Origin of the sequence: Flavonifractor plautii ATCC 29863, assembly GCF_000239295.1 — a bacterium.
Taxonomy (GTDB): Bacteria; Bacillota; Clostridia; order Oscillospirales; family Oscillospiraceae; genus Flavonifractor; species Flavonifractor plautii.
Map to the genome: position 1 here is coordinate 13,203 of NZ_JH417835.1, position 55,878 is coordinate 69,080.

The 55,878-nt window shown below is 62.3% G+C and carries 57 protein-coding genes and 2 pseudogenes (1 of these 59 cut by a window edge); 45 read left to right on the forward strand and 14 right to left on the reverse strand.

The genetic code is table 11. The features are described from left to right. Positions 1–185, reverse strand: a 185-nt coding sequence (locus tag HMPREF0372_RS20380; protein ID WP_039997763.1) for a hypothetical protein, incomplete at its 3' end; no start/stop codon positions are given. Between HMPREF0372_RS20380 and HMPREF0372_RS21375 the strand changes: the two are divergent. The 30 genes and pseudogenes from HMPREF0372_RS21375 to HMPREF0372_RS15445 form a co-directional block, all read left to right on the forward strand. Continuing rightward, a pseudogene (locus tag HMPREF0372_RS21375) lies at positions 135–509 on the forward strand (DUF1016 N-terminal domain-containing protein); the annotation flags it as partial. The gene HMPREF0372_RS20380 and the pseudogene HMPREF0372_RS21375 sit on opposite strands and share 51 nt — an antisense overlap. Positions 510–603: 94 nt before the next feature. Next, positions 604–1,056, forward strand: coding sequence for a low molecular weight protein-tyrosine-phosphatase (locus HMPREF0372_RS15310; protein WP_007494437.1), 453 nt, complete (start codon positions 604–606; stop codon positions 1,054–1,056). Positions 1,057–1,796: 740 nt separating this feature from the next. Then, entirely contained in the window at positions 1,797–2,840 is a 1,044-nt protein-coding gene (locus HMPREF0372_RS15315) for a phosphotransferase (RefSeq protein WP_230979315.1), read from the forward strand. 233 nt (positions 2,841–3,073) lie between these two features. After that, a complete protein-coding gene (locus HMPREF0372_RS15320) occupies positions 3,074–4,297 on the forward strand; it encodes a PocR ligand-binding domain-containing protein (RefSeq protein ID WP_007494450.1) in 1,224 nt (407 codons plus the stop codon). A gap of 38 nt (positions 4,298–4,335) precedes the next feature. Beyond that, a complete protein-coding gene (locus tag HMPREF0372_RS15325; protein WP_007494453.1) occupies positions 4,336–5,403 on the forward strand; it encodes a helix-turn-helix domain-containing protein in 1,068 nt (355 codons plus the stop codon). Positions 5,404–5,449: 46 nt separating this feature from the next. Further along, positions 5,450–6,592 carry a 1-propanol dehydrogenase PduQ gene (locus HMPREF0372_RS15330; RefSeq protein WP_007494455.1) on the forward strand — a complete coding sequence of 381 codons (1,143 nt, stop codon included), beginning with the start codon at positions 5,450–5,452 and terminating at the stop codon, positions 6,590–6,592. Positions 6,593–6,825: 233 nt separating this feature from the next. Next, positions 6,826–7,104: a propanediol utilization microcompartment protein PduA gene (gene pduA / locus HMPREF0372_RS15335; protein WP_007494457.1), complete on the forward strand. Its 279-nt coding sequence runs from the start codon at positions 6,826–6,828 to the stop codon at positions 7,102–7,104. A 43-nt stretch (positions 7,105–7,147) separates the two neighbouring features. Then, positions 7,148–7,957, forward strand: a complete 810-nt coding sequence (gene pduB, locus HMPREF0372_RS15340) for a propanediol utilization microcompartment protein PduB (RefSeq protein WP_007494459.1) — start codon at positions 7,148–7,150, stop codon at positions 7,955–7,957. A 24-nt stretch (positions 7,958–7,981) separates the two neighbouring features. Next, positions 7,982–9,643 carry a propanediol/glycerol family dehydratase large subunit gene (locus HMPREF0372_RS15345; RefSeq protein WP_007494461.1) on the forward strand — a complete coding sequence of 554 codons (1,662 nt, stop codon included), beginning with the start codon at positions 7,982–7,984 and terminating at the stop codon, positions 9,641–9,643. Positions 9,644–9,659: 16 nt separating this feature from the next. Further along, on the forward strand, positions 9,660–10,322 hold the full coding sequence (locus tag HMPREF0372_RS15350) for a propanediol/glycerol family dehydratase medium subunit (RefSeq protein WP_007494463.1): 663 nt from the start codon (positions 9,660–9,662) through the stop codon (positions 10,320–10,322). Between the two features lie 17 nt (positions 10,323–10,339). Beyond that, complete coding sequence (locus tag HMPREF0372_RS15355; RefSeq protein ID WP_007494465.1) at positions 10,340–10,855, forward strand: diol dehydratase small subunit; 516 nt, start codon at positions 10,340–10,342, stop codon at positions 10,853–10,855. A 28-nt stretch (positions 10,856–10,883) separates the two neighbouring features. Then, on the forward strand, positions 10,884–12,704 hold the full coding sequence (locus HMPREF0372_RS15360; protein ID WP_007494467.1) for a diol dehydratase reactivase subunit alpha: 1,821 nt from the start codon (positions 10,884–10,886) through the stop codon (positions 12,702–12,704). 1 nt (position 12,705) lies between these two features. Next, positions 12,706–13,065: a glycerol dehydratase reactivase beta/small subunit family protein gene (locus tag HMPREF0372_RS15365; protein WP_007494469.1), complete on the forward strand. Its 360-nt coding sequence runs from the start codon at positions 12,706–12,708 to the stop codon at positions 13,063–13,065. A 4-nt stretch (positions 13,066–13,069) separates the two neighbouring features. Further along, positions 13,070–13,699: a BMC domain-containing protein gene (locus tag HMPREF0372_RS21215; RefSeq protein WP_007494471.1), complete on the forward strand. Its 630-nt coding sequence runs from the start codon at positions 13,070–13,072 to the stop codon at positions 13,697–13,699. 62 nt (positions 13,700–13,761) lie between these two features. Beyond that, on the forward strand, positions 13,762–14,037 hold the full coding sequence (gene pduA, locus HMPREF0372_RS15375) for a propanediol utilization microcompartment protein PduA (protein ID WP_007494473.1): 276 nt from the start codon (positions 13,762–13,764) through the stop codon (positions 14,035–14,037). A gap of 15 nt (positions 14,038–14,052) precedes the next feature. Next, positions 14,053–14,712: a phosphate propanoyltransferase gene (gene pduL / locus HMPREF0372_RS15380; protein WP_007494474.1), complete on the forward strand. Its 660-nt coding sequence runs from the start codon at positions 14,053–14,055 to the stop codon at positions 14,710–14,712. Between the two features lie 23 nt (positions 14,713–14,735). After that, positions 14,736–15,563, forward strand: a complete 828-nt coding sequence (gene eutJ / locus HMPREF0372_RS15385; protein ID WP_080568055.1) for an ethanolamine utilization protein EutJ — start codon at positions 14,736–14,738, stop codon at positions 15,561–15,563. Positions 15,564–15,578: 15 nt separating this feature from the next. Next, a complete protein-coding gene (locus tag HMPREF0372_RS15390; protein WP_148341429.1) occupies positions 15,579–16,403 on the forward strand; it encodes a hypothetical protein in 825 nt (274 codons plus the stop codon). A gap of 13 nt (positions 16,404–16,416) precedes the next feature. After that, on the forward strand, positions 16,417–16,683 hold the full coding sequence (locus HMPREF0372_RS15395) for a EutN/CcmL family microcompartment protein (protein ID WP_007494480.1): 267 nt from the start codon (positions 16,417–16,419) through the stop codon (positions 16,681–16,683). Beyond that, positions 16,683–17,666, forward strand: a complete 984-nt coding sequence (locus tag HMPREF0372_RS15400; RefSeq protein WP_007494482.1) for a cob(I)yrinic acid a,c-diamide adenosyltransferase — start codon at positions 16,683–16,685, stop codon at positions 17,664–17,666. The genes HMPREF0372_RS15395 and HMPREF0372_RS15400 overlap by 1 nt, the downstream gene beginning before the upstream one ends. 13 nt (positions 17,667–17,679) lie before the next feature. After that, positions 17,680–19,095 carry an aldehyde dehydrogenase family protein gene (locus HMPREF0372_RS15405; RefSeq protein ID WP_007494484.1) on the forward strand — a complete coding sequence of 472 codons (1,416 nt, stop codon included), beginning with the start codon at positions 17,680–17,682 and terminating at the stop codon, positions 19,093–19,095. 18 nt (positions 19,096–19,113) lie between these two features. Continuing rightward, a complete protein-coding gene (locus tag HMPREF0372_RS15410; protein ID WP_007494486.1) occupies positions 19,114–20,439 on the forward strand; it encodes an SLBB domain-containing protein in 1,326 nt (441 codons plus the stop codon). 21 nt (positions 20,440–20,460) lie between these two features. Then, a complete protein-coding gene (locus HMPREF0372_RS15415; protein WP_007494488.1) occupies positions 20,461–21,375 on the forward strand; it encodes a hypothetical protein in 915 nt (304 codons plus the stop codon). Between the two features lie 35 nt (positions 21,376–21,410). After that, a complete protein-coding gene (locus tag HMPREF0372_RS15420; protein ID WP_007494489.1) occupies positions 21,411–21,962 on the forward strand; it encodes a BMC domain-containing protein in 552 nt (183 codons plus the stop codon). A gap of 38 nt (positions 21,963–22,000) precedes the next feature. After that, complete coding sequence (locus HMPREF0372_RS15425) at positions 22,001–22,273, forward strand: hypothetical protein (protein WP_009256657.1); 273 nt, start codon at positions 22,001–22,003, stop codon at positions 22,271–22,273. Between the two features lie 28 nt (positions 22,274–22,301). Next, positions 22,302–22,820, forward strand: a pseudogene (locus HMPREF0372_RS21220) (peroxiredoxin); the annotation flags it as partial. Between the two features lie 51 nt (positions 22,821–22,871). Then, positions 22,872–23,114, forward strand: coding sequence for a glutaredoxin family protein (locus HMPREF0372_RS21225; RefSeq protein ID WP_319638395.1), 243 nt, complete (start codon positions 22,872–22,874; stop codon positions 23,112–23,114). Position 23,115: 1 nt separating this feature from the next. Beyond that, positions 23,116–23,496 (forward strand): BMC domain-containing protein, encoded by a 381-nt coding sequence (locus HMPREF0372_RS15435; RefSeq protein ID WP_007494494.1) that lies wholly within the window; start codon positions 23,116–23,118, stop codon positions 23,494–23,496. Then, positions 23,493–24,032, forward strand: coding sequence for a EutP/PduV family microcompartment system protein (locus HMPREF0372_RS15440; protein ID WP_007494496.1), 540 nt, complete (start codon positions 23,493–23,495; stop codon positions 24,030–24,032). The genes HMPREF0372_RS15435 and HMPREF0372_RS15440 overlap by 4 nt, the downstream gene beginning before the upstream one ends. A gap of 97 nt (positions 24,033–24,129) precedes the next feature. Then, positions 24,130–25,047: a CorA family divalent cation transporter gene (locus HMPREF0372_RS15445; protein WP_007494498.1), complete on the forward strand. Its 918-nt coding sequence runs from the start codon at positions 24,130–24,132 to the stop codon at positions 25,045–25,047. A 143-nt stretch (positions 25,048–25,190) separates the two neighbouring features. On the opposite strand, the gene HMPREF0372_RS15450 is transcribed toward HMPREF0372_RS15445, so the two are convergent. Both HMPREF0372_RS15450 and HMPREF0372_RS15455 read right to left on the reverse strand, forming a co-directional pair. After that, entirely contained in the window at positions 25,191–29,012 is a 3,822-nt protein-coding gene (locus HMPREF0372_RS15450; RefSeq protein ID WP_007494500.1) for an S-layer homology domain-containing protein, read from the reverse strand. Between the two features lie 351 nt (positions 29,013–29,363). Further along, positions 29,364–30,209, reverse strand: a complete 846-nt coding sequence (locus tag HMPREF0372_RS15455) for a tyrosine-type recombinase/integrase (protein WP_007494504.1) — start codon at positions 30,207–30,209, stop codon at positions 29,364–29,366. Between the two features lie 216 nt (positions 30,210–30,425). Between HMPREF0372_RS15455 and HMPREF0372_RS15460 the strand changes: the two genes are divergently transcribed. The 5 genes from HMPREF0372_RS15460 (at position 30,426) to HMPREF0372_RS18850 (ending at position 39,119) form a co-directional block, all read left to right on the forward strand. Then, positions 30,426–31,796 carry a sigma-54 interaction domain-containing protein gene (locus tag HMPREF0372_RS15460; protein ID WP_007494505.1) on the forward strand — a complete coding sequence of 457 codons (1,371 nt, stop codon included), beginning with the start codon at positions 30,426–30,428 and terminating at the stop codon, positions 31,794–31,796. 217 nt (positions 31,797–32,013) lie between these two features. Further along, positions 32,014–33,411, forward strand: a complete 1,398-nt coding sequence (locus HMPREF0372_RS15465; RefSeq protein ID WP_039997769.1) for a YfcC family protein — start codon at positions 32,014–32,016, stop codon at positions 33,409–33,411. 19 nt (positions 33,412–33,430) lie between these two features. Then, positions 33,431–34,624, forward strand: coding sequence for a M20 family metallopeptidase (locus tag HMPREF0372_RS15470; RefSeq protein ID WP_007494511.1), 1,194 nt, complete (start codon positions 33,431–33,433; stop codon positions 34,622–34,624). Further along, a complete protein-coding gene (gene speB / locus HMPREF0372_RS15475; protein WP_007494513.1) occupies positions 34,615–35,541 on the forward strand; it encodes an agmatinase in 927 nt (308 codons plus the stop codon). Before HMPREF0372_RS15470 ends, speB begins: the two co-directional genes overlap by 10 nt. Positions 35,542–35,690: 149 nt before the next feature. After that, positions 35,691–39,119: a M20/M25/M40 family metallo-hydrolase gene (locus HMPREF0372_RS18850; RefSeq protein WP_050810510.1), complete on the forward strand. Its 3,429-nt coding sequence runs from the start codon at positions 35,691–35,693 to the stop codon at positions 39,117–39,119. A gap of 487 nt (positions 39,120–39,606) precedes the next feature. Here the strand turns inward: HMPREF0372_RS18850 and HMPREF0372_RS15485 are convergent, their stop codons facing one another. Further along, positions 39,607–40,146 carry a methylated-DNA--[protein]-cysteine S-methyltransferase gene (locus HMPREF0372_RS15485; RefSeq protein WP_009256669.1) on the reverse strand — a complete coding sequence of 180 codons (540 nt, stop codon included), beginning with the start codon at positions 40,144–40,146 and terminating at the stop codon, positions 39,607–39,609. 197 nt (positions 40,147–40,343) lie between these two features. On the opposite strand from HMPREF0372_RS15485, the gene hisC reads away from it, so the two are divergent. Genes hisC through hisE form a run of 10 tightly spaced genes read left to right on the forward strand, consistent with a single transcriptional unit; the run spans position 40,344 to position 47,729 of the window. Further along, positions 40,344–41,399: a histidinol-phosphate transaminase gene (gene hisC, locus HMPREF0372_RS15490; RefSeq protein ID WP_007494520.1), complete on the forward strand. Its 1,056-nt coding sequence runs from the start codon at positions 40,344–40,346 to the stop codon at positions 41,397–41,399. Further along, a complete protein-coding gene (gene hisB / locus HMPREF0372_RS15495) occupies positions 41,396–41,983 on the forward strand; it encodes an imidazoleglycerol-phosphate dehydratase HisB (protein ID WP_007494522.1) in 588 nt (195 codons plus the stop codon). The genes hisC and hisB overlap by 4 nt, the downstream gene beginning before the upstream one ends. Positions 41,984–41,985: 2 nt before the next feature. Beyond that, positions 41,986–43,056 (forward strand): ATP phosphoribosyltransferase regulatory subunit, encoded by a 1,071-nt coding sequence (locus HMPREF0372_RS15500; RefSeq protein ID WP_007494524.1) that lies wholly within the window; start codon positions 41,986–41,988, stop codon positions 43,054–43,056. Next, the gene (gene hisG / locus HMPREF0372_RS15505; protein ID WP_007494526.1) at positions 43,053–43,670 is read left to right on the forward strand and encodes an ATP phosphoribosyltransferase; all 618 of its coding nucleotides are present in this window, start codon (positions 43,053–43,055) and stop codon (positions 43,668–43,670) included. The genes HMPREF0372_RS15500 and hisG overlap by 4 nt, the downstream gene beginning before the upstream one ends. Positions 43,671–43,677: 7 nt before the next feature. Then, the gene (gene hisD, locus HMPREF0372_RS15510; protein ID WP_007494528.1) at positions 43,678–44,961 is read left to right on the forward strand and encodes a histidinol dehydrogenase; all 1,284 of its coding nucleotides are present in this window, start codon (positions 43,678–43,680) and stop codon (positions 44,959–44,961) included. Continuing rightward, positions 44,958–45,587: an imidazole glycerol phosphate synthase subunit HisH gene (hisH, locus tag HMPREF0372_RS15515; RefSeq protein WP_007494530.1), complete on the forward strand. Its 630-nt coding sequence runs from the start codon at positions 44,958–44,960 to the stop codon at positions 45,585–45,587. Before hisD ends, hisH begins: the two co-directional genes overlap by 4 nt. Then, complete coding sequence (gene hisA / locus HMPREF0372_RS15520; RefSeq protein WP_007494531.1) at positions 45,584–46,297, forward strand: 1-(5-phosphoribosyl)-5-[(5-phosphoribosylamino)methylideneamino]imidazole-4-carboxamide isomerase; 714 nt, start codon at positions 45,584–45,586, stop codon at positions 46,295–46,297. Before hisH ends, hisA begins: the two co-directional genes overlap by 4 nt. Position 46,298: 1 nt before the next feature. Continuing rightward, positions 46,299–47,057, forward strand: coding sequence for an imidazole glycerol phosphate synthase subunit HisF (gene hisF, locus HMPREF0372_RS15525; protein WP_007494533.1), 759 nt, complete (start codon positions 46,299–46,301; stop codon positions 47,055–47,057). After that, a complete protein-coding gene (gene hisI / locus HMPREF0372_RS21230; protein ID WP_009256677.1) occupies positions 47,042–47,392 on the forward strand; it encodes a phosphoribosyl-AMP cyclohydrolase in 351 nt (116 codons plus the stop codon). Before hisF ends, hisI begins: the two co-directional genes overlap by 16 nt. A 1-nt stretch (position 47,393) precedes the next feature. Further along, positions 47,394–47,729, forward strand: a complete 336-nt coding sequence (gene hisE / locus HMPREF0372_RS21235; protein ID WP_007494537.1) for a phosphoribosyl-ATP diphosphatase — start codon at positions 47,394–47,396, stop codon at positions 47,727–47,729. Between the two features lie 63 nt (positions 47,730–47,792). Here the strand turns inward: hisE and HMPREF0372_RS15540 are convergent, their stop codons facing one another. The 10 genes from HMPREF0372_RS15540 to HMPREF0372_RS15585 form a co-directional block, all read right to left on the reverse strand. Further along, on the reverse strand, positions 47,793–48,620 hold the full coding sequence (locus HMPREF0372_RS15540; protein ID WP_007494539.1) for a TrmH family RNA methyltransferase: 828 nt from the start codon (positions 48,618–48,620) through the stop codon (positions 47,793–47,795). Between the two features lie 14 nt (positions 48,621–48,634). Next, on the reverse strand, positions 48,635–49,165 hold the full coding sequence (locus tag HMPREF0372_RS15545; protein ID WP_007494541.1) for a hypothetical protein: 531 nt from the start codon (positions 49,163–49,165) through the stop codon (positions 48,635–48,637). A 3-nt stretch (positions 49,166–49,168) separates the two neighbouring features. Further along, positions 49,169–49,708, reverse strand: a complete 540-nt coding sequence (locus HMPREF0372_RS15550; RefSeq protein WP_007494543.1) for an FMN-binding protein — start codon at positions 49,706–49,708, stop codon at positions 49,169–49,171. After that, entirely contained in the window at positions 49,705–50,679 is a 975-nt protein-coding gene (locus tag HMPREF0372_RS15555) for an RnfABCDGE type electron transport complex subunit D (RefSeq protein ID WP_007494545.1), read from the reverse strand. Before HMPREF0372_RS15555 ends, HMPREF0372_RS15550 begins: the two co-directional genes overlap by 4 nt. Next, positions 50,676–51,983, reverse strand: coding sequence for an electron transport complex subunit RsxC (gene rsxC, locus HMPREF0372_RS15560; RefSeq protein ID WP_007494547.1), 1,308 nt, complete (start codon positions 51,981–51,983; stop codon positions 50,676–50,678). The genes HMPREF0372_RS15555 and rsxC overlap by 4 nt, the downstream gene beginning before the upstream one ends. A 21-nt stretch (positions 51,984–52,004) precedes the next feature. Further along, entirely contained in the window at positions 52,005–53,036 is a 1,032-nt protein-coding gene (locus tag HMPREF0372_RS15565) for an FAD:protein FMN transferase (RefSeq protein ID WP_007494549.1), read from the reverse strand. Between the two features lies 1 nt (position 53,037). After that, positions 53,038–54,114: a hypothetical protein gene (locus tag HMPREF0372_RS15570; protein ID WP_039997772.1), complete on the reverse strand. Its 1,077-nt coding sequence runs from the start codon at positions 54,112–54,114 to the stop codon at positions 53,038–53,040. 17 nt (positions 54,115–54,131) lie between these two features. Further along, positions 54,132–54,458, reverse strand: coding sequence for a DUF1622 domain-containing protein (locus HMPREF0372_RS15575; RefSeq protein ID WP_007494552.1), 327 nt, complete (start codon positions 54,456–54,458; stop codon positions 54,132–54,134). Further along, positions 54,439–54,924: a cytidylate kinase-like family protein gene (locus HMPREF0372_RS15580; RefSeq protein WP_007494553.1), complete on the reverse strand. Its 486-nt coding sequence runs from the start codon at positions 54,922–54,924 to the stop codon at positions 54,439–54,441. Before HMPREF0372_RS15580 ends, HMPREF0372_RS15575 begins: the two co-directional genes overlap by 20 nt. Before the next feature lie 132 nt (positions 54,925–55,056). After that, on the reverse strand, positions 55,057–55,878 hold the 3' portion of the coding sequence (locus HMPREF0372_RS15585; protein WP_007494555.1) for a sensor histidine kinase. 15 nt of this gene lie beyond the right edge of the window; the window shows 822 of its 837 coding nt (coding positions 16–837); its start codon lies beyond the right edge, outside the window; the stop codon is at positions 55,057–55,059.

Sequence of the window (55,878 nt, forward strand, 5' to 3'; positions counted from 1 at the left end):
AGGAAGCTTGCATGAAGATCTTCGCTACAGGCGATACCCACTGGAATTTTGAGCGGTTTCGCCCGGAATACTTCCCGGAGGGCCAAGAGCTCACCAAGAAAGATGTGGTACTCCAGCTGGGAGACTTCGGCGGCGTGTGGTTCGGGGATAAACGGGATGACGAGGCCCTGGACACCCTGCTGCAAACCGAACTGCCGGAGGCGGAATTGTACCTTGAGATTGGCAGGGCCATCTGTGCTCGCCCGGAGAAGGGCGCGGCGGTAATGGCCGCTGAGTATCTCCAGGCCAACTACCCCGAGTGCGGGGGCTTCTCCCCCAGAAACCTGCGCCGGATGAGGGAGTTCTACCGAGCCTACGCAGATAGCCGGGGACTGCGGGCGCTGGCCCTAAAGCTGGGCTGGACGCAGAATGTGGCCATTCTGGAGGGCTGTGAAGGCAGCCAGGAACGCACATGGTATCTCCGGGCCGCTCTGGAGCACCGCTGGACCAAGTCCGAGCTGCTGGAACAGATCCAGGCTGGGGCATGGCTGCAATCCACACTCGACGAACAGACGGATTCCTGCTATACTGAAGAAAATACAGAGAGTGTGGAGTGTCTGGAGCATGAAGAAAATCCTTTTTGTGTGTCACGGCAATATTTGTCGGAGCCCGATGGCCGAGTATGTCATGAAAGATCTGGTGAAAAAAGCGGGCCTGGAGGCCGAGTTTCAAATCGCCTCGGCGGCTACCAGCCGGGAGGAGATCGGCAACCCGGTCTACCCGCCGGCCCAGCGGAAGCTGGCGGAGCACGGCATATCCTGCGAGGGCCACGCCGCCCGGCAGCTCTGCAACCGCGACTACGAGGAGTACGACCTGCTCATTGGGATGGACAAGGCCAACCTCCACAATATGTTCCGCATCTGCGGCGGCGATTTCAACAACAAGATGCATCTCCTGCTGGAGTACGCCGGCCGACCGGATCAAGAGGTGGCGGACCCCTGGTATACGGGAGACTTTGATTCCACCTGGCAGGATGTGCTGGAGGGGTGTGAGGGACTTTTAGACAATTTAATGTAAAAAGGTTGAACCAAAGTCGATGAACTGATTGTCTGCGAAGCAAAAGTCGGTATCCAATGGAAAATGGAACGGGACAACTATGCCAGCCTGAGATATTGCAAATGTAGAGGGTCATCAAAAAAACTGAACACCGTTATATTGCTGGCATTAAGGTTTCTCCTACGCCAAAACGTTCGTACAGCATAAAAGTATCGTCAATCAAAAGGAAAGGTATGTCCTAATAAAAATATTTAGATTGGAGTTTTTCCTGGAGCCCGCCGGAGTCCATAGATTCCGGCGGGTATTTTTTGCAGTTCCCACACTCTGGGAACTGCTGGAGAGCATACTCATAATGTCCCTGATCACCGGAGTTGAGTCCTGGACTCGGCAATTATGCTTGTACTGGAGAGTGCTGGTTAGCAGTAAGAAGCCATGCATGGCTGGAATGGGAAGACAAAAATTATGCATACTATGGCAGAAAAATAGGGTGACAGGACGAAATATTCCATTGTGGCAGCGCCGGTTCGGTGCTATTTTGATAACAGCACACATAAAACGGGGGTGATACGCAGATGTGGATTTTGGAGGAAGGACAGATTTTGCCCTATCTGCGCAGCCATTACCCTGTGTTTGACCAATCGGGACCGGTTGATATCCAGTGCATAGGCGCACTGGAAGGAGAGGAGAAGCCTCGGGAACCGGATGAAGGCGGGCTGATCAACTATATATTTCGGGTTTCCAACGGGAAGCAGTCTGTCATCGTGAAGCAGGGGCGTTCCGCCAGCCGGAAGAACGACAAAATAGTTCTGCCCATATGGCGGAATCGTCAGGAATATGAGACGCTCCGGCTTCGCCATGCCATTGTACCCCAGTACACGCCGGAGACCTATTATGTGGACTGGGAGAACGCAATTTTTCTGATGGAGGATGTGTCTGATCTCGCTCAGGTTCGGAAGCTGCTCTGCTCGGGAGTCATGCTACCCAGACTGGCGGAGCAGGTGGGGGAATTTGTTGCGGCGAGCACCTTTTACTGCTCGGAGTTTTATCTGGAAGCAGACCTGTTTCGAAGACTTTCTGCACGCTTCCGCAACAGCGATATGCGGTCCATCATGGAAGACTGGGTGTTCCTGCGGGATGCACCCTACCTCACCCATAATGGAAACCCGGTGCTCAAACAGCTTATTGACCGGGATGAGAGCATCAGGGTTTGCTGCTACGAGCTGCGCCACAAATTTATGACCCGGGGAGAGGCTCTGATACATGGGGATCTGCATACGTCCAACGTGTTTGCAGACGAGGAGCGGCTCAAGGTTATTGACATGGAGTATACCTTTGCCGGACCGCTCTGCTATGATATCGGATACTTTGCGGCCAGCCTGCTGACCCAGTACTGCACAGCGTGTTTCCGGCCGTTCCCATCGGAAGGGGCGCGCCGTACCTTTCTCTCCTATCTCCTCTCCAGCCTGCTGGAGCTCTACTACTCCTTTGTGGAGCACTTTACGGAGTTTTGGAGAGAGGATGCAAAGCCGATTTATCAGAGATCGGGCGGGTTTTGTGAGCACCTAGCCCGTGGGTTTCTGCCGGATGTGCTTGGGTTTGCGGCGGTGCCCTGTTTCCCCCAGATTACAACATCTCTGCCCCCGGAGTTCGCTCAGTTGGACGGGAAGGCCAGAGGACAGGCGCATGAGCTCTGCCTGGTGCTCAGCCGGTACCTTCTGCTTGAGCGGGAGCGGTGGGATACGATGGAGGATGCGGTTCAGGCCATCGGAGCGGTTACGCAAATTTACCTGGATTGCCTGGAATAAACGCAGCAAATTAAGACACATGGCGGGCTTGCCATGTGTTTTTTTCTCAAAAAAGTAATTATTTGGATAAAGTGGTGTTGCTCAAATGGACTTTTTTGTTATAATAGAGAAAAAACATGGCTGGTGCGCAAGTGGGTACCCACTTGCGCTACCGGATATCTGGTAGAGTAAAACCCTTTGTCTGCGCCGGGAGATGGGGCGGAACGGAAAATTGAGAAGGAGGATAGAGGGGCATGGAGGACGCAAGAAAATTGTCCGATTTTATTGATCTGGACCTGCTGCAGAACATCCAGGATAATTGCTCAAAAGCGATGGGCCTTGCATTTATCACGGTGGATTACAAAGGCATACCCATTACCAAATACAGCGGCTTCACATCTCACTGCATGCTGGGGAGACAGGCAAAGGGATTTGCAGAGATGTGTGAGCAATGCGACGCGCACGGCGGACTTCACGCCGCGATCACCGGACAGCCGTACATTTACCGCTGCCACGCCGATCTGGTGGATTTCGCGGTTCCTCTCATTGTCAATGGAAGCTATATGGGAGCGGTGCTGGGCGGGCAGGTGCGGCTACAGGAGGAGAGCGAGCGGGAGCTGGAGCACATCCTCCCACAGCGTCCCAATTGGAAACGGGATAAGGAATGGGAGGAGGCTTACCAGAAGCTGGAGGTCGTCACCTATGAAAAAGTGGAGGCATCTGTAAAGCTGCTGCGCGACATCATCGTGACATTTGTGGAAAGGCGGACTGGAAAGGGGGCGGATGGAGTCCTGAGAGAGAAGGAAAAGCAGCTCTCGGAGGAGCGGGCGGCCCGTCTGGACCTGGAAAAGCAGGTACAGAAGCAGGAGAGCAATACGGCCCGCCGCAGGACAGAGCTCCACTACTTCTTTTTTGTCATGAACATTATCTCAAAGTTAGCCTATGAGGAGAAGGCGGCCAAAACAGAGGCGGTTTCATACGATTTTGCAGACATGATGCGTTATGCAGCGGGGGCAGAGCAAAAAATTTCCACCTTGGGGGAAGAACTGAACTATATCGGGGCGCTTCTTCGGATACGGAAGGCTTGGGTTCGGGACAAGTTAGCCTATACTATTTCTGTCCCGGAGCAGTATCATCAGGTATCCTGTCCCTTTATGGTATTGCAGCCCATTGTGGAGTGCGCTCTGGAGGGGGCCGAAACGGAGGCTGCGGAGCCCAGAAAGCTGGATTTCTATGCGGAGGAGGAGAACGGCAGGCTGCTGTTTCAGATTCTCAGCAATGACACCAGCCGCTCGGTGGAGGAGCTGACGGAGGAGTTATCCGGGGCGGCGGAAGAGGGATACTTTCATACAGGCGGTGTGGACCGCCTGTTGAAGCAGACGCTGGGAGGGGGATACCGCCTGATGGTCAACCGGCGGAGAGACGGGCGGGCCGGTGCAGCGGTCAGCTTTTACCTGCCGCTGGAGCGGAACGGATAGCCGGCTCAAGAGTGCTGTAAACGGGAAGGAGCTGCCGCATGAAGCAGATTCTGGTTTTGATTGAAAACGAGTTGGAGCAGAGCATTACAGGGGATATTCTGCGCTCCGGGCTGGGGGCTGAGGCGGAAATCACCCTCACAGCCGGGGCGGAGCAGGCCATCCAGCAGCTTCAGAGCGGAGCGGTGGATCTCTTCATTGCGGATGTTGAACGGTTTGACGTGGCCCACTGCAATATGGTCACCACGGCGCGAAAGACGGCCCCGGACACTCCGATCCTGGTTACATCGGTGGGGACGCAGGAGGAAATCGCAGGGTATGTCTGGCGCCTCGGCGTCCGGGACTATCTGCTCAAGCCGTACCGGCCCACGTGGTTGTTGGCCGCGGTGCGCGCCTTGGTGCGTAAGGAGCGCAGCGGCGGATGCGCCGCCGACCAGCAGGAGATTTACCTGAGGCGCCTGACGGAGCACCTGCAGAGATTCCAGTATAAAAAGTGCACCGATGCCGCAAGAGAATACCTTGATTTGCTCTATCAAAGTACTGATAATAAGGGTGTTATCCGCACGAGTGCAGTCCGCTTTGCGGAGGGAGTGGCGAAAGCCGGAATCCCGTTCAGCAGGACCACCCAGTGGAAGCTGTCGGGAAGCCTGGAGCACTTTCGGGTCCGCTTTGACCAGCAGGAGCGGAAATATGCAACCTATGAGTTTATTGTTCGGATGCTGGACACGATCTTTGACGCCATAGAGAAGAGCGGGCTGTACGAGGTAGACAGCGAGCAGAAGATTCTGAATTACATTGACCGGAATATCCGGCGGGGGGTCAGCCTGGATGAGGCGGCGGAGTACGCGAATATGAGCTCGTGCTATTTCAGCAAGCTCTTTAAGCGGATGACCGGGAAAAACTATATTACTTATGTGACGGACAGCCGAATTGAAATGGCGAAGCGCATGCTGGTGGACACGGAAATGCCGGTCATCAATATCGCCTATGAGCTGTCCTATAACGAGACAAATTATTTCAGCAAGGCGTTCAAGAAAAAGGTGGGAGTGACACCCAGCGAATACCGGACAGCCCATTCCGAGCTGTTCAGGGAGCAGGGGGCGGGCTGATACCGGCCGCGCAGACGCCTTGCAGCGCCGGAAAGGGTGGAGAAACATGGAGGAATTCAGCTTCAGCACCAGAATCTTTTTTGGTGAGGGCGCGCTGGAACGCCTGCGCCGGGTGCAGGACAAAAAAGTTATGATTGTGACCGACCGTTTTATGGCGGGTATCGGTGTGCCGGATAAGGTGGCGGGGCACCTGACCCGGTGCCAGGTATCTGTATTTGACGGCGTGGTGCCGGATCCCCCCATCGAGGTGGTGGCGGCCGGCGTCCAGGCCCTTCAGGACTGCGGTGCGGAGGTCATGATCGCCGTGGGAGGCGGCTCCACCATTGACGCGGCCAAGGCCATCCGGGCGGTGGCGAAGGAGACTCTGCACATCGACACAGACCGGTGGGAGTGCTTTGCCGTGCCCACCACCAGCGGCACCGGCTCGGAGGTCACGGACTACGCCGTGATCACCGACCGGGCAAAGGGGATCAAGTATCCGCTGGACAGCCAGGCGTTGCGTCCGCCGGTCGCCATTCTGGACCCGGAGCTTACAGTTTCCGCCCCGGCCTCGGTAACGGCCGACGCAGGTATGGATGTGTTGACCCACGCGCTGGAGGCATACGTCTCCAAGGGAGCCAACGATTTCTCCGACGCGCTGTGTGAGAAAGCGGTTTCTCTGGTGTTTCGCTTCCTGCCGCTGGCCTTTCAGGACGGCACAAACCTGCTGGCCCGGGAAAAGATGCACAACGCCTCCTGTATGGCGGGCCTGGCGTTCAACTCGGCGGGGCTGGGGCTGAACCACGGCATGGCCCACGCCATCGGCGCCAAGCTCCACATCGCCCATGGCCGTATCAATGCCATGCTGCTGCCGCATATCATTACGTTCAACGCCGACTTGGGACGGATTCGGAACGGCGAGTACGCCCTCGCAGCAAAAAAGTATCAGCGCATGGCAAAGGTTTTGGACCTGCCGGCCCCCAGTGTGCGGCTGGGCGTGACCAACCTTCTGCGGGAGGTGGAGCGCCTGAACCGCACCCTGAAGATCCCGGCCTCCCTGAAGGAGTGGGGAGCGGAGCCCTCCAAGGTGAAGGAGCTGCGCGGGGAGATTGTTTCCGCTGCCCTGGCGGATGCCACCACCGCCACCAATCCCAGACCGGCTGCGGCGGAGCATGTGGAGGCTCTTTTGAATAAGGTTATGGGGGGATAATCCCGGAGCGAGAAGCGGCACCACTCTATTTACAAAAAAGCACCCGAAGGGGTGCTTTTTTGCGTTGTTTATAGGAAATGCAAACAAACAGGCTTTGAACAGGTGGAGGACTTCCGACAAAAAAGTATATATGGCAGCCAAGAAAACAGGGGAGGGTTTCCGGTATAATTTCGCCAGAAAGCGTGCGAATGCTGTTTCAGGCGCGCCGCGGACCACAATAAGGAGGTAGTAATATGCAACAGGAAGCCCTCGGAATGGTAGAGACGAAGGGCCTGGTTGGCGCCATTGAGGCCGCCGATGCCATGGTCAAGTCCGCCAATGTCAGTCTGGTTGGCTACGAGAAGATCGGTTCCGGCTTGGTTACCGTGATGGTGCGCGGCGACGTGGGCGCCGTCAAGGCGGCCGTGGACGCCGGGGCCTGCTCCGCCGAGAAGGTGGGCGAGGTCGTGGCCCAGCACGTCATCCCCAGACCCCACACCGACGTTGAGAAGATCCTTCCCAATATGGCGTAACCGACATAACGGAAACTTAAATTAGAGTTCGGAGGGAACATAGATGAAAGACGAACTGATCAGCAAGGTCATGGACGAGGTCATGAAGAAGATGGGCGCGTCCGACGCGACTTCCGCCCCCGCCGCCGCATGCTGCAACAATGGCAGCGCGAACTGCAACCTGACGGAGTTTGTGGGCACCGCCATCGGCCACACCATCGGCCTGGTGATCGCCAACGTGGACCATCAGATCCACGAGAAGATGGACATCGACCCCAAGTACCGCTCCATCGGCATCATCGGTGACCGTACCGGCGCCGGTCCCCAGATTTTTGCCGCTGACGAGGCGGTGAAGGCCACCAACTGCGAGATCGTGAAGATCGAGCTGCCCCGTGATACCGAGGGCGGCGCCGGCCACGGCTCCCTGATCATCTTCGGCGCCGAGGACGTGTCCGATGCCCGCCGCGCCGTTGAGGTCTGCCTGCGGGAGGTGGAGCGCACCATGGGCGACGTATACGGCAGCCCCGCCGGCCACCTGGAGTTCCAGTACACCGCCCGCGCCAGCCACGCCCTGAACAAGGCCTTCGGCGCTCCCATCGGCAAGGCATTCGGCATCACAGTCGGCGCTCCCGCCGCCATCGGCGTGCTGCTGGCCGATACCGCCGTGAAGGCCGCCACCGTGGACGTGGTGGGCTATAGCTCCCCTGCCAACGGCGGCACCAGCTTCTCCAACGAGGTCATCCTGACCTTCACCGGCGACTCCGGCGCCGTCAAGCAGGCCATCATCGCCGCCCGCGATGTGGGCATGCAGGTGCTGAAGACCCTGGAGCCCAGCGTGGAGCTCAAGTCCACCACCACCCCCTATATTCTGTAATTGCCGGGAAGGAGTCAGACAGCTATGAAGTCAAAACGTTTTGAAGTTCTGGCCGCCCGTCCGGTCAATCAGGACGGCTACGTACAGGAGTGGCCTGAGGTGGGCCTGATCGCCATGAACAGCCCCTTCGACCCCAAGCCCAGCATCAAGATTGAGAACGGCGTCATCACCGAGATGGACGGCAAGTGCCGCGCCGATTTCGATATGCTCGATACCTTCATCGCCGACCACGCCATCCGCCTGGGCAACGCGGAGAAGGCCATGGCCATGGATTCCCTGGAGATCGCCCGCAAGATCGTGGACATCAACGTCTCCCGTGAGGAGATCCTGGACATCACCCTGTCCCTGACCCCCGCCAAGCTGACCGAGGTCGTAGGCAAGCTGAACATCGTGGAGATCATGATGGGCATGACCAAGATGCGCGCCCGCATGATGCCCGCCAACCAGTGCCACGTCACCAACGTGCGCGACAACCCGGTTCAGATCGCGGCGGATGCCGCCGAGGCCGGCGTCCGCGGCTTCGCCGAGATGGAGACCACCGTGGCCGTCGCCCGTTACGCCCCCTTCAACGCCATGGCCCTGTTCGTGGGCGCCCAGGTGGGCCGCCCCGGTGTCATGACCCAGTGCGCCCTGGAGGAGGCCACCGAGCTGCAGCTCGGCATGCGCGGCTTCACCACCTACGCGGAGACCATCTCCGTCTACGGCACCGAGCCCGTCTTCATGGACGGCGACGACACCCCCTACTCCAAGGCGTTCCTGGCCAGCTGCTACGCCAGCCGCGGCCTGAAGATGCGCTTTACCTCCGGCACCGGCTCCGAGGTCCAGATGGGCTATGCCGAGGGCAAGAGCATGCTGTACCTGGAGGCCCGCTGCCTGGCTGTCACCAAGGGCGCCGGCGTGCAGGGTACGCAGAACGGCTCCGTGTCCTGCATCGGCGTGCCCGCCGGCGTACCCGGCGGCATCCGCGCCGTGGCCGCTGAGAACCTGATCGCCATGCTGCTGGATCTGGAGTCCACCACCTCCAACGACCAGACCTTTACCCACTCCGACCTGCGCCGCGTGGCCCGTACCGTGCCTCAGCTCTTCTCCGGCACCGACTACATCTGCTCCGGCTACTCCGCCACCCCCAACTACGACAACATGTTCGCCGGTTCCAACTGGGACGCCGAGGACTACGACGACTGGACCATCATCCAGCGCGACATGAAGATCGACGGCGGCCTGCAGCCCGTCCGCGAGGAGGACGTGCTCAAGGCCCGCAACAAGGCCGCCCGCGCCCTGCAGGGCATGTTCCGCGAGCTGGGCCTGCCCGAGATCACCGACGCCGAGGTGGAGGCCGCTACCTATGCCAACGGCTCCAACGACATGCCCGAGCGCAACGTCAACGAGGATCTGAAGGCCATCGAGGACATGATGGCCCGCAAGGTGACCGGCGTTGACTTCGTGAAGGCGCTGGACCGCGCCGGCTTCCCCGATGTGGCTCACAACATCTACAACATGCTTCGCCAGAAGGTGGCCGGCGACTACCTGCACACCGCCTCCATCTTCGACGAGCAGTTCCACGTGCTCTCCGCCGTCAATGTGCCCAACGAGTATCACGGGCCCATGACCGGCTACCAGATCAGCGAGGAGCGCTGGAACCAGCTGAAGAACATTCCCAACGCCATCCGTCCGGAAGATATCTAAGAGGGGTGAAGCAGTCATGACGTTTGATGAAAACACGCTGCGCAGTGTAATTGAAGAGGTCCTGAAGGAGATGGGCGAGGTGAGCGGCACCGCCGCCGCCCCCGCTGCGGCGCCTGTCGCCGCGGCCGCGGGCAAGCTGACCATCACCGAGAATGGCGAGGCCCGGAAGGGCACCGCCGCCGACGAGGTGGTCATCGGCCTGGCGCCCGCCTTCGGCACCAAGCAGGTTAAGACCATTATCGACCTGCCCCATGACAAGGTGCTCCGCGAGATCATCGCCGGCATCGAGGAGGAGGGCCTGAAGTGGCGCATCATCAAGGTGTACCACACCTCCGATGTTTCCTTCATCGCCCATGTGGCCGCCGAGTACTCCGGCTCCGGCATCGGTATCGGCATCCAGTCCAAGGGCACCACAGTTATCCACCAGAAGGACCTGCCCAACCTGTCCAATCTGGAGCTGTTCTCCCAGGCGCCTCTGATCGACCTGGACACCTACCGCAAGATCGGCAAGAACGCCGCCAAGTACGCCAAGGGCGAGTCCCCCACGCCGGTTCCCACCAGGAACGACCAGATGGCCCGCCCCACCTATCAGGCGCTGTCCGCCCTGCTCCACATCAAGGAGACTGAGCTGGTGGACAACAACAAGAAGCCGCAGGCCGTTACGGTCTCGTTCCAGTAAAGGAGGCAGCACGTTTTATGGATCAGGAACTTTTGATGAAGCAGATCGTGGAGCAGGTTATGGCCGCCATGAAGAACGGCACGCCCGCTTCCGCGCCCGCCGCCGCTTCCAGCTGCGGCTCCAAGGTCACCGCGGCCAACTATCCTCTGGCCGAGAGCATGGCCGACCAGATCAAGACCCCCACCGGCAAGGACTTCACCTCTCTGAGCTATGAGAAGGTCATCAACGGCGAGCTCTCCGCCGACGACATGCGCATCGCGCCCGAAACCCTGGAGATGCAGGCCCAGGTGGCCGAGTCCGTCCACCGCGAGGCCTTTGCCGGCAACCTGCGCCGCGCAGCCGAGCTCATCGCCGTGCCCGACGACCGCCTGCTGGAGATCTACAATGCCCTGCGTCCCTACCGCTCCACCAAGCAGGAGCTGCTGGACATCGCCGGCGAGCTGGACGGCAAGTACGGCGCCAAGACCGCCGCTTCCCTGGTGCGGGAGGCTGCCGAGGTTTATGAGAAGCGCGGCCGCCTGAAGAAGTTCTAATCATACTCCAGAGTCAGGAGGCCCCAGAATGAAACTGGTCGCAGGCATTGACATCGGAAACGCGACAACAGAGACAGCATTGGCCCGCATCGAGGACGGTCACGCGGTCTTCCTGGCCAGCGGAACCGTCCCCACCACGGGCATCAAGGGGACCCGCCAGAACATCAACGGCATCTTTCACTCCCTGACCAACGCTTTGGAGAAGGCCGGGCTGGAGCTCAAGGAGCTGTCGGAGGTGCGCCTGAATGAAGCCGCCCCCGTCATCGGCGATGTGGCCATGGAGACCATTACCGAGACCATCATCACCGAGTCCACCATGATCGGCCACAACCCCGCCACACCCGGCGGAATGGGCGTGGGCGTGGGAGAGACGGTTCTCATCACGGAGCTGGAACAGGCTCCGGTCGGGCGGGACTATATTGCAGTGGTGCCCGGGACGGTGGACTTTGAGGTGGCGGCCCGGCTGATCAACCGGGCCACCGCCGGGGACCGCAAGGTCACCGCAGCCATTGTCCAGCGGGATGACGGCGTGCTGATTCACAACCGCCTGACCTGCAAGATCCCGATCGTGGACGAGGTGGCGCTGATTGACAAGGTGCCTATCGGCATGCGCTCCGCCGTGGAGGTGGCCGCCGTGGGCGGCGTGGTGGAGGTGCTCTCCAACCCCTACGGCATCGCCACTCTGTTTGGCCTGTCCTCTGACGAGACCCGGCAGGTGGTGCCCATCGCCCGGGCCCTGATTGGAAACCGCTCGGCGGTGGTGATCAAGACCCCGGCCGGAGACGTGAAGGAGCGAAAAATTCCGGCCGGCACGATTGAGCTGCTGGGGGAAAACCGCAGCGTCAAAGTGGATGTGGACGACGGGGCCGACAAGATCATGAAGGCCGTGGAGTCCATTCCCAGCCTGGAGGATGTGCGGGGAGAGCCGGGAACCAACGCCGGCGGCATGCTGGAGAAGGTGCGCCAGGTCATGGCGAATCTGACTAGCCAGCACCCCAGGGACATCAAGATTCAGGATCTGCTGGCGGTCGACACATTCACACCCCAGAAGGTTCAGGGCGGCCTGGCCAACGAGTTTTCCCAGGAGAACGCCGTGGGCATCGCCGCCATGGTCAAGGCGGACCGCCTCCAGATGGAGGCCATCGCCCGGGAATTTGCCCAGCAGATCGGCGTCCCGGTCGAGGTGGGCGGCGTGGAGGCCGACATGGCCATCCGCGGCGCCCTCACCACCCCGGGCACCAACAAGCCCCTGGCCATTCTGGACATGGGCGCCGGTTCGACGGACGCCTCCATCATCAACGCCGAGGGACAGATCCACTCCATCCACCTGGCCGGAGCGGGCAACATGGTCACACTCCTGATCCAGTCGGAGATGGGACTGCCCGACTTTGACACGGCGGAGGATGTGAAAAAGTACCCCTTGGCCAAGGTGGAGAGCTTGTTCCACATCCGCCATGAAAACGGCACCGTGGAGTTCTTCCAGCAGCCGCTGGATCCCAACCTGTTTGCCAAGGTGGTCATTCTCAAGGAGGGCAAGCTGCTCCCCCTGGAGGGTGACTGGAGCATGGAGAAGATCCGGCTCATCCGGCAGCAGGCCAAGCAGAAGGTGTTCGTCACCAACGCGATCCGGGCCCTGACCCGGGTCAGCCCCACCGGCAATGTCCGGGATATTCAGTTCGTGGTGCTGGTGGGCGGCTCCGCGCTGGACTTCGAGGTTCCGCAGATGGTGACCGATGCACTTTCCCAGTACAAGGTTGTCGCGGGCCGCGGAAATATCCGCGGCACCGAAGGCCCCCGCAACGCGGTGGCCACCGGGCTGGTGCTCTCCCTGACGGAAGGGAGGGGCTGATATGCCCGTAATCCAAGAAAGGATCAAGCCCACCGTCCATGTCCGCTGTGCAGAGGACACCCCGCAGGAGGTACTGCGGCAGCTCCAGTACGGCATGGAGGAGGAGGGCATTCCCTGGGAGGCCGCAGCCGGGACGGGCGACGCCCTGTCCCTGGCCTGGGAGGCCGCCCGGAGCTCCCGGCTGGAGGTGGGAATCGGCCTGGACCGACAGGCGCTGGTTCTCCACTACTCCAAGCTGGAGCGCGAGCAGCCCCTGTTCCGTATTCCCGCCAATTCCGGTATGGAGACGGTGCGGGCGCTGGGGGCCAATGCGGCGCGGCTAGTGAAAAAGCTGCCGCTGAAGGCCCTGGACAGGAGGTGAGAGCATGCAGCAAAAAAGCCTGGGACTCATAGAGACCCAAGGCCTGGCGGCCGGCATCGAGGCCGCCGATGCGGCGGTGAAGTCGGCCAATGTGGAGCTGGTGGGCTATGAGCTGACCAAAGGCGGAGGCTGGACTACCATCAAGATCCTGGGCGATGTGGGCGCGGTGAAGGCGGCGGTAGACGCCGCGCGGATTGCCGCCGGCAAGGTGAGCCGGGTGGTAAGCACCCGGGTAATCGCGCGGCCGTCCATGGGGCTGACCGGCCTGATCCACAACACCGACACGGTGGGAGATCAGCCGCCGGAGCCGCCTGCGCCGCCCGCTCCAACGGATCCGCCGGAGCCGCCGAAGTCTCCGGCAGACGTGCAGCCCGCAGAGGAGGGTGCTTCGGGGACGACGGAGTCTCCGGAGGAGGTACAGCCCGTTGAAGTGGAGCCTTCGGGGACGACGGAGTCTCTGGAGGAGGTACAGCCCGTTGAGGTGGAGCCTTCGGGGACGACGGAGTCTCCGGAGGAGGCGCAGCCCGCAGAGGAGGGCGCTTCGGAGGCGATGGAGTCTCCGAAGGAAGCCCCCTCTGAAAAGGCGAAGGAGACGCCCTCCAAACGGCGGGGGAAGAAGTCCGCAAAACGCTGAACCGCGCAGAAAAGCGGGACGGCAGCACTGATTTTTCTGATATTTTCTAGGAGGTTATCACAATGGGTGAAGCTCTGGGTATGATCGAGACAAAGGGTCTGGTCGGCGCGATCGAGGCGGCCGATGCCATGACCAAGTCCGCCAACGTTACGCTGATGGGCTATGAGAAGATCGGCTCCGGCCTGGTCACCGTCATGGTGCGCGGCGATGTGGGCGCGGTCAAGGCCGCGGTGGACGCCGGCGCCTGCGCCGCCGAGAAGGTGGGCGAGATCGTGGCGCAGCACGTCATCCCCCGTCCCCACACCGACGTGGAGAAGATTCTGCCGAAGGGCCTGTAAAAAGAGGCTTGAGGCATGGACAAGAACAACGTGGTTTCAGCAGAGATTGTCCGCCAGATCACCCGCATGGTGGTGGAGGAGCTCCAGAAGCAGCAGCGGCTGGAGCGCTCCACCCCCATTGGGGTCTCCAACCGCCATGTCCATCTGGACCGGGCGGACATGGACGCCCTGTTTGGTCCGGGCAGCGAGCTGACGGTCAAAAAAATGCTCGGCCAGCCGGGGCAGTACGCCTCGGAGGAGACCGTCACCATCCGCGGGCCCAAAGGGGAGCTCAGCCGCGTGCGCGTGCTGGGGCCCCTGCGCGCTCAGACGCAGGTAGAGATCTCCATCGCCGACGGCTTCACGCTGGGGGTCAAGCCCCCCGTGCGCGAGTCCGGTCAGTTGAAGGATACCCCGGGCATTGAGATCATCGGGCCCTGCGGGAGTGTAAAGAAGGACAGCGGCGTGATCGCGGCGCTGCGGCATGTGCACATGACTCCGAAGGACGCGGCGCGCTTCGGCGTGAAGGATGGCCAGTATATCCAAACGGAGATCGACGGCCTGCGGGGCGCGATCCTCTGCAATGTGCTGGTGCGCGTCTCCGACAAGTACGCGCTGGAAATGCACATTGATGTGGAAGAGGCCAATGCTCTGGGCGTCAAAAACGGCGACCGGGCCTTTTTCCTTGACGATTGAGCCGGGAAGGAGGCAGGGCAGAGGTGGGCCAGGAGCTGACGCAGGCCAATGAGACCCTTCTGGAATTTGAGCGGCTGATTCAATCCGGCGGCTGCAATGCCTGGGAGGGCACGCTGCGTACCGGGGTGGATCTGGGCACCGCCAACATCGTGCTGGCGGTGGTGGATGAGCAGAACCGGCCGGTGGCCGGGGCCTCTTATCCCTCCACAGTGGTGCGGGATGGCATCGTGGTGGACTATATGGGGGCGGTTCGGGCGGTCACACATCTGAAAGGACAGTTGGAGGAGCGCCTGGGCGTCATGCTGGACGCCGGAGCCTGCGCCATTCCGCCCGGCATCCTTGAGGGCAATGTGAAGGCCATCGGAAACGTCGTGGAGGCGGCGGGCTTCCGCCTGACCAACATCGTGGATGAACCCACGGCGGCCTCCTCCGTGCTGGGTATTTCCGACGGCGCGGTGGTGGACGTGGGCGGCGGCACCACAGGCATCAGCGTCCTGAAGGACGGAAAGGTGATCTTCACGGGCGACGAGCCCACAGGAGGCACCCACATGACACTGGTGCTGGCTGGCTTCCACGGCTGGAATACCCAGGAGGCCGAATTGGCCAAGCGGGATCCGGCGCAGGAGGCCAATGTGTTTCCTGTGATCAAGCCGGTTGTGGAGAAAATGGCGTCCATTGTCCGGAACTACCTCCGGGAGTACCCGGTGGAGACGGTCTATGTGGTGGGCGGCGCGTGCTGCTTCACCCAATTTGAATCGGTATTTGAGAAATTTCTGGGTGTCCCCGTGGTCAAGCCGGCGGCTCCGCTGCTGGTGACGCCCCTGGGGATTGCCGTAAACTGCAAGCTGTAAAGTAGGTGAGGACCGTTGACGACGGAGCAACTGCGCGGGATGGCGGACGAGGCGTTTGTCCAGATCCTGGCCCAGCGCGTTGTGGAGAAGCTCCTGGCGCGGCAGAAGCAGGCGCTGGTAGTCTACACCGGTTCCAACATCGGTGAGGCTGCCGCGCTGGAGGCCATGGGCCGTCTGCGCGGAGAGGGCTTCACGTTCCGGGTGCTCCTCTCCCGGGGGGCGTCCGGCCTGCTGGACGTGGAACGGCTCCGCTCCGTTCTGGAGCCGGAGAAGCTGTGGGTGGAGGCTCCGGAGGAGACTCCGGAGGCGCTGACCGCCCGGTACGACACCATTTTGGTTCCGGCCATGACGGTACATACCGCCGCCCACGTGGCCGCCTGCATGGCGGATACACCGGCGTCGGCCGTCATCCTGGACGGCCTGATGCGGGGAAAGAACGTTGTGGTGAACATCGACGGCTGCTGCCCGGATCACGCCGAGCGCCTGAAGCGCGGCTTCCATATGGCGGAGCCGCTGAAGCAGGCGCTTCGGAACAATCTGGAGACCTTGCGCTCCTTCGGCGCGCGCCTGACCACCTCCGGCGGCCTCTATGACAAGGCGCTGCGGGCGGTTGGCGGGGCACAGGCCCGGACGGCGGCACCGGCTGCGAGGCCGGAGGCCGCGCCCCGGAAGCAGGAGGGGGCTGCCCGCATCCGGCTGGAGGGCCGGGTTTTGAGCGGACGCCACGTCCAGGGATGTCCGCCCCACAGCACCCTGTGGGTGCCGCGGGAGACCCTGATTACCCAACTGGCCGCCGATGAGGCGCGCCGCCGGGACATCTGCATCCGAAAAGAGACGTAAAGCAGGTGGCAAAATGTATTTGGGAAGAGTGATCGGGACGGTGGTTTCCACCAGCAAGAACGAGCATCTGGTGGGGATGAAGCTCCTGGTTGTGGAAAAGCTGACGGAGCGCCTGGAGCGGGAAGGCACCAGCGAGGTGGCCGTGGACTCCGTGGGAGCGGGCACCGGCGAGATTGTCATTGTCTGCAAGGGCAGCTCCGCGCGCTATGTGTTCGGCAAGGGTGACGCCCCGGTGGATACCTCCATCGTGGGCATTGTGGATACGGTAGAGGTGGGCTGATGGCGAATCTTTACACCAAAACCGGAGACAAGGGCCAGACCAGCCTGGTAGGCGGCTCCCGGGTGAGCAAGTCCAGCCTGCGGGTGGAGTGCTACGGCACCATTGACGAGGCCAACTCCATGCTGGGGCTGGCGTATGCCCAGACCGACCGGGAATATATCCGCACCACGGTCCACCGCATCCAGGGCCGGCTGTTCTCTCTGGGGGCGGAGCTGGCCAGCGACGAGCAGGGTGCGGCCGGGCTGACGGGAAAGATCTCGGAGGAGGACGTGGCCTTTCTGGAGGGCGTGGTGGACAAGTGCACCGAGACCACCGGGAAGCAGACCCACTTCGTCATTCCGGGCGTGGACCCCGCCTCGGCGGCGCTCCATGTGGCCCGTACCATTGTCCGCCGGGCGGAGCGCCATGTGGTGGCCCTGGCGGAGCACGAGCCGGTACGCGAGGTGCTGGCCCGCTACATCAACCGCCTGTCCGACGCGGTATACGCGCTGGCCAGGCTTCAAGAGGATCTGACGCAGGAGGAGCGCCTGAGGGCGCAGGTGACTGCGCTGGTCCGGAAACAGCTGTCCGCCCCGGAGGGCGGCCTGCCCCCTTTTAGCCTGGCATCGCTCCAGAGGATGGCCCAGCGGGCCGTGGAGCGGGCCGGACAGCTCGGGGTTCCGGTGGTGTTCTCCGCGGTGGACAGCGGCGGCAATCTGGTCCTGCTCCAGAGAATGGAGGGCGCGCTGCTGGGCAGCGTGGACGTCTCGGCCGGAAAGGCCTATACCGCCAACGCCTTCCAGATGCCGACCCATGAGCTGGGCCAGGCGGCCCGGCCGGACGGCCCGCTCTACGGCATTGACGCTTCCGCTCCCGGAAAAATCGTGCTGTTCGGCGGCGGCTTCCCCTATGTGGTAAACGGGAAAGTCGTGGGCGGCATCGGCGTATCCGGCGGTACGGTGGAACAGGATATGGACATCGCACGGTACGCGATGTCTCTCTAAGGAGGAACAGCAAATGAACATTGACGAGAATGTGGTCGAATCCATTGTGAAGCGGGTTGTATCCCAGCTGAGCACGGAGACCGCTTCCGCCCAGACCTGCCCGTCCGGCGGGGACTGGGGTGTATTTGAGAGCATGAACGACGCGGTGGACGCGGCCGTGGAGGCCCAGCGGGAGTATCTGAACCGCTCCATGCACGACCGGGCCTGCTATGTCCAGGCCATCCGCGACGTGGTGCTGGACCAGGAGAATCTGGAGTACATCTCCCGCCTGGCCGTGGAGGAGACCGGCATGGGCGGCTATGAGTACAAGCTCATCAAGAACCGTCTGGCCGCGGTCAAGACGCCCGGCATCGAGGATCTGACCACCGACGCCATGAGCGGCGACGACGGCCTGACCCTGGTGGAGTACTCGCCCTTCGGGGTGATCGGCTCCATCACCCCCACCACCAACCCCACGGAGACCATCATCTGCAACTCCATCGGCATGCTGGCGGCGGGGAACGCGGTGGTGTTCAGCCCCCACCCCCGGGCCAAGAAGGTGTCCCTGCACCTGATTCAGCTCATCAACAAGGCCCTCTGCAAGGCAGGCGCGCCCGCCAACCTGGTGGTCACCGTGTCCGCCCCCTCGATTGAGAACACCAACGCCATGATGAGCCACCCCAAGATCCGCATGCTGGTGGCTACCGGCGGCCCCGCCATCGTCAAAACGGTGCTCTCCAGCGGCAAGAAGGCCATCGGCGCCGGCGCCGGCAATCCCCCCGTCGTGGTGGACGAGACCGCCGACATCGAGAAGGCCGCCAAGGATATCGTGGACGGCTGCTCCTTTGACAACAACCTGCCCTGCATCGCCGAGAAGGAAGTCATCGCCGTGGACTCCGTGGCCGACTACCTGATCTTCAACATGAAGAAGAACGGTGCTTACGAGGTCAAGGACCCCGCCGTGATCAGCCAGCTGGTGGAGCTGGTGACCAAGGAGGGCAAGAGCCCCAAGACCGAGTTTGTGGGCAAGAGCGCCAAGTACATCCTGGACAAGATCGGCATTACCGTGGGCGATGACGTGAAAGTGATCCTCATGGAGGCCAAGGAGGACCACCCCTTCGTGCAGGTGGAGCTCATGATGCCCATCCTGCCTCTGGTGCGGGTTCCCGACGTGGACCAGGCCATTGAGATGGCCGTCCGGGTGGAGCACGGCAACCGCCACACCGCCATGATGCACTCCCGCAATGTGGAGAAGCTGACCAAGATGGCCAAGCTCATCCAGACCACGATTTTTGTGAAAAACGGCCCCTCTTACGCCGGCATCGGCGTAGGCGGCGAGGGCTATACCACGTTTACCATCGCCGGTCCCACCGGAGAGGGCCTGACTTCGGCCAAATCCTTTGCCCGGCGCCGCAGATGCGTGCTCGTCGGAGGGATGGACGTCAGATAAACGGAGGTTTGGGCCATTATGCAAGAGAATCTGCTCGGCCTGGTGGAACAGGCCGGTGTGGTGGGCGCCGGCGGCGCCGGATTTCCCACCCATGTGAAGCTCAAGGCCCAGGCGGACACCGTCATCATCAACGGAGCGGAGTGTGAACCGCTGCTCCGGGTGGATCAGCAGCTGATGGCCCTCCAGGCCGGCGACCTGCTGGACGCCCTCGATCTGCTCGTGGAGCAGGTCGGGGCGTCCCAGGGCGTGGTGGCGCTCAAGGAGCACTACCACGCGGCGGTGGAGGCGCTGGAGCGGGAGCTGTCCAGGCATCCCAGGCTGAGGATTCACCGGATGGGCGCATTTTATCCCGCCGGTGACGAACAGGTGATCGTCTACGAGGTGACCGGACGCGTGGTCCCGGAGGGGGGCATCCCCCTGAATGTGGGCGTGGTGGTCAGCAATGTGGAGACGGCCCTCAATGTGCTGGCGGCCGTCCGCCATCAGGCCCCGGTGATTGAGAAGTATGTCACGCTGACCGGTGCGGTGCGCACCCCCAAGACCGTGAAGGTGCCCCTGGGCATCACAGTGGCGGAGGCGCTGGCCCTGGCGGGCGGCCCCACCGTGGAGCACTATGAGGTCATCAACGGCGGGCCCATGATGGGGCGTGTGGTGAGCACCGGAAGCGCTATTACCAAGACCACAAAGGGACTCATCGTAGTCCCGGAGGGCCATTCCCTCCTCCAGAGCCTGAACCGGCCCGTGCCGCGGATGCTCCAGGATGCCCGGGTGGCCTGTATGCAGTGCTCCCTGTGCTCCGAGGTCTGCCCGCGGGGCCTGCTGGGGCACCGCATCCAGCCGCACAAGATGATGCGCCTGGCCGCCTATGGCGCCCTCTGCGACCCGGAGTATACCCCCATGAACGCCTTCCTGTGCTGCGGCTGCCGCCTGTGCGAGTACGCCTGCGTGATGGGGCTTCAGCCCTGGAAACTGAACGGGATGCTCAAGGGCGAGATGGGAAAGAAGGGTGTCCGCAATGCGCTGCACAACCAGCCGGAGGCGGCCGCGCCGTTCCGGCAGTACAAGCGATACCCGGTTCACAAGCTGATTCACCAGTTGGGGCTGGACGGCTATGATGTCCCCGCCCCGATGGAGGACAGCTCCTGCGACTATCAAATGGTGACCCTGCCGCTGAGCCAGGGGGTGGGCGCACCCGCCCAGCCTGTGGTGCGCGCAGGGGACAGAGTGGAGAAGGGAGCCCTGATTGCGGCGGCCCCAGAGGGAAAGCTGGGGGCAAACCTTCACGCGAGCATCGCGGGAACGGTGACCGCGGTGACCGAGAGAGAGATTACCATCCAACAATAAAGATTGGAGAGGAACTGATTTATGGATATCTTGGCTCTGATCGCCGCATTTGGCGGCGGCATTATCGGCGCTTACATGGGCGCCCTTCCCGCCTTTATTATGACTGGTATCTACGCCCTGGTGGGCGGAGTCCTGACGGCTGCCGGCGTGGGCGGCGATGTTGCAGTCAACTACCTCGCCTTTGGTTCCTTTGTCGGCCCCCACATCGCCTTTGCCGGCGGCGTGGCCGCCGCCGGCTATGCGGGCCGCAAGGGCAAGCTGGCCTCCGGCACCGACATCCTGTTCTCCCTCAACGGCCTGGGTGAGCCCGACGTGCTCCTGGTGGGCGGCATCTTCGGCGTGCTGGGCTTCCTGATCCACTACTGCATCGGACTGCTGCCCGTCATCGGCAGCGCCGGCCCCGCCACCACCGACCTGCCCGGCATCACCGTCTTCATTCTGGCGGTTGTCACTCGTCTGGCCTTCGGCAAGACCGGCCTGACCGGCAAGTACACCGGCTCCGGAAAGCGCGAGTGGTTCGCCACCGGGAAGGGCTTCGTCTATAACGTGGTACTGGGCGGCGGCATCGGCATTGTGGTGAGCTTCATCGCCGCGTTCCTGTACGAGAATGAGTTTACCGCTGCGTTCAGCATCTTCCCGATCGTGTGCTTCGGCTTTGCGGCGATCACGCTGATCTTCACCCAGACCGGCTTCGCCACGCCCGCGACTCACCACATTTTCCTGCCCTCCGGGCTGGCTGCCGTGGCCGGCATCACCGCCTGGGGCCCTGCGGGCGCTCTGCTGGGCGTGCTCTTCGGCATCCTGGGCTCCCTGCTGGGCGACCTGGTGGGCAAGAGCTTGAACAGCCACTGCGACACCCACATCGACCCCCCTGCTACCACGATCTTTATCCTGACGATTGTGATCAACGCTGTCAGCAGCGTGATCAATGCCTGAGCCAACAGAGGAATCCATAGGAAAAGAGGCCAGTTATGGGAAAGTCCATCGGATTACTGGAATTGAAAAGCATCCCCGTCGGCATTGAAACCGCCGATGCGGTGCTGAAGGCCGCCAATGTGGAGCTGCTGACCGCGACCCCCACCTGTCCGGGTAAATATGTCATTATCATCTGCGGCGCGGTAGGCGCTGTGAAGAGCGCCATGGAGAGCGGCCGCCAGACAGCGGGCATCTATCTGGTCGGGCACCACACCATCAACAACGTGCACGCTTCCGTCCCGGAGGCGATCGTGGGCACGTCGGAGGTGGGACACATCGCCTCCATCGGCGTGATCGAGACCATGACGGCTTTGACTGCCGTTGAGGCGGGGGACTATGCCGCCAAGGCGGCGAACGTCCGCCTGATGGAGATCCGCATTGCCCGCGGCCTGGGCGGCAAGGGCTTTGTTATTCTCACCGGCGAGGTTTCCGCGGTTCGCTCTGCGGTTAAGGCCGCGATGAATCAACTGGAGGAGACTGGGGATATTACAAGCAGCAGCGTGATCGCATCGCCCCATCCGGGATTGATTGACAAGCTGACGAACTAAGGGAAACAGGAACAGACGCGGAAAGGAGGGCCATCAGTATGGCTTCACAGGATTGCCCCAACTGCCACTATCCAGCGCCCAACCGCAAAAAGCCTGGGGAGGGGGAGCGCGTGCCCCAGGGTATGTACCACGCCCCCGACAGGAGCGGTGAGCCGGAAGAGTGCCCCCAGTGCTTTTACCAGCCGGAGGCAGTGGAGGAAAGGCCGGAGGAGGAGTGTCCCCAGTGCTTCTACCAGCCCGAGGACGGGCAGAAGCGGGAGGAGGCCAAGGAGGACGACTGCTCTCAGTGCTTCTATAAGCCGGATAAATAAGAATTGGTAAGAAAGGATTGTGAGCTCTGTGGAACGACTCATTGGAAAGCAGGCGCCCTATTTTTCCATGGAGGCGCTGTCGGCGGACGGAGAACATTTTGTGCGCGTTGCGCTGCCGGACTATGCCGGGAAATGGCTGGTGCTGTTCTTCTACCCCATGGACTTCACCTTTGTCTGTCCCACAGAGCTCACAGCCTTCTCAGAGCACCGGGAGGCCTTCCGTGCGGCCGGAGCGGAGCTGCTCAGCGTGAGCACGGACAGCGTCTACACCCATCAGGCCTGGCAGCGCAACGGCCTGGGCGGGCTGGGTTACCCCATGGCGGCGGATCAGACTCTGCGGGTCTGCGCCGATTACGGGGTGCTGCTGGAGGAGGAGGGGGTGGCCCTGCGTGGGCTGTTCCTGATTGACCCGGAGCAAAAAGTGCGCTACAGCGTAATCCACGACAACAACATCGGCCGCAATCCGGAGGAGGTGCTCCGGGTATTGGCCGCGCTGAAAACCGGCGGCCTGTGCGCAGCTGGCTGGAAGGCCGGGGAGGAAAACCTCCGCCCGGACATATCGGAACGCGAGGCTCCGGTGCTGGCGGGTACGGCACCCGTGCGCATCTATACGATGCCCGGTTGCAGCTACTGCCGCAGCGTAAAGGAGTTTTTGAGACAGGGCGGGATCTCCTATGAGGAGATCAACCTCGCGGAGGATAAGGCCGGGCAGGCCTTTATGGAGAGCCGCGGCTATACGGGCCTGCCGGTCACGGTGATCGGCGCGGAGGAGATTGTAGGCTATAATATGCCCAGAATCAAGGCGGCGCTGGGCCTGAGCGGAGCAAACGAGGTGAAATAGGATGGACTTAATGGACTTTGGAACCGTGCAGGAGGGGAAGATGCGGCTTGTTCAGGAGATGGTGCCCGGCAAGCAGGTCACTCTGGCCCATATTATTGCAAGCCCGGATGAGATTATCTATCAGAAGCTGGGCCTCAATCCCAATGTGGACTACCAGCAGGCCGCCATCGGAATTTTGAGCATGACGCCCTCTGAAATTTCCGTAATCGCGGGCGATATTGCGACCAAGACCTCCAAGGTGGAGATGGGGTTTATTGACCGCTTCAGCGGAACCCTCATTTTTACCGGACGCATTTCAAACGTACAGGCCGCAGTGTCCAGTATCCTGACCTATCTGAAGAATCACCTGGGGTTTACCATCTGTGAAATTACGAGGACATGAAGAAAATTATTTTAATGGGCCGGAGCGAATGCGGAAAGACCACCCTCACGCAGGCGCTGAAGGGCGATGTGATCCACTATCACAAGACACAGTACATAAACCATTATGATGTGGTGATTGACACGCCGGGGGAGTATGCAGAAAACGCCAGCCTGGCGAAGGCGCTGGCGCTCTATACCTATGAGGCCGACGTGGTGGGGCTGCTGCTGAGCTCCACCGAGCCGTACTCGCTCTACCCACCCTGTGTGACGGCCTGCTGCAACCGCCCGGTGATCGGCATTGTGACCCAGATTGACCATCCGGACGGTGATCCGGACCGGGCGCAGGGCTGGCTGGAGCTGGCGGGATGCCACCCGATTTTTCGGGTCAGCTCCTATACCGGGGAGGGGATCTGGCAGATCCTCAACTATCTCCGGGAGCCGGGAGACATCCTGCCCTGGGATTCGGAACAGGCGGCGGAGCGTCCCCGGGTGGTTCTCTCGAACAAATATGGGAGGCTGCCCGAAGAGGGCGGCGGACACCCGCAAACAGTTTAGGAAAAAACAGGAGTGCTCCTGCCGCGGGAGAGACTGCGGTGGGAGCTTTGCTGTTATGATACGTTAGGCGATACAATTTGCAGAAGGAGGGCTGTCCATGGAAGCGTTGACCTTTTTTTCCGCGATGAACCGGGGACAGTTCCGGGAGGAACAGGGGATTGAGGGCAGCTCTTACTGTATCTTTTTTGCCCCGATGGAGGAGCTGGTCACCAAGGACCGTATGACCGGAAGAGAGGACCGGGTCGTGCTGGAGCTGCTCTACGGCGATGAAATGCTGCCCGGGGCCCTGCGGGTGAGGCAGGTGGGGAGCAATGCGGTCGTTGAGGAGTCCACACAGGGGGCGTTTCGCGCCTTCCTGGAGGAGAAGCCAGTCAAGTACATCGGACAACTGCTGATGTACGCGCTTCAGTTCAAAATACAGGATCTCTCCCTGCGCATTGAGGGCTGCACAGGCGAGATGAAGCAGTTGGAGGACGCCCTGGACAACTGCATCGACAACAGCGGCACCTATCGTCTGCTGGATTTCCGCAGGCGCTACACCGAGTGCGGGAATATGGTGCTGGCGGTGAAGGAGATCCTGTCGCGGATCGACAAGGGCTACTATCCGATGCAGATGCAGAACAGCTATGTGCTTCAGGGCGAGGTGCTGATGGAGTTCCGCTTCCTGGAGGAGCGGTATGAGCTCATCAAGAGCACGGTTCTCAAGGACTTTGATACCTATACCTCCATCATCAATAACAATATCAACCGGAATGCCCGGCTGCTGAGCATCATCTCGCTGGTGGGGGTGGTTCTCAACTTCATGTTCGGAAGTCTGCTGGCCGCCAATCCACTTCTGGGAATCATCGGCGGCCTGTCGGTTGCGGGCTTGTCTGTGGGGGCCACGGCGGTCTACCATGTCAGCCGCCGCGGCAATGCGCTGCTTCCCTCCGGGCGCGGTCCGCTTCAGGCGTTTCCCTCCCTGCCGAAATTCCACAGGAAAGAGAAGCGGGAGCGGGATCAGTGGGAAAAATGAATATGGAGCGGTGACAGAGAGGGTGTGCCGAACCCGTGCCGCCAAAGACCGGAATGGGCCGGAGAGGACGAATGTCCTCTCCGGCCCATTTTGGTTTCACTAGGAAGCAGATGTTCCGGATTGCCGCCGTTTTTCCGGCGGCCTCAGCCCATCACCTCGCCGCCGGGCGCATCATGGGCGTCGGACCAGACTCGCTCAAGAGCGGCCCAATCGCGCTCCGTCAGCCTGCCGGTCCACGCCTCCGTGTCTTCCCCTTCTGTCCAGATATAGTCATGGGAGTTGGTGGCTTCCTGCATGGCTGCGTAGTACCAGGCGGAGGTATTGTTGTCCGGCCAGGTGAGCATCTCTCCGCGGGGCAGCAGGTGTGCTTCATGAGGGGCCCGGCCCAGGGTGCGGTTGACGATGGTGCACGCCTCGGCCCGGGTGATGTTGTCCAGCGGGTGGAAGGTGCCGTCGGGCATGCCCTCAATTAGTCCGTACTCCACCGCTGCGGCCAGGAAGGTCACATACCACTCGGTTCCCTCCACATCGGAGAATCGGCCGTCGTATGTGAAGTCCCCTTCGGTAAACTCGAAAAAGCTCACTGCAATTTTGGTAAACTCAGACCGTGTGATGGGTTCGGTAGGGCGGAAGGTGCCGTCCGGATAGCCGTCCAGAATACCCATGCTGGTCAAGGTGGATATGGCGTTGTTGTACCAGTCGCCGGAGGCCACGTCGGAGTATGGATTGGTCTGACTCCAATAGGCCTCCCTGGCCTCGTCGGTGAGCAGACGGAAAAAGATAGTGGCCACCTCGCTGCGGGCGATATCGCCCTCCGGCCGCACAGTGCCGTCCGTATAGCCGATGATATAGGCCACGTGGTCCTCGGTATTCAGAGACTCAGGCTCGTCGTCGCGGTCCGGGCGGTGGGAGGGGCGGCCGGGGTCGGGACGGCTGGTCTGAATGGTGTAGGACACGGTTGGCCTGCGGAAGTTCTCCGGCTGGCCGGGCCGGCTGTTGCTGTCCACCGGGTACAGGGTCGCGCTGTTGTTGGTGTAAAGGCCGCTGTAGTTCTCGCTGCCGTCCGCATCGTACTGGCCGTAAGTCCCCTCGGCGGTCTGGGGATTCGTCAGCTTCACGGTGTAGGTCAACTGAACAGGGGCAAAGTTGGAGACCGGGACGTTGATCTCCCACACAAAGCACTCGTCGGACGCACCGTCCTGGCCTTTGGCGTAGTATTTGAGCACAAAGTCATAGGCTGATTCGTCCGCGTTTGCCGCGTCGTTGAAGCCGAAGCCATAGGCGCTGGTGATATAGGGATCATTGAACGAAGGGTCAATCAATTCGGTCTTGTCGAGAACCTCTCCGTCCACGGTCAGGGCCAGCCGGTCTATGTCGTTGACAAAATCAAAGTCGTACCCGTTGCTTTTGTTGTCGGTGCCGGAGCCAATTTCATCCACCACATAGCTGCCTTTATCAAGTAGGTAGTAGATGTCGTTCTGGATGTCGGCAAAATCAACGGTTTCGCCGCCGGCCAGGTAGTCCATGAAACTGATGCCAAAGCCATAACTGTCGACACCGCTCTCAGCTTTCAGCGCATAACAATGGTACTCTTTGCTCATTTCCTGATAGAGCGCATTACTATTGTAGAGAGACAGATCAACGTTGATTGGATAGCCGTTCCTATTTACATAAGGGATGGAGCCTTCAGAATCCAAATCACTTGTTTTTGGACGATTCGGATCGTTCAAAGAATATTCGTATTTGGTGTATTCACTATCCAATACGCCTTTTACTGCATCAAAGTAGCTGGCCCAATTTTCCGGGACATAATCAGAGGAATACTTACATTCCCACGCGGACAATCCATCATTTGGCTGCTCGTTCCTTCCGCCCGTTCCGGTATCACCACCGTTTCTGGAAGAAATTGTGTATGCCTGATCGTAGTTTCCGCCTTTGCAATAATAATACGTTAAACCATCACTGACAAGGATTAAATATTTCCGAGAGCTATCAACACTTGTATCTGCATCCAGCATTGCCTTGCCAGCCAGCAGTCCGGCGTGCATATTGGTTCCACTCTTTAGTGTCTGCTGGATCGCGGCTTCAATGTCCGCATATTCGGTAGCCAGATCAAAGAATTCACCATTATTGGCGACATTGGCAACCGCATTAAAAATAACTACACCGACATTGATCTTCGCGCCAGTGTTCTCAAGCTGATCCTTTAGGGAACGAAGCATCTCCAGAGACTTGGCCTCAACCGTTGCACTCGTAGATTTGTCCAATACAAAGACCACATCTGTAACGAGCTGTTCCTCTGCCGCGGGCAGGGACAGGGTCACGTCGGACTCAAAATTGCTGTCCAGATTGGTTGCGGTCTTGGATTTGGAGGTGTCCCATCCGGTTTCTTCGCCGGGCTCCAGAGGGCTCAGGCCATGGGCTGCTTTCAGCGCCGTAAGTCCGGTTGCAGAGGCAAACCCGGTCAGCGGCTCAAAATCCGTGAACTCCACCGCGTGATAGGGCTCCTCATGCGCCTCCCAGCGGGCGCCCTCGCTGTCGTCGTACCAGCCGTCTATGGCGTCGATGCAGTCTCCCTCCCCTCCGTCAAGGGTCCAGCCGGAGCCCACTTTTCCGAAGGTGAGAGAGGGCCCGCTGACACCTTCGGAAACATAGATATCATCGCCTGCAACAAGTGCATGATTGTTGCAGATTATGGCATCGGCGGGCAGAATTACAGCCGGGTCATAGTTATCGCCATAGCCGACATAAATTCCGCCGCCGTAGCCATCCAGCAGGCTGTGCGAAACCTTGTTGCCGGTGATCTTGAGGACAGCCCCGTCCTCTACCGTCAGATTGCCTTGCCGCACATACAGTCCGGTGTTGTTGTTATCCTCAATATAAAGCTCGCTGGTACTGTCCACTGTGAATGGATAGTTGTTGTAGAGCCGTACAGCGGCATAACCATAGCTGGAATTCCCGGCGTTTCCGGTCACAGTAACAATGGAACCGTTCTCGACGGTAAAGGCGTTGTTTACGGTAATCCCCATACCGTTGTTATTTTTTGTGTTAACGGTGGAGTTATCGATACTCAGTTCACCGGCAGAAAGGCCATGGGAACCGTTGTTGTTGAAATCAACGTCAGAATTTTTAATTATAAAATGAGATCCGTTAGAGCCGTTTCCACGGCTGTTGATAACTTTGACCTTGGAATTTGTTATGTTGACATCAAAGGTACCAGTAAACCCGGAACGGTTTCCGTCGGAAACAAAGGTAGAGTCAACTATATTGGTAATACATTCATTTCCTTCGTTCCAAGACAAAGCGTTATGGGGATAATTTTGAATGGTTAGGTTAGAACCATTCAAAATATTTAACTCATTGCCGCCGCAAAAGTAAATAGCTTGGGTATTGTCTTTGGACACCCCGGTACCGTCCATGGTCATCTTGACATTATCCAGAGTAATTTTTGCGCCGTTACCAGCACAGATGGTCATCCAGTTCCACTCGCCAGTAGCCGGGGTAGAACCGATACCAGTCATCACAATATTGACATCTTTAAAGGTCAAGGGAGCACCTGCGGCACCATACCCCATCGCAATACCGTTCTTTATAAATGTAATAGTAGGCTTTTTATTGAGCCCATTTGCGGCCTGGATTACTAATTTCTTGCTCAAGAACATACCCTCACTGGTGGCATCGGCCAGAAGTTCGATGGTTGCACCGTCCTCCGCTACGTTCACCGCCTCGTCCAGTGTGGCATAGGACGTAGCCCCGATCTGTGCCACAGTACCCTCGGCGGAGGTGGAGACCTCCTCCTCCGGTTCCGGCGTGTCCGCGTCCTCCGGGGGCTGGGTGGTGGTCTCCGTTTCCTCCGCCGTCTGGTCCACGGGTAGCTCTGTCGCCAGCGCGGAAACCGGCAGCAGGGACAGGCACAGGGCCAGCACACAGAACAAACCCGTGAATCGCTTCAAAATTCTTCGCATACTTATCCTCCTTTTTTCAAATATGCTGGGACTCTATTGTTCAAAAAGACCTGCTGCAATCACCTCGCTTTGTATGGCAAAATAAATCTTTTGTCCTAGGTTCACCTGTGTGTTCCGGCAGGATGCGGCATAAAGGGCGATAAAAAAAGCCCCGTGCCGAGGCACGGGGCTAAAAATGGGCGCAGAAGATGGGCCGGTGAAGCATAATTGCTTGCCCCGGTCTGCTTTTCCATGTCCAAAACAGGCTGCACTTCTTGAAAGAGAGCAAAAGATGTGGTAAAATGAATACCGTTCTATGTACTGAACATTTGCTTTTCAAGCCGTATATAGGACAAAAGATTTATTTTGCCGCTATGATATCAGCCCCAGACGGGCAAGCTGGCGGGCGTGCTCCGCGCCGGTGGAGAGCAGGTAGATCCGGGTGGTCTCGATGGAGGAGTGGCCCAGTACATCGGCCAGCTTGACCACATCCCGGCTGGCCTGGTAGAAGGCTCTGGCAAACAGGTGGCGCAGGTTATGGGGAAACACCTTGCTGTCTGCCACTCCGGCCTTCCGGCACACCGCTTTCATCTCCGCCCACACCTGCTTTCTGGATATGCCTCTGCCGCTTCTAGTGAGAAAGATCTCGCCGGAGGCGATTTTTTGTGCCCGCCCGTATTGCAGCAGCTTGCGGCACAGCTTACCGGGGATCAGGATCGTGCGGATTTTCCCCTTCAGCGACACCTCCGCCCGGCCGCGGCGGGCGGCCTCCATGGTCAGGTATTTCACCTCACTCACCCGGATTCCGGTGGAGCAGATGGCCTCCATGAGCAGGCCCAGACGCTCCCGGCCCAGTCCCCGGGCGGCGGAGAGCAGGCGGCCGTACTCGGCCCGGCTCAGCTCCCGGTCGGGGGGGCGAAAAAGCCGCCGCTGGAGCCGCAGTGGTTTGACCGTGCAGTCCATCCAGCCCAGGAAACGAAAAAAACGGTTCAGCCCGGCCAGCTTGCTGTTAACTGTGGCAGGGGAGAGGCCCCGGCGCAGCAGCTCGGCCTTCCAGCCGCCCGCCGAACCGGCGGCCACGGTCTCCGGCGCCAGCCAGGCGGCAAACTGACGCACCGACCGCGTGTACTGTTTGATGGTCTCTGTGCAGCGCTCCTCTGCCCGGAGCGCCTGGGCGAATGCAGCCAGCGTTTCCACGGTAATGCTTCGCAGTTCCATATGGTTCTGCCCCCCATTGAATCAAATATTTTTTATTTTACCCAACTACGCGGGATGATATGAAGCGGCGGAGGCGGGTTCGGGAGAAGGGGGGGCCGCTGCCGCGGGAATTGTGTGCCGGAACATTTTATGGTATAGTTGTAAAATAGAAAAAACAGGTGTGCCGGCGGAGCGCTCCCGAGGAGAGCAGGCTGGCGCGTGATTTCCGGCGAGGTGATGCCTGTGATAGGGAAATGGCTCAACTACATGTCCAGACTGCACGATGGTGTGGATGCGATTCTGATCGCAGACCGGCATGGGACCATCGAATACTCCGCCATGTTCTCCGAGCAGGAAAACGGGCTGGCCGACGAGGGCTTTATCGGGAAGAATATCCTCGAAGCCTATCCGCAACTGACCGAGGAGACCTCCAGCCACTTCCGGGTCATGCGGACGGGGGCGCCGGTGCTCAATGAAAAGCAGGAATTGACGGACTTTTATGGCCGGCGGACCATCTTGGTCAGCTCCACCTTTCCGCTGGAGTACAGCGGCGAGCTGATTGGGACGATGGAGACCTCGGTTTTCTACCACAAGGACGCTCAGTTGGATGGGAAAAACCACTGGCTGGCCAATCCGCACAAGGGGCTGTTCCGGCTGGACGACATCATTACCCAAAACCCGGAGATGCTGACGCTCAAGGATACCGTTCAGCGGGTGGCGGCCAACACCTCTCCCGTGCTCATTTGGGGAGAGACCGGCACGGGGAAGGAACTCTTTGCCCAGTCACTCCATAGCCACAGCTCCAGGGCCAGGGGGCCGTTTGTGGCGCAAAACTGCGCGGCCATCCCAACCACCTTGCTGGAGAGCACCCTGTTCGGCACTACGCGTGGGAGCTATACCGGGGCGGAAAACCGGAAGGGACTGCTGAAACAGGCTGATGGAGGCACTCTGTTCTTGGACGAAGTGAACTCCATGGATCTGTCCCTCCAGGCCAAGATTCTCAAGGCGATTGAGGAGAAGCGGTTCCGCCCTGTGGGCGGGGAACAGGATGTGCACAGCGATGTGCGTATTGTCTCCGCCATGAATGTGGATCCTATCACCGCAGTACGGGAGGGGCTGCTGCGGCGTGACCTGTTCTACCGGCTGGGTGTGGTGCAGTTGGCGCTGCCACCCCTGCGGAAGCGGCCGGAGGACATTCCGCTGCTCACCGATTTCTATGTGGAGCAGTACAACCGGAACATGGGGCGGGCGATCTCCGGCGTGAGCGAGCTGGTGCGCAATGCCCTGCTGGCCTATGACTGGCCGGGCAATGTACGGGAGCTGCGCAATGCGGTGGAGTCGGCGTTCAACCTCTGTACCGGGGCCACGGTACAGCTCAATGATATTCCCCGCTATATCTTTTACCACGAGGAGGAGGCGGGGGAGAGGCAGGAGCCGTGGCCTATGCCGGAACATATGGGGCTTCAGGAGGCGGTCCGCCGCTACGAGAAGGGGTTGATTGTCCGTGCGCTGGAGCAGAGCCGGACGGTTACGGAGGCCGCGGAGAAGCTGAGGCTGACCCGGCAGGCACTTCAATACAAGATGATGAAGTACCATCTCAACGGATAGGACTGTAGAAAGCAAGAATTTTTGCATTTTGCGCAAAAATTCTTGCTTTCTTTTTGCCGGGCCTGTCCCGCGAGGCGGCCGCGTTCTGCGCAACCCCTGGCAGCGCAGGCAGTTCTAACTATGTTTGCCTCTTTTGACAAGCTGGCATCCGGCTTGCTTATTCTAGGGGCAGTGGTTATGCGTGGACCACATATCTGAAGTTAGGAGAGGGTTAAAGATGGCACCAAAGAAAAAAGGTATCCGTATCCCCCACATGTTCACGCTGCTCCTGCTCATCATCGCGGTATGTACCATTCTGACCTATGTGATTCCTGCGGGCCAGTACGAAACCTACGTGGATGAGAACGGCGTGGAGATGCTGGTGGACGGCAGCTACCACCGCATCGAGCAGACCCCGGTGACCCCGATGAAGGCTTTGATGGCCGTACAGGAGGGCCTGATCGAAACCGCTTATATTTCCGCCTTTATCTTCATCATTGGCGGCGCCTTCGGAGTTGTGGCGGAGACCAAGGCCATTGAGGCGGGCATCGGACGCATCATCAAGAAAACCTCCAAACGGCAGGAGCTGCTGATCCCCATCATGATCTTTGTGGTGGGCTTCGGCGCCGGCTCCTTTGGCATGTTTGAGGAGTGCCTGGTCTTCATCCCCTTCCTGGTACCCATCTGCATCGCTATGGGCTACGACTCCATCACCGGCCTGGCGGTGGCCATCGTGGGCAGCTCCAGCGGCTACGCAGGCTCCTTTGTCCAGGCCGCCAACGTGGGGGTTTCCCAGAGCATCGCGGGTCTGCCCATGTACTCGGCCATGTGGTACCGCCTCATCATCCTGGTGGTCATGCTGACCATCGCGGCGGTGTATATCTATTTGTATGCCCAGCGCATCAAGCGGGACCCGACCCGCAGCCTGATGTACGAGTTCGACCGCCAGCGGGAGGAGAAGGTGGATCTGAACGATCTTCCGGAGCTGACGGGCACCCGGAAGCTGGTCCTGCTGGTCATGGGCGCCACCTTCGCCCTGCTGATCGTGGGCGTGCTCAAGTGGGGCTGGTATATCAACGAGCTTTCTGCCCTGTTCCTGGGCATGGGCATCGTCGTGGGCTTTGTGGCCCGGGTGGGCTTCGACGGCTTTGGCCGCCTGTTCAGCCGCGGCGTGGCCGACTTCGCGGCCGGCGCGCTGGCGGTGGGCTTTGCCCGCGGCATCCTCATCGTGCTGGAGGGCGGCAACATTCTCCACACCATCCTGTACGGCGCCTCCGGCCTGCTGACCTCGCTGCCCTCCTCTCTGACGGTGCTGGGTATGTACGTATTCCAAAACTTCCTTAACCTCCTGATTCCCTCGGCCAGTGGGCAGGCGGCCACCTCTCTGCCCATCCTGCTCCCCATGGGCGACATGGCCGACATTACCCGACAGACCACCTGCATCATCTTCCAGATCGGCAATGGCCTGTCCAACATCCTGGTGCCCACCTCGGGCACCTTCATGGTGGCCCTGACCATGGCAAAGGTTCCCTACGGCAAGTGGGCCAAGTGGTTTATTCCCCTGCTGGGCCTCCAGTTCGCGGCGGGCGCGGTGCTGGTGCTGATCGCCAACGCCATCCGCCTCGGGCCAATGTGAGCAGAAAGAAGGTATTTCGATGAAAGAGACAATACAAACAGCGGCGGAGAGCTTCCTCCCCGCGCTCTGGGCCATGTCCCGTGCGATGTACGACCACCCTGAGCTGGGGCTGGAGGAGGTCAACTCCTCCCGCATGCTGCGTGAGTGGCTGGCGGAGCAGGGCTTCAAGGTGGAGGAGAACTTCCACGGCCTGCCCACCGCCTTCCGGGCAGTCTACGGCTCCGGCAGGCCGGTGCTGGGCTTCCTGTGCGAGTACGATGCGCTGCCCGAGGTGGGCCACGGCTGCGGCCACGACCTCATTGGCGCCGTCTCGGCGGGAGCTGCGGCTGCCCTGCGGCAGACGGTGGACGCCGTCGGCGGCACCCTGATTGTCTACGGTACGCCCGACGAGGAGGTCACCTGTACCAAAGTACAGCTCACCGACGAAGGGGCCTTTGACGAGCTGGATGTGGCCCTCATGCTACACCCCTATCAAAAGACCTGCGGCCGGATGGGGAGCATCGGCATCTATCCGGTGCAGTACGAGTTTTTCGGAAAGAAGTGCCATGCCAACGAGGCCGGGCCGGGCAGCGACTGCATCAACGCCCTGGACGCCGCCGTTGCCGCCTACCTCAGCGTCAACCAGGTCAAGCAGTACCTGGACGCCAACATCTACGGTATCCTCAACAGCGGCGGCACCCTGCCCAACATCATCCCCGACTATGCCAGCCTGCGCTACTACATCCGCTGTGACCAGGAGTGGAAGACCCGTCGGGCGGTGGAGCGCATCAACCGCTGTGTCCAGGGGGCGGCGGACAGCATGGGGGCGGAGCTGAAGATCACCCAGTACCTGTGTCCCACCCAGCCGCTGCTGCTCAACGAGCCGCTGCTGGATGCCTATGAGGCGAACATGGCGGCGCTGGGTGAGCCGGTCGTGGTGGAGGAGGCCAACCGCCTATCTACCGACGCGGGCAACGTGAGCTTCCGGATACCCACCCTCCACGCGATGCTCGGCATTCACGGATGTGGGGGTGTCGATCTGCATACAGAGGAGTTCGCCGCCCGAACCGTGACCGAGGAGGGCCGGGAGGCCACCCGGCTGGGGGTCTGTGCCCTGGCGGGCGTGGGATACGACCTGCTCACCCGGCCTGAGCTGCTGGAGGCTGTCCGGGCCGACTTCCAGCGGGGCATCCGGGAACAGGACGAGAAAGGAGTTTCATCATCATGCTATTGAAAAATTCTATCACGGAGGACAAGACTATCTGGGCTGGCCTGAACCACCCGGAGCTCCCCCTGGAGGAGGCCGACATAGCTGTGTTCGGTATCCCCTACGACGGCGGGGTCAGCTTCCGCTCCGGCACTTGTGAGGCGCCCCAGGAGCTGCGGAAAATCACCCACACCATCTCGCCCACCACCGAGGATTTCCGGGATATCTCCCCTGTGAAGGTCAAGGATCTGGGTGACTGCGTGGGGAAGGACCGGGACGAGATGTTCGCCGAGGCGGAGGAGCTGGCCTATCAGGCCGTGAAGGCGGGAAAGTTCTTTACCATGATCGGCGGCGACCACTCGGTGACGATCCCCGTCCACCGGGGCGTCAACCGGGCGGTGGAGGAGGACTTCGGTATCATCCACATCGACGCCCACTTCGATCTCTGCCACGAGATGCACGGGGACATTCTGTCCCACGGCTCCACCGAGCGGCGGGCCACCGAGCTGTCCCACGTGGGGGACAGTGACCACCTCTACTTCCTCGGCATCCGCTCCATCGAGTCCGACGAGCTGGAGTTCTACCAGAACAACAAGATCAACGTCCTCTCCGCCGCTGATGTGGACCACCTGGGGGTGCCGGCGGCACTGGAGCGGATGGTGTCCCACATGAAGCGGTTCTCCAAAGTCTATATCACTCTGGATATTGACTGCCTGGACCCCGCCTATGCCGCCGGTACCGGCACGCCCCAATTCGGCGGCCTCACCGCCCGGCAGCTCCTGGACCTGCTGAAGGGCCTTTTTGACGGCCTCAACATCATCGGCATGGACGTGGTGGAGGTGGCCCCCAGACTGGACCCCTCTCTGGCGGCGCTGTTCGCGGCCCGGAAAATTATTACCGAGTGCTGGGCCCACCACTACTTCAAAAACCTCGCCCGTGCGTAAGCAGAGAGAAGAAGACCAAGCGCATAAAACACGGCCTCCGGTTCAGGCGGAGGCCGTGTTTTATGCGCTCAGAAAAACTTTTCAGACCGTTCATCCGTCCAATGTTTAACAGCCACTGCGGCGGTATACGTTTGGATGAGGTGAGCTTAATGAAGCGGATAGGTGCGCTGCTGCTCTGCGGTATTCTGCTGCTCCCGGCCGCCGGAGCTTCCGGCACCCCTTGGCCGGCCTGGGCAGCCGAGGCGCTGGCCTGGGGACGGGAAAAGTCGGTCAGCCGGGCATTTCTGGCCTCGCCGGGACAGCGTTTGACCCGCGGAGCGGTGGCCCGGCTGCTCTATGAGTCGGCAGGGCAGCCCGCTGCGCATGAGGAGTGCCCTTTCTCTGATGTGTCTGAAAAGGATGCCGTAGCCGTGGGCTGGGCAGCAGGGCAGGGCTATCTCACTGGCGTGGGAGATGGAACCTATGAGCCAGGCCGCCCTGTCACCCGGCAGGAATTTGCCGCTATCCTCTGGAGACAGGCGGGAACACCCGAGGTACCGGTCCAAGGACTCGAGCGTTTTGGGGACGCCGGCACTGTGTCGGAATGGGCGAGGGATGCTGTGCTCTGGTGCCAGCAGGCCGGGGTAATGGCAGGCCGGAGCGGGGATAAACTGGCCCCAGAGGATACCATCACCACAGCGGAGGCGTTGGTCATGCTGGAGCGGGCCGCCGGGCTGCCCGATGTCGGGCAGCTCCGGGACGATCTGGAGATCCTTGCCGCACACCACCGGCCGGTGGGCTCCCAGGGGGAGGCCGATGCAGTCCGGTATCTGAGGGACCGCTTTGAGGAAATGGGGTACAGCGTCACTCTCCAGCCCTATACCGACGGCCAGGGCCGCACCGGGCACAATGTCGCCGCGGTAAAGGCGGCCTCTGTTCCCGATGCGGATATCTTGGTGCTGTCCGCCCATCACGACAGTGTGCCCACTGCCTATGGGGCAAATGATAATGCCTCGGGTGTGGCTGCCCTGCTCTATACGGCGGAGGCGCTGAGGAATGTACCGACTGATACGGAGGTGCGCTTCCTCAGCTTCACCGATGAAGAGAACGGTAAGAATGGATCCCGGACCTACACCGCCTCTCTGACAGAGGAGGAGCGGACTCGGATAGTCGGTGCGATCCAGTTCGATATGCTGGGCGGACTCGGTTCCACAGGGACTTTGGTGTGTACTGTAGACGGGGAGGCGAACTGGGTCAGCGACCTGCTTCAGAAAAAGAATCCGGGGTTGGAGAGCGGAGTGGAGACCGCCAGCGACCATACCTCGTTTCAGCTCTCCGGAATACCTGCTGTCCTGCTGATGCAGAGGGGGCGGGGCTACCTGTACCACTCGGCGGCGGATACGGCGGAACAGCTGGATCTGTATGCCATTGCGGCTGCCGCTGACAGCGCAGCAGCCGCGGCGGAGGAGATCTGCTCGGCCGATACCCCCTCCTACCGGGCTCTGGCCCGGGAGCAGGGAGAGAGAAGCGCCTACCGCCAGACCAGACAGAATATGATCTATTTCGGCAGTTCCAGAGCGGATACTGAGGCGTACATCGGAGCGGCGGGAGAGCCCGTAGGCGCCAGTGAGATATCCGGGGAGGGGTGGACCGACACCTATGAGACCTACCACTACTCCATGCGCTGGTTTGACAGCAAAGTTCCTATGAGTACCTATTACCAGTACCGCAACGGTTTTCTAGAGCGCATTGAGCTGCGGCCGGAGGAAACCGGCTATACAGGGGAACAGGTACGGGAACTCATTGAGGCGATGTATGGCTCCCCCGTATCAGAGGAGGGGGGACAGACCGGCTGGTCCGACCCCATTTACAGCAAATATATCACGCTGTCCCGTGACGAGGAGGGGTGTCTCGTTACGGTGGGAAATTACTCCGTGGGCATCACCAATGTGCTGGCCTCCTATCCGGTGAGCGGCGGTCAAGCCGTCATCAGCGATCCGGAGGATGCGGCGGTATGGAACTATCTGTGTTCGATCCTCCCGCTGGAGGCCAGACAGAAGTTGGCCGAGTTCAACCTGTTTACGGACGGTACCAGTAATGTCCTGGCCTATACCTCTCCCATTCGGGAGGAGGGCGTTACGGACAACACCCGCTTTTCCATCAGCATTGACTACTTCGATGTGTATGATGAAAACGGGGAGAAGCGGGACTGGAGCAAACTGACCTACACGATTTTACACGAGTATGGCCACGTCCTGCTGGAGGACGAGACACAGATAGACCTGACCGTGGGCAGGGACACTCATGACCCGGCGGGATTTGTGGAGGGGGCCTTCCGCAGAGCGTTTTACGATGCGTTTTGGAGGGAGCTTGGAGTCAGCGGCGCAGGTGATTACGACAGATCGCCTACTCACTATGTGAGCCGTTACGGGGCCAACTACTTCCATGAGGATATCGCCGACACCTTTGCCGTCTTTGTGTTGGGTGGGGAGCCTGGAAAAAACACTGTGGCAGAGGAGAAGCTGCGCTTTTTCTGGAGGGACCCAGATATGACGGCGCTGCGGTCCGCTGTCCGGGAAAACCTGGGGTTGGAGTGGCCGGAGCGAGCTGACACCAGCAGTTCCAGCCCCACGCCGCCGGTGGCCGCTGCTCTGGAGGAATTGGAACAGAAGCTGATGGAAGCGATTGTAGCGGTGGAGCAGCCGCCCGCCTTAGCATGTGCGGCACCGGTCGGTTCGGCGGAGCTGCCCATGGCTGTTAAAAACCTGTACTACAGCATCTTATCCGACCATCCGGAGTACAAGTATGCCTATGATCTCACTTCAGAGGTAGGGGAGGACGGACTGCTCCGCTGTAAAGTGTCCTATATGCCCTACCGTACCGGCGCGTATCCCGCCGGATTTCAGGGAATAGAGGTGGATGGCCTGGATCGTCTGGTGGAGGTGGCGCGGGGTGGACTGTCACAGGAGAGTATTCCCATCCGGATTACCGAGCCCACTCTGACAGTGGATGCCATGAACCGGGCGCTTCAGCAGGTGGGCGGAGGTTGGCTGTTGTGCCAGCTCAGCCGTGACGGCACCGCTATCACGGTCACGCCCCAGGGCGGCCTGAGCCGAGAGGAGGCCCTGAACCGGCTGGCTCAGTCAGAGTGCCTGGCAAGGCAGGTTTATGAGGAAATCGTCACGGCGGAGATGGGGAAGGCTGCACAGGCTGAGGCGCTGTATGCTTACTTGACGGAACAGGTACGTTACGACTTCCGATACTACAGCCAGCCCGGTGAGATGCCCTACAGCGCTACCACCGCATACGGGGCGCTCCATGACCATCTAGCCATCTGCGGCGGCTATGCCCAGGCGTTCCAGATGCTTTTACAACAGGCGGAGATTCCCTGTATTACCGTCAGTGGGAAGATGGGTGGAGAGAACCACATGTGGGTTCTGGCCCAGGTGGACGGCCAGTGGCTCTATTTTGATCCCACCAGCGACCGGGGCAGGGTTGATTACGGTTTTCAGTACTTCGGAGTGGGAGAGGATGCTCTGTTCCGCTATACCTGGGACCGGGAGGGGGCGCGCAGTTTAACGGAGGCGCTGTTTCCCTAATCGGGAAAATTGGAAAACGGCAGTGACGCATACCCCTGTATACGTCACTGCCGTTTTCGGCTGCCCGGCGAATCATCGTCATGGCCTCGGCGCAGATGATAGGCATCGCATTGGGCAGGCGAAAGAAGCGTGTGGCGGTTTCTGCTTGGATGATGTTGTCCAGAGCGCGTACTGCGCCGCCCCATCAGCCGGGCTGAGGGCTTGTCTCCCGAAGGGATCAGCGCATGCCTGCTGTGCAATATGCAGATATGTGGAATCACCATTTTGACTTCCCCACTGGGACAGTGCTCTCCGCCGGACTCTATATTGATCACACCCGGGGCAAAACGCAGCCAAATTTCTGATTTTGGGTATGCAAATTAAGACCGAGACGTTTGCTCTATCCCGGCCCCTGTCCTTCTGCATCCCGGCAGTCCTCCCAATCCGGGAGACGAAATAGGCGGTTGAGGACGGTCCGCGTCTGCCGAGAGAGTCAAGCTGCCATGGCTCAAAGCGCCGTGCCCCTCTTGGGGACGGACAGGCGGGAGAGCTCCACGCCCTCGTGCTCCAGCAGCCGGAGCTTGGCGGCGATGCCGCCGGCATACCCGGTGAGGCTGCCGCCGGAGCCCACGACCCGGTGGCAGGGAATGATGATGGAGATGGGGTTGTGGCCCACCGCGCCGCCCACTGCCTGGCTGGACATGGAGGGCCTTCCCATCTGCGCCGCCAGCGCCCGGGCAAGAGCTCCATAGGTCGTGGTTTCTCCGTAGGGTATTTGGCACAGCAGCCTCCATACCCGCTGTCGGAACTCCCCGCCAATGGGGCACAGGGGCAGTTCGGAGGGCATCGGCTTTTCTCCAGCAAAATACCGGGCCAGCCAGTCCCGCGCCGCGTCAAAGACGGGAAGCCCGTCCCGCTCCTCCAGCGCCTCCCGCACGGCTCCGCCGAAATACTTCTGCCCCTCCAGCCAAAGGCCGATCAGGTGCTCCCCATCGCTGCCCAGCGTGAGCATCCCCAGCGGGGATGGGCAGACCGCAGAATAGTACATCCAATTCCTCCTTTTTGATCAATCAGATGGATTTCACAGCGGCACCGCAGGCCGCCTGTCAATGAGATCATAGCACAAAACGCACCGATTTTCTCCTATGAACGTTCCAAGCCAACAAAAGGGGGTTGACAGGAGCGGGGAATATGTGTATCATTACACTAACGCTTTAATTCGTTAGCGAGATAGAAGGTGATTCAATGTCGCAGTTTCTAAACGGGGCGCTCCGGCGGCTCACCCCCTATACGCCGGGGGAACAGCCCCGGAATCAGGCATACATCAAGCTGAACACCAATGAATCTCCCTATCCCCCGTCGCCGGGGGTACTGGCGGCGCTGAACCGGGCGGAGGGGGAGAACCTGCGCCTCTACTCCGACCCGGAAGCGGTGGAGCTGAGGGAGGCGCTGGCGGCCCGGTACGGGGTGGAGCGTGAGAATGTGTTTGTCGCCAACGGCTCCGACGAGGCCCTCAGCTTCGCCTTTCTGGCCTATGCCGCCGACGGCCGGGGGGTGGCCTTTCCCGACATCAGCTACGGGTTTTACGCCGTGTTCGCCCGCCTGTACGGCATACCAGTCCGGCAGGTGCCCCTGCGGGCGGACTTCCGCCTGGTGCCGGAGGACTACAATCACCTGCATCGAACCATTGTGCTCGCCAACCCCAACGCCCCCACCGGCCTGGCCCTGAGTCGGGACGAGGTAGAGGGGATTGTCCGGGCCAACCCGGATGCGGTGGTGGTGGTGGACGAGGCCTATGTGGACTTCGGCGGGGAGAGCGCGGTGCCCCTCACCGCCCGCTATCCCAACCTGCTGGTGGTGCAGACCTTTTCCAAGTCCCGCTCCATGGCGGGAGCCCGGCTGGGCTACGCCATCGGGGATGCGGCCCTGATTCAGGATCTGGAGGCCATCCGCTTCTCCACCAATCCCTACAACGTCAACCGCCTGACCCTGCGGGCAGGGGCCGCGGCCCTGGCGGAGCAGGACTACTACGACGCCAACTGCGCGGCCATCGTGGACACCCGCGCCGATACCAAGCGGCGGCTGGAGGCGCTTGGCTTCACCTGCACCGACTCCAGGGCGAACTTCCTCTTTGCCCGCCATCCGGCAGCGGACGGCGGGGACCTCTACCGGAGGCTCAAGGAGCGCGGGGTGCTGGTGCGCCGCTTCGACGCCCCCCGCATCGGGGACTATATCCGCATCACCATCGGTACCAGGGCCCAGATGGACGCCCTGCTGGAACGGCTGGAGGGACTGCTATGAGAACCGCCCGCATTGCGCGCAAGACCAATGAGACCGACATCACCCTCACCATTTGTCTGGACGGCCGGGGGGTGAGCGCCATTCAGAGCGGCGTGGGCTTTCTTGACCACATGCTCACCCTGCTGGCCCGCCACGGGCGGCTGGATTTGGAGCTCACCTGCCGGGGAGACACTCAGGTGGACGACCACCACAGCGTGGAGGATATCGGCATCGCTCTGGGGGACGCCGTGGCCCAGGCCCTGGGGGAAAAGCGGGGGGTGCGCCGGTACGCCTCCCTCCACCTGCCCATGGACGAGGCGCTGATTCTGTGCGCGGTGGATCTGTCCGGCCGGGGGGGCTATTACGATGCCCTGGACATCCCGGCCCAGAAGATCGGGCGCTTCGACACCGAGCTGGTGTACGAGTTCATGAACGCCTTCGCCGTCCACGCCGGCCTCACCCTCCACCTGCGGAGGGTGTGCGGCCGCAACTCCCACCACATCGTGGAGGGGGCCTTCAAGGCCCTGGGCCGGGCCCTGCGGGAGGCGGCGGCCATTGATCCAGAGGGCCGGGACGAAATTCCATCCACAAAGGGGATGCTTTGACCATGCAGGAGCGGCTGAACCGGCTCTATGAGCAGTACGGCTACCGAAAATTCAAAATGTCCCGGTTTGAGGATTACGACCTCTACGCCCAGAACCGGGATTTTCTGCGGCAAGACCGCATTATCACCTTTACCGACGCCGACGGCGCCCTCAAGGCCCTCAAGCCGGACATCACCCTGTCCATCATGAAGAGCAACGGAGGAGACAGCGAAAAGGTGTACTACAACGAGAACGTCTGCCGGGAGGTGGGGGGCGCCTTCCGGGAGATCCTCCAGGTGGGGGTGGAGTCGGTGGGGCAGATTGACCCCTATGCCGAGGCAGAGGTCATCGCCTTGGCCGCCCGCTCCCTGGAGCAGCTCTCCCCGAAGTACGTGCTGGCTCTGTCCGACGTGAGCTTCGTGGGCAGCCTGCTGGACCAGATGGGGCTGTCCGCCCCCGTGCGGGGGAAGGTGCTGGGCCTCGTTGCCCGAAAGAACGTCCCAGGCTTGTGCGTCCTGGCGGAGCGGGGGGAGCTGACCGGGGAGCAGGCTGACGGCCTGCGGGAGCTGGTGGAGCTGTACGCCCCTCTCAAGGAGGGGATTGGCCGGGTGGGGCGGCTGGCCAAGAGCAACGCCGCCTGGGAGGCCCTGCGGCAGCTCTCCCTCACCGCCGGACTGCTGGAGTCGTTTGGGCTGGAGGAGCGGGTGCGGCTGGATTTCTCCCTGGTGAACAGCATGGACTACTACAATGGGGTGATCTTCCAGGGCTTTCTGCCCGGCCTCCACACCCCGGTGCTCTCCGGCGGGCGGTACGACAACCTGCCCCGTAAGATGGGCAAGCAGGTGGGGGCCATCGGCTTTGCCCTGTCCATGGGCTTGCTGGAGGAAAGGGCGGACGGCGGACGGTTTGACGCCGACGTGCTGCTCACCTATGGGCCCGACGCGGAGCTGGCCGGGCTGGCAGCCTTTGCCGAGGCCCTGCGGGCCTCCGGCCGCTCCGTCCGCTGTGAGCGGGCGGGGGGCTCCGCCCAGCTCCGCTGTCGGACTGAGCTGCGCTACCGCAGCGGCATGACACCGGAGGAGGTGGGACTATGATCAATGTGGCGCTGCCCAAGGGGCGGCTGGGGGAGAGGGCCTACGAGGCCTTTGCCTCCGCCGGGTACGACTGCCCCGCGATTTTGGAGAAAAACCGCAGGCTGACCTTTGAAAACAGGGAGAAGGGAGTGCGGTATTTCTGGGTGAAGCCCTCCGACGTGAGCATCTATGTGGAGCGGGGGGCGGCCGACGTGGGGGTGGCCGGCCGGGATATCCTGCTGGAGTACGAGCCCGACGTGTACGAGCTGCTGGATCTGGGCATCGGCCGGTGCCGTATGTGCGTGGCCGGGCCAGAAAACTTCTACGACGCGCCCGGCCGAACCCTCCGGGTGGCCACCAAATTCCCCCACATCACGGCAGAGCACTACACGGCCAAGTCCCGCGACATCGACATCATCAAGCTCAACGGCTCCATCGAGCTGGCTCCCATCCTGGGCCTGTCCGACGTGATTGTGGACATTGTAGAGACGGGCAAGACCCTGCTGGAAAACCACCTGGCGCCTTTGGAGACCATTGTGGACATCAGCGCGTGGCTGATCAGCAGCCGGGTGAGCTATCAATTCAAGCATCAGGAGATCGCCGCGATGCAGGCGGCCCTGGCGCGGAAGCTGTGAGGCGGTCATGATCAAAATATATGATATCGAAACGCTGGAGGAGCGGGAGATCCTGTTCCGCGGCGGAAGCGGGGCGGACGTGTCCGCCCCGGTGGCGGAGATCCTCCGGGCCGTGCAGGAGCGGGGGGACGCGGCCCTGCGGGAGTATACCCTCCGCTTTGACGGCGCAGCGCCGGACGCCCTGGCGGTGACGGCGGAGGAGGTGGACCAGGCGGCGGCGCAGGTGGAGCCGGCCTTCCTGGCCGTGCTGGAGGAGGCCGCGGAGCACATCCGGGCCTACCACGCCCGGCAGAAGCGGGAGAGCTTCGTGATGACCGAGCGGGAGGGCGTGGTGCTGGGCCAGCGGATCATCCCCTTGGCGCGGGTGGGTATCTATGTGCCCGGCGGCACCGCCGCCTACCCTTCCACCGTGCTGATGAATGCCATTCCCGCCCGGATCGCCGGAGTGGGGGAGATCATTATGGTGACGCCGCCGGGGCGGGACGGGGCGGTGAACCCCCACATCCTGGCTGCAGCCAAAATCGCCGGCGTGACCCGGATCTACAAGGTGGGCGGCGCCCAGGCGGTGGCCGCCCTGGCCTACGGCACCGGGACCATCCCTCAGGTGGACAAGATCGTGGGCCCCGGAAACGCCTACGTGGCGGAGGCCAAGCGCCAGGTCTTCGGCCGGGTGAACATCGACATGATCGCCGGGCCCTCCGAGGTGCTGGTACTGGCCGACGGCCGCTCCAATCCCGCCTGGGTGGCGGCGGATCTGCTGAGCCAGGCGGAGCACGACCGGATGGCCGCCGCCGTGCTGGTCACTGACTCCCGCCCCCTGGCCGAGGCGGTGGCTCATGAGCTGGAGCGGCAGTTGGCCGCCCTGCCCCGGGCAGAGACCGCCCGGGCCTCCCTGGAGGCCAACGGCAAGCTCATCGTCTGCCGGGATCTCCGGGAGGGCATCGCGGTAGCCAACCGCATCGCCCCGGAGCACCTGGAGCTGTGCGTGGACAACCCCTTCGACTACCTGGGGGAGATTCAGAACGCCGGCTCCGTCTTCCTGGGCCGTTATAACCCGGAGCCCATGGGGGACTACTTTGCCGGGCCCAACCACACTCTGCCTACCATGGGCACCGCCCGGTTCTACAGTCCCCTGTCGGTGGATGACTTCGTAAAGAAGTCCCAGTTCAGCTACTACACCCGGGACGCCCTGGCCAGGGACTACCGGAAGGTGAGCCTGTTCGCCCGCAAGGAGGGCCTGGACGCCCACGCCAGGGCGGTGGATATCCGGTTTGAGGGGGGAGAGGCATGATCGCCATCATCGACTACGGGGTGGGCAACCTGTTCTCCCTCAAGAGCTCCCTGGCGGCCATCGGCCGGGAGGCCGTGGTCACCGGGGACCGAGCGGTCCTCCGGGCGGCCAGCCACGTGATCCTCCCCGGCGTGGGGGCTTTCGGCGACGCGGCGGCCCGGCTGCGGGCCGTCGGCATGGCGGAGGCGGTACTGGAGGCCGCTGCCGCAGGCAAGCCCGTCCTGGGCATCTGCCTGGGGATGCAGCTCCTCCTGGAGCGCTCCTTTGAGTACGGGGAGCACCCCGGCCTGGGCCTCATTCCGGGGGAGGTGCGCCCCATCCGGGACGTGATTCCGGCGGGGCTGGCCGTGCCCCACATGGGCTGGAACGCCCTCCGCTTCCCGGCGGAGCGGCCCCGCAGCCCCATTTTCGCGGCTCTGGAGGAGGGGGAGCACGTCTATTTCGTCCACTCCTACGCGGGCTTTGCCTGCGGAGAGGGGCTCACCGCCTGGACCGAGTACGGCGCGCCTCTGACGGCGGCGGTGCAGAGAGGAAACGTGTACGGAACCCAGTTCCACCCGGAGAAGAGCGGGGATGTGGGACTGCGGATTCTCAAGGCATTCTGCGGATTGGAGGGTGAAGCATGATTCTGCTTCCGGCTATTGATCTCTATGAGGGAAAGGTAGTCCGCCTGACCAGGGGGGACTACAGCCGGATGACGGTCTACCGGGAGGACCCTCTGGACCAGGCGAGGGAGTTTGAGGCCGCCGGGGCGGCCTGGCTCCACACCGTGGATCTGGAGGGGGCCAGGGACGGCGCCACCCCCAATTTCCGGGTGGTAGCGGAGCTCTGCCGGTCCACCGGCCTACAGGTGGAGGTGGGCGGCGGCATCCGCACGCTGGAGGCCGTGGCCCGCTACCTGGACGCGGGGGCGGCGCGGGTGATCCTGGGCACTGCCGCCGTCACCGACCCCGTTTTTCTCCGGACCGCACTGGACCGCTTCGGAGATCGGGTGGCGGTGGGGGTGGATCTGAAGGACGGGGCCATCGCTATCCAGGGCTGGCGGGAGACCGCTCCAGAGCCGGCGGAGGCCTTCTTCCAGCGCCTGGTGGACTGGGGGGTGCGGACCGTCATCTGCACCGATGTCTCCCGGGACGGTATGCTGGGGGGGACCAACGTGGCGCTGTACCAGTCCCTGGCGGAGCGGCTTCCCCTGCAGCTCATCGCCTCTGGCGGCGTGTCCTCCCTGGAGGAGTTGAGGCGGCTGAAGGCGCTGGGCCTGTACGGCGCGATTCTGGGCAAGGCCCTTTACACCGGGGCCCTGTCGCTGCGCGACGCCCTGGGGGAGGTGGAGTGACATGGTGACCAAGCGTATCATCCCCTGCCTGGATGTACGGGACGGACGGGTGGTAAAGGGAGTCAATTTTCAGGGGCTCCGGGACGTGTCCGACCCGGTGGCTCTGGCGGAGCACTACTCCCGCTCCGGTGCCGACGAGCTGGTGTTCTACGACATCACTGCGTCCCATGAGGGGCGGAAGCTCTTTACCGATATTCTGACCAAGGTGGCCTCCGCCATTTTCATCCCCCTCACCGTGGGGGGCGGCATCCGGGGGCTGGACGACTTCGAGCGGGTGCTGGCCTGCGGGGCGGACAAGGTTTCGGTCAACTCCGGGGCTGTCCGGAACTCCGCTCTCATCGGGGAGGCGGCCAGGCGGTACGGCGACCAGTGCGTGGTGCTGTCGGTGGACGTGAAGCGGGTGGACGGGAGCTACCACGTATTTCTGAACGGCGGCCGGGTGGACACCGGACTGGATGCCCTGGAGTGGGTGCGCCGGGGAGTGGACGCCGGGGCCGGCGAGGTGGTGGTCAACTCCATGGACACCGACGGGGTGAAGGGCGGCTTCGATGTGGAGCTGCTGAGGGCCGTAAGCCGGGCGGTGTCCGTGCCGGTGGTGGCCTCCGGCGGCGCAGGGAGCGCCGCCGACTTCGCGGCCCTGTTCCGCGCCCTGCCGGAGCTGTCCGCCGGGCTGGCGGCCAGTATTTTCCACTTCGGCGAGGTGACCATACCTGCGCTGAAGCGGGTACTGGCGGAGGAAGGGGTGTGCGTGCGGCTGTGATTGATGTGCAGACGCTGAAATTTGACGAGAAGGGGCTCATACCCGCCATTGTGCAGGATGCGGAGACGGGGAGGGTGCTCACCCTGGCCTACATGAACCGGCAGTCCCTGGCCATTTCCCTGGAAAAGGGCCTGACCTGCTTCTGGTCCCGTTCCCGGCAGGAGCTGTGGCTTAAGGGGGAAACCAGCGGCAATTACCAGCACATTGTGGAGCTGCGGGCCGACTGTGACCGGGACGCCCTCCTGATCCGGGTGCGGAAGGAGGGGCCGGCCTGCCACCTGGGCACCGACTCCTGCTTCGACGGAGCGGTATTCTTTGCAAGGGAGGAGAGATGACATGGACGAGCAGTTCAGCTATGAGGGGCTCTACCGCCTGCTGGAGGAGCGCCGGGCCAAGCGGCCGGAGGGCTCCTATACCACCTACCTGTTTGAAAAGGGCCTGGACAAGATTTTGAAAAAGGTGGGCGAGGAGTGCACCGAGGTTATCATCGCGGCCAAGGACCGGGATCACAAGGAGACGGTCTATGAGCTGGCGGATCTGGCGTACCATGTTCTGGTGCTGATGGTGGAGGCGGGGATCTCCCTGGACGAGGTGAGGGCCGAGCTGGCCGGCCGCCACGTCATCGACCACAAGGTGAAGCAGGAGAAGATGGCCTCCGACCAGGCGGAGTGAGGAGAATTTGCACACAGAGCGAAGGAGCCCCTGGAGCCGCAAAGCGGCTCCAGGGGCTCCGGTTCATTTGTACCGGCCCAACTGCCAGAAGGCCACGGCGCTGGCCGCCGCCACGTTAAGGGAATCCACGCCGCGGGCCATGGGGATGCAAACTGTATAGTCGCAGTGGGCCACCGTTCGGGGGGAAAGGCCGTCTCCCTCGGTGCCCAGGACGATGGCCAGCTTTTCTGCGGACACCAGCCGGGAGTCCTCGATGGAGAGGGCTTCGAGGCTCAGGGCCATGGCGGCGGTCTGAAAGCCCAGGGCCCGCAGACGGGCAAGTCCCGGCTGGGGCCAGTCGGCGGAGCGCGCCCCGATATAGGTCCACGGGATCTGGAACACGGTGCCCATGCTGACCCGCACCGCCCGGCGATGGAGGGGGTCGCAGCAGGTGGGAGTGACCAGCACCCCGTCCATGTGGAGGGCTGCCGCCGAGCGGAAGATGGCCCCCACGTTGGTGGGGTCCACGATGCCCTCCAGCACGGCCACCCGCCTGGCGCCGGCGCACAGTTCCTCCACGGCGGGCAGGGAGGGGCGGCGCATAGCGCACAGTACCCCGCGGGTCAGCTCGTAGCCCGTCAGGGCGGCCAGGGTGTCCCGGCCGGCAGTGTAGAGGGGCACGTCCCCGCAGCGGGCGAGGATGTCCCGGGCGGGGCCCTCCAGTTGGCGGCGCTCCATCAGCAGGGAAACGGGCTCATATCCGGCGTCCAGGGCGTGGCCGACTTTGGGGCTCTCCGCGATGAACAGGGCCCTCTCCGGCGCGCGGCGGCTGCGGAGCTGGGCCTCGGTCAGGCGGGCGAATACGTCCAGTTCGGGGGCGGAGAGGTCGGTGATCTCAATAATGTGGGGCATGGCGTTCACCTCGCTTATTCTTGCTTGCCTTCATTATACCGCCGTCCGGGCGGAAGGGCAACGGAAAACAGCCGCGCCGCCTCCCAACATGGGAGGCGGCGCGTGGGGTACAGGAGCATCCCGGCAAAGCACTGGCAGGCCAGAAACAGGATGCCGGCGGTGACCAGGGGGGCCAGCCGTCCGGATGGGCCGGAGGCGAGGCGCTCCCGCAGGGAGGTAAACAGGAAGGTTAGAGCGCCGAAGGCCGCGCCGCCCACCACGGCAAAGCGCACGGCCTCTGTCCCGGCGGTGAGCCCGGCGGCCCAGGGGAGCAGGCCGAAGGTGAGGGCGCCCAGCAGGAGAGTAAGCCCCCAGTTCCGGCGGGGAACGCCCTTGGAGAGATAGGCCTCTGCGGCCAGGGCCAGCAGGGAGCAGGCCGCCGCCGCGGGCAGGCCCACGGCAGGGAGCACGGCGGCGGGCAGGAAGACGCGGTAAAGAACCGCCGCCAGGCAGCCCAAGCCCACCACGGCGGCCAGGGCGGTATTCAGAGTATATTTCTCTTGCATGGCTTAACCTCCCCACTCGGTTGCGCTGGAGCTGACGTCCGCGCCGGTGACAAAGGCGGAGGCGGAGTTGACCGCCTTGACCACCGCCTTGGAGGTGACGGTGGCGCCGGTGAGGGCGTCCACGTTGTCCCCTACGGCCAGCTCGCCCCGGCTCCAGACGAGCTGGGAGAGAAAGCCTGCGTCGGACAGGGCTTCCGCCCCAAGGCCGAAGGTCTCCTCCATCTCCCGCACCACCGCACCCACCACGGCGCCGTCAAAGTCCACGGCCACCAGCATGGTGATATCTCCGGCGTAGCCGGCGGTGACGGTCTCGAGAATATAGCCGGTGGACCCCCGGTGGACAGCGGCGATGGCGGTGTCCTCACCGTTGTAGGCCTCCTCGGTGAAGGGAGCGCCGCCGGGGAGCAGGGTGTCGAAGAGCCTGGCCTGTTCGGCTGCGGCGTTCTCCGCCGCCGTGGGGGCCAGTCCCGCCGAAAGGGCCAACAGGAGCACAAAGACGGCGGCCAACACGGCCACGGGCTTGATCAGGGCTTTCACATTCATCCGGCCTTTCCTCCTCTCACAGCGCCGAAGCGCACCGGCGGCAGGGCCTTGTCCAGCGCCCAGGCGCAGGCGTTCATCAGCAGAATGGCGTAGGTGACCCCCTCCGGGTAGAGCCCGAAGTAGCGGAACAGCACGGTCAGCGCGCCGCACCCCACGCCGTAAACCAATTGGGCCGCGGGCAGGGCGGGGGAGGTGGCGTAGTCGGTGGCCATGAACAGGGCGCCCAGCATCACACCGCCGCCCAGCAGGCTGTAGAGCATCCAGGCAACGGGGTCCTCCCCCTTATAAAATACCAGGGTGAGGAAGGCTACAGTGCCCAGGTAGGCGGCGGGGATACGCCAGGAGATGACCTTCCGCCCAAGCAGGATGGCACCGCTGATCAGCAGGGCCAGGGCGGAAACCTCTCCGATGCAGCCGCCAATGTTCCCCAGGAGCATGTCGGCCGGGGAGGCCGCGGGCAGGGCGGGCATCACCATGTCGTGGAGAGGGGTGGCGGCGCTCACCACATCGGCGGTGGAGCCGAAGAGGGGCAGCTCCGCCCCGGCGGGGGCGTAGCGTACCAGCCAGGCGGGCCACAGCAGCATCAGGAAGGCCCGGGCGGCCAGCGCGGGGTTGAAGATGTTCTGGCCCAGGCCGCCGGACAGGCCCTTGACCACTACAATGGCGAATACGCCGCCCACCGCCGCCAGCCAGTAGGGGGCAGTGGCGGGGAGGGTGAGGGCCAGCAGCAGCCCGGTGACGGCGGCGGAGCCGTCCGCAATCGAGCCGGGGGACTTGGTGACGGCCCGGAAGGCCCACTCGGAGGCCACGCAGGAGGCCACGCTCACCAGGGTTAGCAGCAGGGCCCGGAGACCGAAGAACCATACCCCGGCCGCCAGGGTGGGCAGCAGGGCGAGGAGCACCGTGCCCATCAGGCGGCGGGTGGTCTCCCCGCTGCGGATGTGGGGGGAGGAGGATGTGATCAGCTTCACGGACGAATTCCCTCCTTTAAGGCTTGTTTCGCCGCCCGGAACCGCTCCGTCAGGGGGAGCTGGCCGGGACAGGTGTAGGAGCAGCAGCCGCACTCGATGCAGTCGGTGACGTGGAGGGCCTGGAGGGCGTCCAGATTCCCGGCGGCCTCGTAGCGGTAGAGGTACAGGGGCTGCAGGTGCATGGGGCAGACCTCCACACACTTGGAGCAGCGGATACACACCGGCCGCTCCGGTGTGGGATTGGCGCTGGTGAGGCAGAGCACCGCGTTGGTACCCTTGAGCACCGGGGCGGCCAGTTCACCCTGGGCCGTACCCATCATGGGACCGCCGGAGAGCACCTTACAGGCGTCCTCCGTGAGGCCGCCTGCGGCCTCGATGACCTGGGCAAAGGGGGTGCCGATGCGGACAATCAGGTTTTTGGGCTCCTTTACGCCCTCGCCGGTGACGGTGACGATGCGCTTGGTTACCGGCTTGCCCTCGTACACCGCCCGGTAGACGGCGGCCACGGTGCCTGCGTTAAACACGGCGCAGCCCACAGAGAAGGGCAGATGGCCCGGCGGCACCTGCCGGCCGGTAACGGCCTGGATGAGCTGTTTCTCCGCCCCCTGGGGGTAGCGGGTGGGCAGGACGGCCAGCTCCACTCCCGGCCAGTCGGGCAGGTGCCTGCGCAGGATGGCGATGGCCTCCGACTTGTTGTCCTCCACGGCGATCACCCGCCGGTCGGGATGGAGAGCGGCATCCAGCGCAGCCAGTCCCCGGAAAATCTGCTCCGGATAGCTGCACAGCAGGGCGTCGTCGGCGGTGATGTAGGGCTCGCACTCACAGGCGTTCACCAGGATAGTGTCCACCCGCCCCTGGGCGGTGACGGCCTTGATGTCGGTGGGGAAGGTAGCGCCGCCCATGCCGACGATGCCCGCCTCCCGGATGATGGAGAGAATATCGTTGGGGGAGAGCCCCTCGTGGGTGGCGTGAGGCTCCAGTGCTTGGGCGGGGGTGTCCTGGTAGTCGTTGTCGATGACCACCGACAGTACGGCCCGGCCGGAGGGGTGGGGGCGGGGCTCTACGGCGGCCACGGTGCCCGACACCGAGGCGTGGATGGTGGCGCTCAGGCCTTCGGCATCGCCGATCTTCTGGCCCAGCTTCACTGGCTCTCCCGCCTTGACCAGAGGGGTACAGGGCTTGCCGATGTGCTGAACCATTGGGATGACGACCTGGCTTGGAAGGGGGGCGGGGGTGGGGGCCGCGCCGCGGGAGAGCTCCTTGCGGCCGGCGGGATGTACGCCGCCCCAGAACAGATGTCTCATGCTTTCACCTCATTTTTGAAGTCAGGTGCGGAGATAGGCGGAAAAACCGGGGCTGAATACCTCGCCGCCGGAGGCGTCCACCCACATGGCCTCAGCCCCATAGCGGTCCAGAAGGGCCTGCCCCTCCGCCTGGGGGAGGGTGAACAGGGCGGTGGAGAGGGCGTCGGCCAGGCCGGAATCGGCGCACAGCACGGTGACCGCCCGCCAGTAGGCGGCGGGGCGGCAGGTGGTGGGGTCGATGATGTGGTGGTAGCGCACGCCGCCCACGGTGTAGTAGCGCTGGTAGTCGCCGCTGGTGACTACCGACACATCGCGGACGTAGAGGGTGTGGAGGAACGCTCCGCTCTCCCCACCGGGGGCCTGGATGCCAACTACCCAGTTCTCGCCTCCAGGCTTTGGGCCGGTGGCCCGGACGTTGCCCCCCACGCTGAGAAGCAGCCCATCCGGCGCGGCGCGGCATACCTGCTCCACGGCATAGCCCTTGGCAATGGCCCCAACGTCCAGCCGGAGGGCGGGATCGGTGATCTGCACGGTGGAGGCGGCCTCATCAATGATGACAGAAGAGAAGTCGGCGTGGCGAGCGGCCTCCGCCAGAGCGGCGGCGTCGGGGAGGGCGGCGGAGGCGGGATCGCTGATGCCAGCCTCCCGGGCATCATGCCACAGGGCCAGCACGCCCCCCAGGGCGGCATTGACCTGGCCGCCGGTGCCCTCGCAGAGGTCCCGGCAGAAGAGAAGCAGGTCGATGATTTTGCGGTCCACAACCACGGGCGCCCCGCCGGCGGCGTCGTTTACCGCCTTGAGGTTGACCACGCCGTCATAGTCGCTGTAGATGTCATAGAGCTGGTGGTACTCCAGCAGCGCGTCATGGAGGGACTGGGCGGTGGCCTGAAAGTCCTCCTCACTCTCCGCATAGCCCACCACGGTGGTCACGGTGTCAAAGAGGGTGAGAAAGGTGGCCTCATACCGCTTCGCACCCTCCTCCTTCGGCGCGGCAGGGGATGCGCAGCCGGCCAGCAGGAGGACGGACAGAAGCAGGGGGAGCAGGCGACGCATCTCAGGCCCCTGCCTTTTCCACCAGGGTTAGGAAGTCGCCCACGCCGATGGTGACGGAGGCGGCGAGATCGGCATCGCCCGCATTGCCCTCCTCCGTGACGGCGATACCAGTGGCCTCGGCCACGGTCTTGCCGGTAACATAGGAGGCGAAGGCGGCGGCTTGCTCGTCCCACTCCTTGCCGATGGAGCTGACCTTCCCCATGCCGTAGTCGGCACCCAGTTCATTCTTGGAGGGCTGCGCAGCGGAGAGGTCGGTGGTAATGGTCCCGGCGGCGTTAAAATTCACGTTGGCCTGTACCGCGTCGATGACCATGCTGGTGATGGTGTCCCCGCTCAGGGTGAGGGCTCCCACGGTGGCGTAGGCCTGGGCCAGGCCATCGGCATCGCTGGTAGCGTCCGTGCTCTTGGCGGCATTGGTGGTGGTGGTCAGCACCAGCCGGTCGCCCTTGGAGGCCCCCAAATGGGAGGCATTGGCCGCAGCCTGCTCAATCGCGCTGATGTATCCTCCGATGGACATGGTGACGGAGGCGGTGAGGTCCGCGCCGGTGGGCTTGCCCTCTTCACTAATGGAAATGCCTTTCACCTCAGGGATGGTCTTGCCAACCACATAGTCCGCCAGGGACTGGGCCTGCTCGTTCCACTCCCTGCCGATGGAGCTGATCTTCCCCATACCATAGTCGGCGCCCAGCTCGTTTTTGGAGGGGATCGTGAGGGTGAGGTCGGAGAGAAGCGCGCCAGAGGTGTCAAAATTGAGCTTGGACTGGATGGAGTCGATAACGCAGTCGTAAATGATCCCGTCATCGCCCACCGTGACGGCCACCACAGTGATGTCCGCCTGGGCCAGGCCGTCGGCGTCGGCGGTAGCGTCCTTGCTGCTGGACACAGAGGTGAGAAGGGCCAGGCCGGTCTTGACGGGGACACCGCCGGGGACGGCGGCAGGGGGCGTCTCCGGGCTGGGGGTGGGGGTTTCGGCCTCCGGGGTGGGGGCGGGGACGGCCACCACCACTGTGGTGCCGCAGCCGGCCAGCAGGCCCAGGGCCAGCGTCAGGGTCAGGAGCAGGGCAAGCATTCGTTTCATGTCGATACCTCCGAAACTTATTTAGGGGGATGGGTTCCTTTCATCTCAAAGTGGATCAGGAAGGAGAGCAGGGCCCGCAGCAGAATGACGGCACCCAGCACCAGAAGCTCTTTGAGGTCCCGTACCAAGACGGTCTTGAGAATCTCGGCGGCCATTTTGAACTCCAGGCTGAGGGCCAGACCGTTGGCCAGGGCGAACTTGACGTCGCAGGGGGTGCGGGTGAACAGGCTTTTCAGGTAACGGCCAAAGGCGCTTAAGGCCGAGACCGCCACAATGAAGATACCCATCAGCTCCAGCGCCGCAATGATAGTGGGCAGGATACGTTCAATCAGTTGTTCCAGCATGTGCGGCCTCCTTGCTTCGCCGGCGCATGGTTTTCAGGGCGATGAACTGACTCAACAGCTCCACGGTACCGGATACCCCCAGGGGACCGCTGTCCACCGTCAGATCATACCGGCCCACCTCGCCCCACTTGGCTCCGGTATGCAGGCCATAGAGCCGGGCCCGTTCCCGATCCTGGCGCAGCGCCTCCCGGGCGGCCTCCGCCGGGGACAGGCCGCGCTCCCGCATCAGCCGCTCCACCCGCTGTTCCATGCCGCAGTGGATAAAAATCCTGTTCAGCCCCGGCTGGCCGGACAGAACATGGTCGGCGCACAGGCCCACCACCACGCAGGAGCCGCGTCCCGCCAGTGAGCGGACGGCCCCTTCGTCGGACTCCGCGTCGCCGCAGGGGATCTCCAGCCGGGCGGCCAGCCGCCGACCGATCTCCAAACCGCCGCTGCCATAGGTGTGCCCAATGGTAATCAGCATAGTATACCCCCTTTCCCACTGTTTGTTAAAAGAATAACAAATGAGCCTTAACAGGACATAGATAGAACCTTAATATTTGTTAAGGTATACACAAAAAATACGCCCCCGCACGGTGCGGGGGCGTATTGGAGTTCAGGTATCCTCATCCGGAGGCGTGATGGTGGGGAAACGGAGGAGCATGGTGGTGCCCCGGCCTGGGGCGGTGTCGATGGCGATGGTCCCCTTGTGCTCCTCCATTACCTGCCGGACGATGGCCAGTCCCAGGCCGGTGCCCTTGCCACGCTCCTTGGTGGTAAAGAAGGGCTCAAAGATGTGGGGGAGCACCTCCGGCGAAATGCCGGAGCCGGTGTCGGAGACCTGGAAGCAGAGAAACTCCCCCTCCGGCCGGGTGGCCACGGTGAGGGTTCCGCCGCCGGGCTCCATGGCGTGGTAGGCATTGAGGATCAGGTTGAGCAGCATCTGGGAGAGCTGGATCTCGTTGCCCCGGAGCCACAGGTGGCGGCAGGCGAGATCGGTGCGCACCTCCACATGGGGCGGCCGGGCGGGGGAGGCTACGGCGAGCACCTTGCGTACCAGCTCATCGGGGGATACATACTGGAAGGTGAGAGAGGTGTTTTTGCGGGACAGGTCGGACAGCCGGGCGATGATCTCCTTGGCCTTGCGGGAGGAGTTGTAGATCTCCAGCACGTTATCATACAGCTCCTCGGCATCAGAGGGCAGTTGCTCCAGCACCAGAATGGAGTAGCCCATGATGGGGGTGAGCAGATTATTAAACTCGTGGGCGATACTGGAGGTGAGTGTGCCGATGGTCTGGAGCCGGTCATGGTGGGCCAGCTCCTGATTCTTGCGGTTGAGGGCCTCCATGGCGGCGTTCTTTTCCTGGAGCAGGGCCAGCTCCCGCTGGGCGCGCTCGTTGCGCCGCCCGGAGCGAAGGTTGAGACCCGCCAGCAAAAG

Bases quoted from the DNA above. Each gene is read 5' to 3' on its own strand.
- HMPREF0372_RS15310 (WP_007494437.1), top strand. From the start codon at position 604: ATGAAGAAAATCCTTTTTGTGTGTCACGGCAATATTTGTCGGAGCCCG.
- HMPREF0372_RS15320 (WP_007494450.1), top strand. From the start codon at position 3,074: ATGGAGGACGCAAGAAAATTGTCCGATTTTATTGATCTGGACCTGCTG.
- HMPREF0372_RS15325 (WP_007494453.1), top strand. From the start codon at position 4,336: ATGAAGCAGATTCTGGTTTTGATTGAAAACGAGTTGGAGCAGAGCATT.
- HMPREF0372_RS15330 (WP_007494455.1), top strand. From the start codon at position 5,450: ATGGAGGAATTCAGCTTCAGCACCAGAATCTTTTTTGGTGAGGGCGCG.
- pduA (WP_007494457.1), top strand. From the start codon at position 6,826: ATGCAACAGGAAGCCCTCGGAATGGTAGAGACGAAGGGCCTGGTTGGC.
- pduB (WP_007494459.1), top strand. From the start codon at position 7,148: ATGAAAGACGAACTGATCAGCAAGGTCATGGACGAGGTCATGAAGAAG.
- HMPREF0372_RS15345 (WP_007494461.1), top strand. From the start codon at position 7,982: ATGAAGTCAAAACGTTTTGAAGTTCTGGCCGCCCGTCCGGTCAATCAG.
- HMPREF0372_RS15350 (WP_007494463.1), top strand. From the start codon at position 9,660: ATGACGTTTGATGAAAACACGCTGCGCAGTGTAATTGAAGAGGTCCTG.
- HMPREF0372_RS15355 (WP_007494465.1), top strand. From the start codon at position 10,340: ATGGATCAGGAACTTTTGATGAAGCAGATCGTGGAGCAGGTTATGGCC.
- HMPREF0372_RS15360 (WP_007494467.1), top strand. From the start codon at position 10,884: ATGAAACTGGTCGCAGGCATTGACATCGGAAACGCGACAACAGAGACA.
- HMPREF0372_RS15365 (WP_007494469.1), top strand. From the start codon at position 12,706: ATGCCCGTAATCCAAGAAAGGATCAAGCCCACCGTCCATGTCCGCTGT.
- HMPREF0372_RS21215 (WP_007494471.1), top strand. From the start codon at position 13,070: ATGCAGCAAAAAAGCCTGGGACTCATAGAGACCCAAGGCCTGGCGGCC.
- pduA (WP_007494473.1), top strand. From the start codon at position 13,762: ATGGGTGAAGCTCTGGGTATGATCGAGACAAAGGGTCTGGTCGGCGCG.
- pduL (WP_007494474.1), top strand. From the start codon at position 14,053: ATGGACAAGAACAACGTGGTTTCAGCAGAGATTGTCCGCCAGATCACC.
- HMPREF0372_RS15395 (WP_007494480.1), top strand. From the start codon at position 16,417: ATGTATTTGGGAAGAGTGATCGGGACGGTGGTTTCCACCAGCAAGAAC.
- HMPREF0372_RS15400 (WP_007494482.1), top strand. From the start codon at position 16,683: ATGGCGAATCTTTACACCAAAACCGGAGACAAGGGCCAGACCAGCCTG.
- HMPREF0372_RS15405 (WP_007494484.1), top strand. From the start codon at position 17,680: ATGAACATTGACGAGAATGTGGTCGAATCCATTGTGAAGCGGGTTGTA.
- HMPREF0372_RS15410 (WP_007494486.1), top strand. From the start codon at position 19,114: ATGCAAGAGAATCTGCTCGGCCTGGTGGAACAGGCCGGTGTGGTGGGC.
- HMPREF0372_RS15415 (WP_007494488.1), top strand. From the start codon at position 20,461: ATGGATATCTTGGCTCTGATCGCCGCATTTGGCGGCGGCATTATCGGC.
- HMPREF0372_RS15420 (WP_007494489.1), top strand. From the start codon at position 21,411: ATGGGAAAGTCCATCGGATTACTGGAATTGAAAAGCATCCCCGTCGGC.
- HMPREF0372_RS15425 (WP_009256657.1), top strand. From the start codon at position 22,001: ATGGCTTCACAGGATTGCCCCAACTGCCACTATCCAGCGCCCAACCGC.
- HMPREF0372_RS15435 (WP_007494494.1), top strand. From the start codon at position 23,116: ATGGACTTAATGGACTTTGGAACCGTGCAGGAGGGGAAGATGCGGCTT.
- HMPREF0372_RS15440 (WP_007494496.1), top strand. From the start codon at position 23,493: ATGAAGAAAATTATTTTAATGGGCCGGAGCGAATGCGGAAAGACCACC.
- HMPREF0372_RS15445 (WP_007494498.1), top strand. From the start codon at position 24,130: ATGGAAGCGTTGACCTTTTTTTCCGCGATGAACCGGGGACAGTTCCGG.
- HMPREF0372_RS15450 (WP_007494500.1), bottom strand. From the start codon at position 29,012: ATGCGAAGAATTTTGAAGCGATTCACGGGTTTGTTCTGTGTGCTGGCC.
- HMPREF0372_RS15455 (WP_007494504.1), bottom strand. From the start codon at position 30,209: ATGGAACTGCGAAGCATTACCGTGGAAACGCTGGCTGCATTCGCCCAG.
- HMPREF0372_RS15460 (WP_007494505.1), top strand. From the start codon at position 30,426: ATGCCTGTGATAGGGAAATGGCTCAACTACATGTCCAGACTGCACGAT.
- HMPREF0372_RS15465 (WP_039997769.1), top strand. From the start codon at position 32,014: ATGGCACCAAAGAAAAAAGGTATCCGTATCCCCCACATGTTCACGCTG.
- HMPREF0372_RS15470 (WP_007494511.1), top strand. From the start codon at position 33,431: ATGAAAGAGACAATACAAACAGCGGCGGAGAGCTTCCTCCCCGCGCTC.
- speB (WP_007494513.1), top strand. From the start codon at position 34,615: ATGCTATTGAAAAATTCTATCACGGAGGACAAGACTATCTGGGCTGGC.
- HMPREF0372_RS18850 (WP_050810510.1), top strand. From the start codon at position 35,691: ATGAAGCGGATAGGTGCGCTGCTGCTCTGCGGTATTCTGCTGCTCCCG.
- HMPREF0372_RS15485 (WP_009256669.1), bottom strand. From the start codon at position 40,146: ATGTACTATTCTGCGGTCTGCCCATCCCCGCTGGGGATGCTCACGCTG.
- hisC (WP_007494520.1), top strand. From the start codon at position 40,344: ATGTCGCAGTTTCTAAACGGGGCGCTCCGGCGGCTCACCCCCTATACG.
- hisB (WP_007494522.1), top strand. From the start codon at position 41,396: ATGAGAACCGCCCGCATTGCGCGCAAGACCAATGAGACCGACATCACC.
- HMPREF0372_RS15500 (WP_007494524.1), top strand. From the start codon at position 41,986: ATGCAGGAGCGGCTGAACCGGCTCTATGAGCAGTACGGCTACCGAAAA.
- hisG (WP_007494526.1), top strand. From the start codon at position 43,053: ATGATCAATGTGGCGCTGCCCAAGGGGCGGCTGGGGGAGAGGGCCTAC.
- hisD (WP_007494528.1), top strand. From the start codon at position 43,678: ATGATCAAAATATATGATATCGAAACGCTGGAGGAGCGGGAGATCCTG.
- hisH (WP_007494530.1), top strand. From the start codon at position 44,958: ATGATCGCCATCATCGACTACGGGGTGGGCAACCTGTTCTCCCTCAAG.
- hisA (WP_007494531.1), top strand. From the start codon at position 45,584: ATGATTCTGCTTCCGGCTATTGATCTCTATGAGGGAAAGGTAGTCCGC.
- hisF (WP_007494533.1), top strand. From the start codon at position 46,299: ATGGTGACCAAGCGTATCATCCCCTGCCTGGATGTACGGGACGGACGG.
- hisE (WP_007494537.1), top strand. From the start codon at position 47,394: ATGGACGAGCAGTTCAGCTATGAGGGGCTCTACCGCCTGCTGGAGGAG.
- HMPREF0372_RS15540 (WP_007494539.1), bottom strand. From the start codon at position 48,620: ATGCCCCACATTATTGAGATCACCGACCTCTCCGCCCCCGAACTGGAC.
- HMPREF0372_RS15545 (WP_007494541.1), bottom strand. From the start codon at position 49,165: ATGCAAGAGAAATATACTCTGAATACCGCCCTGGCCGCCGTGGTGGGC.
- HMPREF0372_RS15550 (WP_007494543.1), bottom strand. From the start codon at position 49,708: ATGAATGTGAAAGCCCTGATCAAGCCCGTGGCCGTGTTGGCCGCCGTC.
- rsxC (WP_007494547.1), bottom strand. From the start codon at position 51,983: ATGAGACATCTGTTCTGGGGCGGCGTACATCCCGCCGGCCGCAAGGAG.
- HMPREF0372_RS15565 (WP_007494549.1), bottom strand. From the start codon at position 53,036: ATGCGTCGCCTGCTCCCCCTGCTTCTGTCCGTCCTCCTGCTGGCCGGC.
- HMPREF0372_RS15570 (WP_039997772.1), bottom strand. From the start codon at position 54,114: ATGAAACGAATGCTTGCCCTGCTCCTGACCCTGACGCTGGCCCTGGGC.
- HMPREF0372_RS15575 (WP_007494552.1), bottom strand. From the start codon at position 54,458: ATGCTGGAACAACTGATTGAACGTATCCTGCCCACTATCATTGCGGCG.
- HMPREF0372_RS15580 (WP_007494553.1), bottom strand. From the start codon at position 54,924: ATGCTGATTACCATTGGGCACACCTATGGCAGCGGCGGTTTGGAGATC.